Genomic DNA, 57,671 nt, shown 5'->3' with positions numbered 1-57,671 from the left:
ACGACCACGAGCGCATCGCCGCCGCGACCGGACGCCGGGTGATCGAGCGGTACGGCATGACGGAGACCCTCATGAACACCAGCGTCCGGGCGGACGGCGAGCCGCGTGCCGGGACCGTGGGCGTGCCGCTGCCCGGGGTGGAGCTGCGGCTCGTGGAGGAGGACGGCACGCCGATCGCGGCGCTGGACGGGGAGAGCGTCGGCGAGATCCAGGTGCGCGGCCCGAACCTGTTCACCGCGTACCTGAACCGCCCGGACGCCACCGCCGCCGCCTTCACCGAGGACGGTTTCTTCCGCACCGGCGACATGGCGGTGCGCGACCCCGACGGCTACGTCCGCATCGTCGGCCGCAAGGCCACCGACCTGATCAAGAGCGGCGGGTACAAGATCGGGGCCGGCGAGATCGAGAACGCGCTCCTCGAACACCCGGGGGTGCGGGAGGCCGCCGTCACCGGGGAGCCCGACCCGGATCTGGGCGAGCGGATCGTGGCGTGGATCGTGCCGGCCGACCCCCAGTCGCCGCCCGCCCCGGAGGTCTTGGCCGACCACGTCGCCGGGCGGCTCGCCCCGCACAAGCGGCCCCGTGCCGTCCGGTACCTCGACGTCCTCCCCCGCAACGACATGGGGAAGATCATGAAGCGGGCGCTGACCCATGACTGAGCGCCTGTCCGCACGCGAGTTCCTCGCCCTGCTCACCGACGACTTCACCGAACTGCCCCGTCCCGAGGGGCCCTGGGAGCCCGACGGCCCGCTCGGCTGGCACGGCTACGACGCCTCGCGCGCCCGCGCCGCCGACCGCACCGGCGAGGAGGAGTCCGTCGTCTGCGGCACCGCGCACGTCGAGGGCGCCCGGGCCGTGCTGCTCGCCTTCGAGTTCGGCTTCCTCGGCGGCTCCCTGGGCCGGCGGACCGGCGACCGGCTGGAGGCCGCGTACACGTACGCCCGGGAACACCGGCTGCCGGTCGTGCCGTTGGTCGCCACCGGCGGCAGCCGGATGCAGGAGGGGATGCTCGCGCTGACCCAGCTCCAGCGGGTGGCCCGGCAGTCGGCGCTCACCCGCGAGGCCGGGCTGCCGCAGATAGCCGTGCTGCGGGACCCGGCCACCGGGGGCGGCTGGGCGACCCTGGGCGCGGGCGCCGACGTGGTCCTCGCGCTGCCCGGCGCCCAGGTCGGCTTCGCCGGCTCGCGGGTCCGGCCCCCGGACGCCGACCCGGCGGCGTACACGGCCGAGGCGCAGGTGGCGGCGGGCAGCGCGGACGCCGTCGTACCGCCCGGTGAGCTGCGCGGCGCGCTGGGGCGGTGGCTGCGGCTGCTGACGGCGCCGTCCGGCGATCCCGCGCCGGTGCCCGCGCCGCTGGGCGCGAGGGACCTGCCGGCCGGCGGGTGGGACGCGGTCGTCCGGGCCCGCGCGCCCGAACGCCCCCGCGCCCGGACCTACCTGGACGCCTACTTCACGCACCGCGTCGCGCTCTCCGGCGACCGCTGCGGGGGCACGGACCCGGACGGCATGCTCTGCGGCTTCGGCGAGCACGCGGGGCGGACGGTCGCGTACGCCGCCCAGACGGGGACGGCCACCCGGCCCGCCGGGTACCGCACCGCGACCCGCCTGATCCGCCTCGCGGACCGGCTCGGCATCCCGGTGCTGACCCTGGTGGACACGCCGGGCGCGGCCAACGACGCGGAGGCGGAGCGGCAGGGGGTGGGCGCGGCGATCGCCGACCTGTTCGGCGCGGTGGCCTCGGTCCGCACCCCGGTCACCACGCTGGTGATAGGCGAGGGCGGCTCGGGCGGCGCGCTGGCGCTGGCCGCGCCCGGCAACACCTGGGCCACGCCGGACAGCTACTTCTCCGTCATCGCGCCGGAGCTCGCCGCCGCGATCCTGAAGCGCCCGCCCGAGGAGGTGCGGGCGACGGCCGGTCAGCTGCGGCTGCGGCCCCAGGACCTGGCCGAGCTGGGGGTGATCCGAACAGGCGATCAGATGTTCCCTGGAACAGGTGATCGTCGCTCAGAAGAGCGGATGTGACTGCCGGGACCAACGAGACTGACGGCGTGCGGGCAACGGGCTGCAGACCGTGGCCGACGCACATGTCCCACAACCGGTCCCACCATGCACAGCGCAAGGAGCTGCACGATCATGAACCTTCTCACCGACATCCTCGCCGGCCTCGCCCACTTCGTCGGCTGGCTGGTCTGACGGTCCGGGAGACACGACGGCGCCGCCTCCCCGTCCCAGGGAGGCGGCGCCGTCCGCGTGTCACCGCACGGCCACGGCCCGCACGATCTCCTGGGTGACCGAGCCGCCCCGGTCGTCACGTGCCGAGGCCCGCAGCGAGACGTGGCCGGCGCCGCGGGGCACGCTCAGCGTCCCGTACCAGGACGCCGCCCCGCCGCCGTCGCCGCTCAGCCGGACCCGCTGCCAGGTCGTCCCGTCGTCGTACGACACCTCCAGCGAGCCGCCGCCGACCGTCCCGGTGTCCGCGGCGCCCGCCACGTACCGCGCGCCGAGTCCGACCCGCAGCTTCCTCCCGCCGGGCACCTCGCCCGCGAGGTCGGTGCCGACGTCGAAGGAGAGGTTGATCAGGGGCAGGAAGGTCGGCCGGTCCTCCGGCGTGGCGGCCGAGCGGAAGGTCCACTCGGCGTGGCCCTTCGTCCCGTGCCTCCAGCGCCCCGGGTCGAGCGCGGTGTCGGTGACGAGCCGGTACGTGCGCTCGTCGGCCGGCGCGTCCCAGACGTAGGCGGCGGAACTCGGCCCCTGGTCGACCAGTTCGCCGTCCAGGTACACCGACGTCGTCTGCGACATCCCGCTGTCCTCGCTCCACACGTCGCCGAAGCCGGTGTGGTCGGGGCCGGAGTCGCCCCAGCCGGGGGCGTTGAACCGGAGCTGGTTGCCGGTGCGCTGCTGCCCCCAGCCGAGCCCGGTGCCGAGGTAGGGGTGCCAGACGGGCTTGAACCAGTCGAGCTCCGGGCGCGAGCCGCCCTCGTACCGGACCAGTCCGCCGCGCTGCTCCAGCGCGGCGCCGGCCCAGTCCACGGACTCGTGCCACAGCTGGCCGGGGCCGGTCGACACGTACTCGGTCCGCTCGACGGGGTAGTCGATCCGCTCCTTGAAGCCGAGGCCGACGGGGAAGCCGTCGGTGATCGAGTACCGGAACTCGCCGCCGCTCGCCGGCTCGGCGCCGTGGTACCGGGTGTGCACGGCGGCGAGGCCGCGTCTGCCGGGCTCGTAGGTCAGGTCCCGGTCGGGGATCGCGCCGGGGTGTCCCTCCGACAGGTCGTACACGTACGGCGTGTCGCGGGTGCCGGTCATGTCGACCCGGCCGGCCGCGCGCAGCCGGGCCGCGTCGGCTGCGGATACCGTGGCGATCTGGAGCGGCCGGTCGGCGTTGTCGTCCGTGCCCCACCACCGCATCAGCCGGCCGGGCGCGTCGTCGGTCACGAACAGCGCCTCGGCCCCCGCGTCCTGCGCGGCCCCGGCGAGGGCGGCCGGGTCGGTGCCGGCGGTGAGCCGGGCCAGGACCGCCTTGCCCCGGACGCCGGCGAACGGGCCGTCGCCGACGTCGGCCAGCGGCAGCCGCGTGCGGCCCTCGATCAGGGTGCCGCCCGGCTGGACCACGGCCTCGCCGATCCCCTTCACCTCCAACTGCGGCTTGCCCAGCCGCCACACGGTGCGGTACTCGAACTCGCCCTCGGTGACCTTCCCGGTGGGGGCGGCGAAGACGCTGTCGTACCTCAGGGGCACCTGGACCGCGCCGAACAGGTCGGCGCCGTTGGCGCTGCGGTCGTACTCCATGAGCAACTGCCGGGTCTCGGTGCGCCGGTCGACGTCCGCGCTGATCTCGCGCAGCTCACGGCCGTCGAGGGTGATCTCGCTGTCCCGGTCGAGGACGACCTCGGGCGCCGCGAGGAAACCGAGCCCCAGCGAGTCGGCGCCGTGGCTGCCGCGCACCTCGAGGAAGGTGGCCAGGCTGTACGAGCCGGGCGGCAGCCGCAGCCGCAGGGCGCCGGAGTCGCCGACGTACGCCGGAACGGGGTCCACGCCCCCGGCGAGCCGCTGGACCACCAGGTCTGCGGGGGCGGGGGCGCCCGCCCGGTCCTTGACGTGCACGGTGAGCGTGTACCGCTCCTCCTCCTTGACCAGCCCGAACACCGTGTGCGCGACGGGCGTGCCCCCGGCCGAGGCCACGATCCGCCCACTGCTGGTGCCGACCGGCGCCCCGGCCCCGTCGCCGGTGACGGTCGTCGAGGCCGTGCCGTGCGCGGGCACGGTGAGGGCGGTGTCGGCAAGGGTGGCGACACCCTCGGTCGCGCCCTGCACGGACAGGGTCAACTCGATGTCCGCGTCGGAGGAGTTGGTGTAGGTGACGGTCCGGGTGACCGGGTCGTCGCCGTCGTGGGGCCAGGAGTGGAAGCCGAGGTCGGCACGGCCCGTGGCGGTGACCTCGGCACCGATGGCCCCGGGCACGCTCACCCGGCCCGCGCCCAGCTCGTAGGCGGAGGCGTCGAGCCGCTTCGACGTGGACATCAGCGCGTCCTTGAGCTGCGCGCCGGTCCAGTCGGGGTGCTTCTGGGCGAGCAGCGCGGCCACCCCGGCGACGTGCGGCGTCGCCATCGACGTACCGCTCATGGAGGTGTAGTCACCGCTGCCCCCGCTGAGCCGGGAGCGGGCGGCGAGGACGTCGACGCCCGGGGCGGACAGGTCCGGCTTGAGCGCGTTGTCCCCGTGGCGGGGTCCGGCGCTGGTGAAGGAGGCCGCCTCGTCCGCGGAGTCGACGGCCCCGACGGTCAGGGCGGCGTCGGCGGCGCCGGGCGAGCCGATGGAGGAGGGGGCTCCGGTGTTGCCGGCGGCGATGACGAACAGGGCGCCGGTCTCACGGGACAGGGCGTTGACGGCCCGCGCCATCGGGTCGGTGCCGTCGCTGGGCTCGGTGGAGCCGAGGCTCATGGAGACGATGTCGGCGTCCACGTCCCGCGCGGCCCACTCCATGCCGGCGATGATCCCGGACTCGCTGCCCGTGCCCTGGTCGTCCAGGACCTTGCCCACGGCGAGCGTGGCGCCGGGCGCGACGCCCTTCTCCCTGCCGCCGGAGGCGGCGCCGCTGCCGCCCACGGTGGAGGCGACGTGGGTGCCGTGCCCGTGCCGGTCGGCCACCTCCTCCCCCGCCACGAAGCTCCGGCTCTGCTCGACCCGTCCGGCGAGGTCGGGGTGGCCGGCGTCCACGCCGCTGTCCAGCACGGCCACGGTGACGCCCTCGCCGGTCAGCCCGGCCTGCCAGGCCTCGGACGCGCCGATCTGCGCGGTGGACTCGGCCAGGGCGGCGGTGACCCGCCCGTCGAGCCACACGCCGTCGACGCCGGTGCCGCGCCGGGTGAACTCGCGCCAGAACGCCCGCCCCTTGCCGGCCTCGACGGCGGCCCCGCGCACACTGGGCAGCGCCCGCGTCCGCTCGGTCCCCTCCGGGGTGACGGCCCGCACGCCCTTGCCGTAGGTCACGATCAGCGGCAGCGCGCCGGTCTCGGTGTCCGCGAGCCCCTGCCCCAGCAACGCGTCGACGTCGAAGAGCCGTTCGTCGAGGGTGCCGGCGCGCAGGTACGGCAGTGCCTCGTCCGGTACGACGGTGGTCCGGCCGCCGGAGCTCTGGGTGCGCACGGCGCCGGTCACCCCCTCGGGCCGCTCGACCGTGACGGTTCTCTTCCCTCCGCCCAGGTCGGTGACGGTCACCCGGTCACCGGTGACGAGGGTGACGGTACGGGCGGAGGCTGCCGGTGGGCGGGCCGTGCCCCCGGGCGGTTCCTGCGCCGCCGCCGGGCCGGCCGGCAGCAGCGCGATCACGAGCCCCGCCGACAGGAGGGTCGCCCCGCGTCTGACAAGTGCGCCGCTCATGCACACCTCTCTTCAGGTCGTCGTGGAGTGCCGAGACGAGTGCCAGGAGGAGTCTCACGGGACCTGTGGCGCAAGGGGGTTGACCGAACCTGGCGGATTGGCGCCCCGGCGGGTTCCCGCCGACGGCGCCACGTGCCCCTGACGGAACGCGGGACACGGCCAAGTACCGTCCGTCACAATGGCTTTCCGCAAAGACACGGAGCACGGGGAGCGAGCGGCGCATGGACGGGTTGGTCGAGTTCAGAACGGAAGACGGCGCCCAGGTGGTCGTGGAGGGCCTGGACGACGAGGACGGCGCCCGGCTGGTCTCGCGCACGGACGGCCCGGCCCAGGCGGCCCGCACCTTCGAGGGCGCTCTGGAAGGCGTGCGGACCGCGGCCGTGTCCGCCTTGCGGGTCTTCCGGGACGGCGCGCTCCGACCCGACGCGGTGGAGCTGGAGTTCGGGGTCAAGCTCAGCGCGGAGGCGGGCGCCGTCATCGCGAAGGGCTCGGCGGAAGGCCACCTGGTGGTGAAACTGAGCTGGTCGCCCCAGTCGTCTACGACGCGTCCCCAGGACCCGGAAGCCGCCGCCCGGTCATGAACGGCGCGTGGCACGCCCGCATCGAGTGCGGCAACGAGGTCGGCGCCGGATTCCTCGTCTCCGCGCGCCGGTTGCTCACCTGCGCCCACGTGGTCAGGTGGTGCGACAGCGCGACGATCACGGCGAGCTTCCCCGGCCGCCGGGACCTGGGCGAGCTGAGGGCCACGGTCGCCGTCCACGGCGGCTGGCGGGCCGGCTCCGACGACCGCGGCGACCTGGCCGTGCTGGAACTGGAGTGCGAGGTGCCGCTCGCCCCGGCCGTCTTCGCCCCGCCCGGCGCCGCGCAGAGCGCGCCCGAGCTGGTCATCTACGGCTTCCCGAAGAAGTACGACGAGGGCACGCTCGCCTCCTACCGCGCCCTGCCCGGCCCGCTCATCGCCGACGAGTGGGCCCAGCTGGAGGCGCTCACGGCACACGGGCAGCCGCTGGCGGCCGGGTTCAGCGGCGCGGCGGTGACCCTGGCCGACGGCACGGTGGCCGGCATGGTCTCCTCGGTCGCGGGCGCCCGGGACGTACGCGTCGGCAGGATGCTGCCCGTGGAGGTCATGGCCCGCTACTGGCCGGAGCTCGGCGCCCTGGTGCCGACCCAGGGCCACCGGGCGGACGCCCGCAGGCGCCTGTACGCGCTGGTGCGCCGGGCCGAGGAGTCCGGCCTGACGTGCGATCCGAACCGGCTGTACGTCTCCGCCACGGACGCCTTCGACCCGCCGCCGCCGGAAGGGGGGTTCACCTCCCTGTGGGAGGCCGCCGCGTACGTGCAGTGGGAGGTGCCGGACCCGGGCGCCGTCGCCCGGTTCGCCGACCGCCTGGAGCGACTGCTGCACGCCCCGCCGCCGCGCCCCGCGACGTGGTCGCCGATCGTCGTCGAGATCGAGCACAGCGGCGCCGGCGCCGACCAGGTCACCGTCGAGGTGTCCGCCTACCGCGACGGGCAGCGCCGCCCGGTGGCCGCCCGCCGGCTGGCGCGCGGCGCGGTGCGCTCCTTCGTGCAGGAGCGCCTCGACGAGGCGTTCACGCAGCTCGACCCGGGCGCCGACGAGCTGCTCACCTTCGTGCTGCCGCGGGAGTGGCTGAACGAACCGGTGGCGCACTGGGAGTGCGGCGAGGACGACCCCACCCCGCTCGGCTGCGCCTACCCGCTCGTCGTCACCGACCGCTACCGCCACCGCAGCGGGCGGCTCCGCCACCAACTGCGCAAGAAGTGGCGGAAACTGGGGGTCAGCCCGGGCGCGACGCTGCACCGTGTCGACTGCGGTACCCGCGAGCGGCCGGCCGGCCTGCGCAAGCGGCTGCGGGACGACGCGGAGCTCGCCGGTTACGCCGCCCCGCCCGCAGCCGTGGAGGAGTACTTCGAGGTGGGGCTCAACGTCCCCGTGCCCGTACTGCTGTGGCCGCGCCGGGGATGCCCGGGCGGCGAGCACGACGGCCCCTGCTCCGGCACGGCGTTCCTCGACGAGCTCGCCGTGTCCGTGGCCGGTGTCCCGCCCTCCGAACTCCCCCGCCTGGTCATGGAACTGCGCGAGACCGCGGACGCTGACGACGACCCCGAGGAGCACTGGGCGAGGGACGTCCAGCTGCTGTGGGACGACCCCCACTGCTTCGCCGAACCCGCCGCCTGTCTGCAGTCGCCCGTCGGCTGAACCGCCCGCCGCACCGATCGCTCGGAGAGAAGAACCCATGCCCCTGTGGCCCGTCTACACCGGCGCACCGGCACCGCACGACGGCATCACCAAGCTGCCCCCTCCCCCGCCCTGGCGGGCCTTCGACGGCGGCCCCGTGCTCGACCCGCCGGACGAGGACGCCGACGCCTCCGCCACCTCCCCCGACCGCACCCACCGCGCCGCGACCTACCAGGCCACGGAGCACACGGTGCAGCTGGTCAACGCGGCCCTGTACCTGCGGCGCCCGCTGCTGGTCACCGGCCCGCCAGGCACCGGGAAGTCGTCCCTCGCCTACGCGGTCGCCCGCGAACTGCGGCTCGGCCCGGTCCTCAGGTGGAACATCACCAGCCGCAGCACGCTCCACGACGGCCTCTACACCTACGACCCGCTCTCCCGGCTGTACGCGGCGCGGCACGCCACCGAACGGCCCGACGGCCCCCCGGCCGACACGGGCATCGAGAACCACCTGCGCCTCGGCCCGCTCGGCACCGCCCTCCTCCCCTACGCCCGCCCCCGCGCCCTGCTCATCGACGAGATCGACAAGAGCGACCTGGACCTGCCCAACGACCTGCTGAACGTCCTGGAGGAGGGCCAGTACGAGATTCCCGAACTGGTCCGCGCCTCCCGGGACACCCCGGACCGGCGGGCGGAGGTGATGGTCGACGGCACCGACCAGCGGGTCCCGGTGGAACGCGGCCGGGTCCGCTGCAAGGCCTTCCCCTTCGTCGTCCTCACCAGCAACGGCGAGCGCGAGTTCCCGCCCGCCTTCCTGCGCCGCTGCGTCGCGCTGCGCCTGCGGCAGCCGGACGACGTCCACCTCGCCGAGATCGTCCGCGCCCACCTGGGCGAGCCCGACGCGTACGCGCGGCGGCTGATCAACCGGTTCCTGTCCCGGGTGGGCAGCGGTGACCTGGCCACCGACCAGCTCCTGAACGCCATCTACCTGGCCCGTGCCTCCGGTCTCGGCACCGACTCCCTCGACGAGCTCGCGGAGCAGTTGATGCCGTACCTGGGCCAGGCCCCGCAGCCGGATGCCTTCTGACCGCCCCGGCCCGCCGGCGCCGCTGCCCCGCCTGGCCGACATCCTGGCCCGGGCGGCTTCGGACGCGCGCCCGACCCCGCTGGAGCTGGCCGAACTCCTGTGGCTCGCCGGGCGGATGGAGCCCGACGGGGACACGGAGGCGCCGGCCGGGCCCCGCGGTCCGGCGCAGGCGGACGCCGACGGGCCGCCGCCGGCCGCGCCCCCGCGGCGGCCGGCGGAGCAGCAGGAGCGACGGGACCGGGGTGAGCGGCGGGACCCCCGCCGGCCGCGGGGCGACCGGGACGGGCGGGACCGGCGCGAGAAGCCGCCCCCCGCGCCCGAGGCGGCCCGCACCCCGCTGCGCCTGCCCTCCCCGGCCCCCGCCCGGGGGTCGGCGGCGACCGAACCCCACAGCTCCCTGCTGGCCCCCGCCCCGCCGATGCTGCGCCACCCCCTGGCGCTGCAGCGCGCCCTGCGGCCCCTGCAGCGCCGTACCGACGCGCCGCTCGGCCGGGTGGTGGACGAGCGGGCGACCGCCGACCGCATCGCCCGCCTGGGCGCCGACCCGCGCTGGTGGCTCCCGGTGATGCGCCCGGCGCGGGAACGCTGGCTGCGCCTGAACCTGGTGTACGACGCCGGACCCACGATGCCCGTCTGGCGGCCCTTCGTCCGCGAACTGCACACGGTGCTGGCCCAGTCGGGCGTCTTCCGCACGGTCGCCCTGCACCGGGCGGAGCCGGACGGCACGGTGGGGGGCGGCGGCGCCCACGCGCCCGCCGACGGCCGCACGGTCACCCTCCTGGTCAGCGACTGCATGGGTCCGCAGTGGCGCGAGGGCCCGGCCGGCACGCTCTGGTACACCACCCTGCGCCGCTGGGCGCGCCAGATGCCGCTGGCCGTCGTCCAGCCCCTGCCCGAGCACCTGTGGCGGGACACCGCCCTGCCCCCCGTCCCCGGGCGGCTGTCGGCACCGCACCGCGCCGCCGCCGACGCGACGCTCACCTTCCTCCCCTACGACACCACCGTCCCGTTCGGGCCGGAGGGGGCCGTGCCCGTCCCGGTGCTGGAGCCGGACCCGCGCTGGCTGGCCAACTGGGCGGCGCTGGTCGCGAGCCCGGGCGGCACCGAGCACCCCGGCGCGGCGGCCCCGCTGCACCGCCCGCTGCCCGCGGACGCCGACGACCGCACCGACCTCGCCGCGCTGTCCGCCGAGGAACTGGTGCTGCGCTTTCGGGCGACCGCGTCCCCGGAGGCGTTCCGGCTGGCCGGACACCTCGCGCTCGGGCGCCCGGACCTGCCGGTCATGCGTCTCGTGCAGGCCGCCGTCGAGCCGCACCCGCGCCCCCAGCACCTGGCCGAGGTGATCCTCAGCGGCATGCTCACGTCCGTCGCCGGACCGGCCGGTTCCTACGCCTTCCGTCCCGGCGTCCGCGACCTCCTGCTGCGCGGCCTGCCCCGCACCGCCCGCAGCCGCACCCGTGAACTGCTGCTGCGGACCGGCGGGCTGATCGACGAGCGCGCGGGTCGCTCGCCCGGCGAGTTCACCGCGCTGGTCCCGTCCCCCCAGGGCACCGTGCGGGCCGCGCGGACCGAGGGGGTCGCGGAGATCAGCCGGGAGAGCGCGCACCGGCTGGCCCACCTGGAGCGGACGCCGGCCGCCTCGCCCCTCCCGCCGGGGCTGGCCGGCCGCTACCGGCCGCTGCGACGGCTCACGCCCACCGGCCGTGTGTGGCTGGCCGAGGACCGGACCGGGAACCGGACGGTGACGATCCGGCTGCACGAGGCGCTCACCGACCGCGCGCGCCGCGAGGCGTTCCTGCGCGCCGCGAGGCTCCTGAAGGGGATCAGCCACCGCAACGTGGTGGCCGTCCACGACGTCGGCATCGAAGACGGCATCCCGTACGTCGTCATGGAGCACCTCGACGGCATCGCCCTGAACACCCTCACGCGGTCCTACGGTCACCGGCTTCCGGCGCCGTTGACCGTGTCGGTCGGGACCCAGCTGGCCCGCGCGCTCGCCGCCGTGCACGAGGCGGGCGTCACGCACGGCGCGCTGGAGACGTCCCGGGTGGTGCTCCTGCCGGACGGGAGGGTCCGGCTCAGTCTCTTCGAACCGGGCCTGACACACGGGCCCGCCGGGCGTTCCGGGGACCTGCGGGCCCTGTGCGAGGTGCTGCTGCGGCTGACGTCGGGCACGTCGCACGTGACGGTCCCGGTCGACTCCCGCCACCTCGACCGTCTGCCGGAGAGCCTGCGGATGCAATACGCGCACGCCTTCGACCAGCTGATGTCCCCCTCCGCGACGACACAGGCCCGGGGCCGGGAGAGGCTCACGCACCCGGTGCTGTCGACACGGGCGCGGGAGGCCTACCGGCGGCGCCGGTACCGCGTCCTGGGCCCGCTGCGGGTCGACCTCCCCGACGGCACCCCCGGCCTCGATCCGGACGTCCGCGCGCTGCTCGCCGTGCTCCTCCTCAAGCACGGCCGCACGGTGACGCACGACGAGCTGCGGTGGGGGCTGTGGGACCCGGGCGACGAGCCGAGGAACCCGCGCGCCGAGCTGACCCGCCTCGCGGACCGACTGGCGGCCGTGCTGGGCCCGGGCGTGCTGGCGAGGCCGGCCCACGGCTACGCGGTGCACACCAGCGCGGACTACGTGGACGTCGTGCACTGCGACTACCTGGTGCGGCGTGCCGACATGGCCCGGCTGGAGGGCTCGCTCACCGACGCCCGCGACCGGGTCGCCGAGGCACTGGCCCTGTGGAGCGGGGAGGAACCGCTGGCGGACGTGCCCGGCCCGGCCGCCCGCACCGCCCGCACCCGCCTGCAGCGGCTCCGCCTCGCCCTGTACACCAAGCGCGCCGAGATCGACCTGGCCCTCGGCTGGTACGACCGCGCGTCCACCGACCTGGCCGGCCTGCTGCGTGCCCACCCGCACCGCGAGGACTTCCGCCGCCTGTACCTGATCGCGCTGCGCGGCCAGGGACGGGCCGAGGAGGCCCTGGAGGTGTACGAGGAGTACGAGCTGTCCGGAGGCCGGAGCCCGGCTCTGGTGGCGCTGGGCCGGGAACTGCGCGAGGAGCACGAGCCGGCGGACCAGCGCCCGTGGCCGGAGTACGCGGAGCCGGACACGGACGGGGCCGGCGGCGTCGTGTCCGCGCCGGACGAACTTCCGGAGGGCCCCTTTCCCACCGAGGACGCCCTGTGGACACCCCTGCTGGAGGAGCCGGAGGACCAGGAGGACCCGTACGGATCGGCCGAGCCGTACGGACCAGGCGAGGCGGCCGGGCGAGGCGAGGCGGCCGGGGAGCCGCCGGCAGGCCCGCTCGCCGGGAGCGGCGCATGGGGAGGCGGCCCGGACGACGACGTCGCCCACGGGACGGCCCCGGAGACCGCGGAGGCCACGGACGACGACGCGGAGGACGACGCCGGCCTCGACACCGAGTTCCGCGACTGCGCCCGCTACGCGTTCGCCGACGGCCCCCGGGGCGACGAGGCCCACGCGGCCCTGCGCGGCGTGGTCGCGGAGCTGCTGGCGGACAGCGGGCTCGACGCTGACGCCTACCGGCTCCGGGACGACCAGGACGGCGTCCTCGTGCTGCTGGAACCGCGGGTGGAGGCCTCCCGCCTGCTGCGGGCCACCGTGGAGGGACTGTCCGGGCGGCTGGCTCACGTGGGCGGCCTGCGGCTGCGGGCGGACTTCTGGCAGGCGGAGTTCCGGCCGGACGGCACCGAGGCGCAGGCCTTCCGCGCCGACGCCGCATCGGTCGACGCGGCCCTGGACACCTCCGGCGCACAGGCGGTCGTCGCCCTCTCGGACTCCCTCTACCACGACGTGGTGTACGAGGAGGGCCCGGACGGCCCCGCCCTCGCGCCGGACGGGTTCCGGCCGCTGGGCGACCGCACCGGCTGGTACCGGCCGGTCGACGGTGCCGGGGGTCCCGGGGCGACGGAGCAGGCCGACGGCGCGGTGCGCGGGCCGTTCCCGATGCCGTCGGGCGGCTGGGTGCCCGTCCCCCGCGACGCGTCGCGGACCGTGGTCCTGCGGCTGCCCGGCGGTGATCTCGTCCTGCCGGACTCCCCCCGGGTGCGGTCGGCGCCCGGGCCGTCCCGTGCGGCCTGGCAGTACTTCGAGGTCGACCTGTCCGAGCAGGTCCTCCCCACGGAGCTGCCCGGGGTCGACGCGGTGTGGCGCGTGGTGGACCCGGTGCGGGCCGTGGCCGGGCGGCACACCGACCCGCGCGCCGTGATCGCGGAACGGACCGCGGGCCCCCTCGCCGCGGTCCGGGAGGGCCGTACCTTCGACCTCGGGCGGGTGGACGTGCCCGGATACGACGTCCGGTGGTCCTCCGGCCCGCGGTCCGAGCGTGCCCCGGCCCCGGCCGGCGTCCGTGCCCGGGCCCGCCGCACGGCGGCCTCCCCCGCGGAGCTGATCGCCGGCGCCCGCTGTGTGCTCCTCGGCTTCGACGACGTGCTGGCCCGGCTGTACCGGCCCGCCGCGGAGCGGGAGGCGCTGCTGGACATCGCACGCCTCGTCGTGGAGGAGCGTGACCCCGAGGACGCGCTGGCCGGGGTCCCGCTGCCCCGGGCCGCGTCGGAGGGGTACGCCGGCACCCTCGACTTCGTCCGGGCGCTCGCCGGACACCGGCTCGCCCCGGACGTGAGCCGCCGGCTCGAACGGCACGAAAAGCGCGCGGCGCGCACCGCCCGGGCGACCCCCCTGGCCGGCCGGCTGATCCAGGCGCTGGACACCCGCGGGGTGCCCACCGCCGTGGTGACCGACCGGGCACCGGCCCCGGTCGCCGCGCATCTGCGGCGGCGAGACCTGATGGACCGTCTCCCGGGCGGGGTCCACGGCCGGGACGCCGGTCTCACCCGCCTCATGCCCGACCCGGACGTCCTCCACCGGGCCCTGGAGCGGCTCGGCGCCCCGGCCGACGCGTGCGTGCTGATCGGTTCCTGCGTCGCCGAACAGTCCGCCGCGCGCGCGATCGGTCTGCCGTTCGTCGGCTACTGGCGCAGCGAACGCGTCCGGCGGGAACTGCGGGCCGCGGACGGCGACGCACTCCTCGTACCGGATCTGCGTCCCCTGCTCACCGCCGCCGAGGGCCGCTGACCACACCCCCCGTTCGGCGGCCCCCCGCCCGGCCCCCTCCAGAAGGCGCCCGCTGCGGCTTCGGCGCACGATGCCGGGGAGGCCGCCCACCGGGCGGTCCGCACGGTCCGCGCTCTCGGGAGGATCTGCATGACCGCCAGTACCGCCAGTCTGGAGCAGCTGCGCCGCTGCCACTTCGCCGTCGACCTGGGCGCGGCGCGGACCCGCGTGTACGTCAAAGGTGTCGGGCTCGTCGTGGACCAGCCGTCCGCCGCCGCGGTCAACACCCGCACCGGCGCGCTCATCGCGGTCGGTGAGTTCGCGGAGCGGATGACGGGCCGCACCCCCGCCTACATCCGCGTCGTGCGGCCCGTCTCCGGCGGCACGGTCGTCGACATCGAGATGGCCCAGCGCATGCTGCGGCACCTGCTCGGTGACAAGATGCGCCGCACCCTGCGCCGCAAGCCCCGGCTGCGCGCCGCCGCCTGCACCCCGCACGACGCCGATCCGCTGGCCCGCCGGGCGGCGATCGAGACGCTGGTCGGGCTCGGCGCGCGCCGCGTGGAACTCGTCGACACGCTGATCGCCGCGGCGGTCGGCTGCGGACTGCCCGTGGAGCGGCCCGAGGCGACCATGGTCATGGTCTGCGGGGCGCACGCCACGCAGGTCGCGGTGCTCTCCCTCGGCTCGATCGTGTGCGCCGAGCGGATCCCGGTCGGCGGTGAGGCCGTGGACCACGCGATCGTGCAGCACCTGCGCCACCAGCACGAGCTGCTGCTGCCCAGCCAGTCCGTGCGACCGCTCCAGGTCGCCCTGTCCGGCAACGGGCTGACCCCGCAGGGCCCGGTGTCCACCGAGATCCACGGACGGGACGTGGCGACCGGGCTCCCCCGCAGCGTCCAGGTGGACACCGCCGCCGTGCGCGACGCCATCCAGACACCGCTGACGGCCGTGCTCGACGGCATCGGCAAGGTGCTGCGGGTCTGTCCCCCCGATCTGGTCGCGGACCTCGCCGACCGCGGGATCATGATGGTCGGCGGGAGCGCGCTGCTGCCCGGCTTCGACCAGATGCTGCGTCAGGCCACCGGCATGCCGGTGCACATCGCGGAGCGGCCCGACGTGTGCGCGGTCCAGGGCCTCGGCACCATGCTGGAGGGCGGGATCGAGCCGCTGGCCCTGCACCCGACGTCGTCCGACTGACCCCCGCCCTGTCCCCTGCCACCTGTCCTCTGCCACCTGTCCTCTGTCCCCTGCCACCTGTCCCATCACCCTCACCGGGAACCGGCCGCATGACCGCGCAGCCCGCCGGGCCCGCGCCCCGGCTGACCCGCCTCCTCGACGCGGTCCTGGGGGTCGGCGCCGACCTCGACCTGCGCAGCACCCTGCGGCACGTCGTGGACGGCGCCGTCGAGCTGACCGGCGCCGCCTCGGCGACCCTGCCCCCCGCCGCCCCCGGCCGGGACGGCCTCACCGAGATCCGCGCGGCGACGGCGACAGCTACGGGACGACGGTCGTGTGGCGGTCACCCCTGTGAGCGCGTCCGGGCGCGGCGGCACCACTCGGTGCCGGGCGGGCGGCGCGCGAGCGGACGGGCGGCCCGCAGCGGGGGCCCGGAGCGGGCGGGTGGCGCGCGAGCGGGCGCGCGGCACCCGCCCGGGCGGCGCCTTTACCCACCCATGGGCCGGTCATTCCCCGCCCCGGGTGTAGTCCGCCGTCCGACGGGCAGGCGCACCGTCAGCGCAGCCGGCCACCGACACCCGGCCCCGGTCCCCCGGCCGGACCGGCAGCCGGGCGGCTGTGGGACGTCGCGGACGTCTGTCAGGGACCGACGAAGGACGAAAGACGGACAAGGCGGGTGACATGACCTCAGCGGCACCACCACGTCCGGCGGGGAGGCCGGCCATCCTGGTCATCGACGGCCATGTGGACGCGGGCCGGGCGCTGCTCGTCCCGCGGGGAGAACTCGTCCACGGATGCGCGGACATCCTGGCCGAGGCCCTGGCCACGCTGCCGGCCGAGGGCGTCGGCCGGGTCGACCTGGACATGCGCGGCGTGGTGTTCATGGACAGGGCCGGGCTGCGGTTCCTGGACCTGCTGGACGGCTACAGCCACCGGCGGGCGGTGCGGGCCACCGCGACGAACTGGCACGGCCAGCCGCTGCGGCTCCTGGAGCTGGCCGGCCTGGACACCACCGACCCCCTGCGCGCCACGGCCCACCGCCCGGAGCCGCCGCCCGCACCGGAGCCCTGCGCGGCCCCCGCCGAGCGGCTGCACGTCCTGGAGGAGGAGGTGGAGCAGCTGCGCCGGGCCCTCGCCTCCCGCCCGGTCATCGACCAGGCGCGGGGCGTGCTCATGGCCCTGCACGCCTGCACCCCGGACGAGGCGTGGCACATCCTGCGGGAGGCCTCCCAGCTGTCCAACACCAAGCTGCGCGTGGTCGCCGCGGCGGTCACCGCCGGCGCCGAGAACGACGGCCCGGCTCCGCCGCCCGAGGTGCGGGCGGCTCTGCGCACGGCGCTGGACCGGCTCGGGCGCTGAGAGCCCGCCCCGAGGACGCCGGAGGACCCGCTGATCCCTCCGGCGGTGGTGTGGTGCGTCCGCCGGCCGGGGTACTCGGCGCGGAACACGTCCGGCAGCAGGAGGCGCCACGATGAGTGAACCGAACGAGCAGAGCGAGCGGACCCCGTCCCAGGCGGAGGGCGAACGCGACGACGAGCAGGGCGCCCCGGAGCGCCAGGACCCGCCGCACACCACTCCCTCCCAGGCGGAGGGCGAGCGGGACGACGAGGACGCCGTGGAGGACGCGGGCGGTCCGTAGCCCGCGCCGCCACCGGGCCAGAAGGTTTCTGCAGAGGTGGCGCGAAGTGGGGCGGGTGGGACTCGAACCCACGGCCGACGGATTATGAGTCCGCTGCTCTAACCGGCTGAGCTACCGCCCCATAGCGGCGTGTCGCGTACACGTGTGCGCGCCGTCTGCCGCAGCATAGCCGCTCATACGATCTCCTGCCTCGGATGGTCGGCTTCCACGGCTGCCTTCATGACCTTGAGGACTCCGCAGCGTGCCGCGCGGTTCCCGGGAGTCGCCAGGAGCCCGCCGGAAGACCACCGGACGCGCCCAGGGCAGGGAACCGGACATGAAAAAGGACCCCGACGGGGTCCTCGTTCACGATGCTCCCCCGACTGGACTCGAACCAGTAACCTGCCGGTTAACAGCCGGCTGCTCTGCCAATTGAGCTACGGAGGACCGAGCTCCCCCGACTGGACTCGAACCAGTAACCTGCCGGTTAACAGCCGGCTGCTCTGCCAATTGAGCTACGGAGGAATGTCTCGTTGCATCGAACGCACCTACCTGGGTATTCGCCAGGGGGCGCGCGCTCGCTGCGACACATACATTAGCGCAAGCAGGGGGGTGCTTCGCCAATCGGTACTCCCCGACACCGGAAAGCCAGGGCAAGGGAAGGGTGGCCGCCATGCGGTACCGGCTCACGTTCGTCGTCGGACTCGCGGTTGGTTACGTGCTGGGCGCGAAGGCCGGGCGCGAACGTTACGAGCAGTTGCGGAAGTCCGCGCGGCAGGTCGCGCAGAACCCGGCGGTCCGCAACACCGCGGAGTCGGCGGCTCAGCAGGGACGGCACTTCGCCGACAAGGCCTACCACGTGGTGAGCGACAAGGTCGGCGACCGGATGCCCGACTCCGTGGCCCAGCGGGTCCGCTCGCTGCGCGAACGGAGCACGAACGGCAGCGGTCCGGACGACTGGGGCACCAGCAACACCTGACGCGGGTGCCCCCACCCGGTACGGACACCCCTCCCGGTGCGGCAGAATTTCGGGCATGGGGATAGTCGCCGGGTTGGACAGTTCGCCCGATTTCACTCGTATCGTCGTCTGCGATTCGGACACGGGTGCCGTGCTGCGGCAGGGCTACGCACCGCATCCCGTGGAGAGCCCCGAAGGCGGGGGCCGTCCCTCGGACGTCGACCCGCAGGCCTGGCTCCTGTCCCTCGGGGAGGCCGCCGGCGGCGGCCTCCTGGAGGGTGTCCAGGCCATCGGTGTCTCGGCGCAGTCGAACTCGGTCGTGCCGCTGGACGCGCAGGGCAACACCGTGCGCCCGGCCATGGTGGGCGGCGACAAGCGCGCCCAGGTGGCGGCGGCCGACCTGATCGACGCGCTCGGCGGGCGTGAGGCGTGGGCGCAGGCCGTGGGCTCGGTGCCGCAGGCCGCGCAGCCGGTGACCAAGCTGCGGTGGCTGGCGAGGACCGAGCCCGAGGCCGCCGCGCGGACCGCCGTACTGCTCCAGGCGCACGACTGGCTGGTGTGGCAGCTGCTCGGACGGCCGGTCAGGAGGACCACCGACCGGGGCGGGGCGTCCGGGACCGGCTACTGGTCGGCGGCGACCGGCGGTTACCGGCCCGACCTGGTCGAGCTGGCGCTCGGGCACCAGGTGATGCTGCCGGAGGTGATCGGCCCGGCCGACGCGGCCGGTACGACGCCGGAGGGGCTGCTGATCTCCGCCGGGACCGGCGAGACCCAGGCCGCCGCCTTCGGGCTCGGGATCGGGCTGGGCGACGCGGTGGTGTCGCTGGGCGCCTCCGGGTCCGTCATGGCCGTGCACACCGAGCCGCTCGTCGACCAGTCCGGGATGATCACCGCCCTGGCGGACGCCACCGGCATGCACCTGCCGGTCGTCACCACGCTGAACGCCGTACGCACCCTGCGCGGCGCGGCGGAACTGCTCGGCGTACCGGACCTGGAGAGCCTGTCCGAACTGGCGATGAAGTCGACGCCGGGCGCGCACGGACTGGTGCTGCTGCCCTACCTGGAGGGCGAGCGCACGCCGCACCTCCCCCACACGGCCGGGACGCTCGCCGGGCTCAGGCGCGAGTCGATGCGGCCGGAGCACCTGGCGCGGGCCGCGTTCGAGGGCATGCTGTGCGGTCTCGCCGACGCCCTCGACGTGCTGCGCGGCCGGGGTGTGGACGTACGGCGGGTGTTCCTGCTGGGCGCGGCGGCCGAGTTGCCGGCCGTGCGGGCGGCGGCGCCCGCCCTGTTCGGCACCCAGGTCGTCGTGCCGCAGCCGGCGGACTACGCGGCGATCGGCTCGGCCCGGCAGGCGGCGTGGGCGCTGGGCGTGTCCCAGGGCACGCTGGACCCGCGCACTCCCCCGGTCTGGCAGGGCGCGGTCGCGCAGGTGCTGGAGCCGGGCGAGGAACTGGCGGTGGGGCAGGCGGTGCGGCAGCAGTTCGTGACGGTGCGGGAGCAGACGCATCCGGGGGCGCTGCGCGTGTGAGGGGCGCTCGCGTGCCGCTCCCAGGGCCGGAATTCGGCGTGCCGTCGGGTTAATCGGTTGAGGTAAAGCGGGTGGCGTGTCCGACGATGGGGGCAGGGGCAACCGCCCGCCCCTGTCGCCGACTCCGAGAGACCCAGCGTGCTCATACGACTCCTGCGGGCCCATCTCCGGCCCTACCAGAAACCCATCGCCCTGCTGGTGGCACTGCAGTTCGTGCAGACCTGCGCCACCCTCTACCTGCCGACCCTGAACGCGGACATCATCGACGAGGGTGTCGTGCGGGGTGACTCCGGCTACATCCTCGGCCACGGCACCCTGATGACCGGCATCTCGCTGGTCCAGGTGGTGTGCAACATCGGTGCCGTCTACTACGGGGCCCGGACGGCGTCCGCGCTCGGCCGGGACGTGCGGGGTGCCGTCTTCGACCGCGTGCAGTCCTTCTCGGCGCGGGAGGTCGGCAGGTTCGGCGCGCCCTCGCTGATCACCCGGACGACGAACGACGTCCAGCAGGTCCAGATGCTGGCCCTGATGACGTTCACGCTGATGGTGTCGGCGCCCATCATGTGTGCCGGCGGCATCGTGCTGGCCCTCGGCCTGGACGTGCCGCTGTCCGGGGTGCTGGTCGCGGTCGTGCCGCTGCTGGCCGTCTGCGTCACGCTGATCGTCCGGCGGCTGCGCCCGCTGTTCCGGGCCATGCAGGACCGGCTGGACACGGTGAACCGGGTGCTGCGCGAGCAGATCACCGGCAACCGCGTCATCCGTGCCTTCGTCCGGGACGAGTACGAGCAGCAGCGGTTCCGGAAGGCCAACGCGGATCTCACGGAGGTGGCGCTGGGCGCCGGCAACCTGCTCGCGCTGATGTTCCCGGTGGTCATGACGGTGGTGAACCTGTCGTCGATCGCCGTGGTGTGGTTCGGCGCGCACCGGATCGACAGCGGCGGGATGCAGATCGGCGACCTCACCGCGTTCCTCGCCTATCTGCTGCAGATCGTCATGTCCGTGATGATGGCCACGTTCATGTTCATGATGGTGCCGCGCGCGGAGGTGTGCGCCGAGCGGATCCAGGAGGTCCTGGAGACCGAGAGCAGTGTGGTGCCGCCCCTGGCGCCGGTCACCGAGCTGCGCCGGCACGGGCACCTGGAGGTCCGGGGTGCCGGGTTCCGTTATCCGGGGGCCGAGGAGCCGGTGCTGAGGAACGTCGAGCTGGTGGCCCGGCCGGGCGAGACGACCGCCGTCATCGGCTCGACCGGCAGCGGCAAGTCCACGCTGCTCGGTCTGGTCGCCCGCCTGTTCGACGCCACCGACGGCGCGGTGCTGGTCGACGGGGTGGACGTACGGACCGTCGACCCGAAGGTGCTGGCCCGGGTCGTCGGGCTGGTGCCGCAGAAGCCGTATCTCTTCGCGGGCACCGTCGCGACCAACCTGCGGTACGGCAATCCGGACGCCACGGACGAGGAGCTGTGGCACGCGCTGGAGGTGGCCCAGGCCAAGGAGTTCGTGTCCCTGCTGGAGGGCGGGCTCGACGCGCCGATCGCGCAGGGCGGCACCAATGTGTCGGGGGGCCAGCGCCAACGCCTCGCCATCGCCCGGACCCTGGTCCAGCGTCCGGAGATCTACCTCTTCGACGACTCCTTCTCCGCCCTCGACTACGCCACCGACGCCGCGCTCCGCGCCGAGCTGGGCCGGGAGACGGCCGAGGCCACCGTGGTGATCGTGGCCCAGCGGGTGGCGACCATCCGGGAGGCGGACCGGATCATCGTGCTGGACGAGGGGCGGGTGGTCGGCGCGGGCCGGCACCACGAGCTGATGGCGGACAACGAGACCTACCGGGAGATCGTGCTCTCCCAGCTGACGGAAGCGGAGGCCGCCTGATGGCCGGACCTGCGGGTCGCATGATGGCCGGGGGCGGCCCCGACCAGCGCTCGATGGACTTCAAGGGGTCGGGCACACGGCTCGTCGCCCGGTTCCGGCCGGAGCGGGTGACCATCTGCGTGCTGTTGGCGTGCGTGGTCGTCAGCGTCGCCCTCAGCGTGGTCGGACCGAAGATCCTCGGCCGGGCCACCGACCTGGTCTTCGCGGGGATCGTCGGGCGGGACATGCCGTCCGGGGCCACCAGGGAAGAGGTCCTGGACTCCCTGCGGGAACGCGGGGACACCAAGGTCGCCGACATGCTCGGCGGTACGGACTTCACCCCGGGCGAGGGCATCGACTTCACCGCCGTGGGGCACGTACTGCTGCTGGCGCTCGCGACGTTCGTGGGCGCCGGTCTGCTGATGGCGGTGGCCACGCGGCTGGTGAACCGCGCCGTCAACCGGACGATGTTCCGGCTGCGGGAGGACGTGCAGACGAAGCTGTCGCGGCTGCCGTTGTCGTACTTCGACAAGCGGCAGCGCGGTGAGGTGCTGAGCCGGGCGACGAACGACATCGACAACGTCGGGCAGACGCTCCAGCAGTCGATGGGCCAGCTGATCAACTCGCTGCTCACCGTCATCGGCGTGCTGGCGATGATGTTCTACGTCTCCTGGCTCCTGGCCCTGGTCGCCCTGGTGACCGTCCCGCTGTCGTTCGTGGTCGCCACGCGCGTGGGCAAGCGGTCGCAGCCGCAGTTCGTGCGGCAGTGGCGCTCGACGGGGCAACTGAACGCGCACATCGAGGAGATGTACACCGGGCACACGCTGGTGAAGGTCTTCGGGCGTCAGGAGGAGTCGGCGAAGCAGTTCGCCGAGCAGAACGAGGCGCTGTACGAGGCCGGGTTCAGGGCGCAGTTCAACAGCGGCATCATGCAGCCGCTGATGATGTTCGTGTCGAACCTGAACTACGTGCTCGTCGCGGTGGTGGGCGGCCTGCGGGTGGCGTCGGGCGCGCTGTCCATCGGTGACGTGCAGGCGTTCATCCAGTACTCCCGTCAGTTCTCGATGCCGCTGACGCAGGTCGCGTCGATGGCGAACCTGGTGCAGTCGGGCGTGGCGTCGGCGGAGCGGATCTTCGAGCTGCTGGACGCGGAGGAGCAGTCGGCGGACCCGGTCCCCGGTGTCCGGCCCGAGAAGCTGCGCGGGCGGGTGGAGCTGGAGCACGTGTCGTTCCGCTACGACCCTCGCAAGCCGCTGATCGAGGACCTGTCGCTGACGGTCGAGCCGGGCCACACGGTCGCCATCGTCGGTCCGACGGGAGCCGGGAAGACGACGCTCGTCAACCTGCTGATGCGGTTCTACGAGGTGTCCGGCGGGCGGATCACCCTGGACGGCGTCGACATGGCGACGATGTCCCGCGACGAGCTGCGGGCCGGCATCGGCATGGTGCTCCAGGACACGTGGCTGTTCGGCGGCACCATCGCGGAGAACATCGCCTACGGGGCGTCCCGCGAGGTCACCCGCGGGGAGATCGAGGAGGCGGCGCGGGCCGCGCACGTCGACCGGTTCGTGCGGACGCTGCCCGACGGCTACGACACCGTGATCGACGACGAGGGTACGGGGGTGAGCGCCGGTGAGAAGCAGCTCATCACCATCGCGCGGGCCTTCCTGTCCGACCCGGTGATCCTGGTCCTCGACGAGGCGACGTCGTCCGTGGACACGCGGACCGAGGTGCTGATCCAGAAGGCGATGGCCAAGCTGGCGCACGGGCGGACGTCGTTCGTGATCGCGCACCGGCTGTCGACGATCCGGGACGCGGACGTGATCCTGGTGATGGAGAACGGGTCCATCGTCGAGCAGGGCACGCACAGCGAGCTGCTGGCGGCGCAGGGCGGGTACGCGCGCCTGTACGCGGCGCAGTTCGCGCAGGCGGTCGCCGAGGTCGACTGACCTGTCGGCCACGCAGGAAGGCGCGGGGGACCGGACGCGATGGCGGACCACAGCGGGGGGAACCGGGCCGGGAACCGGGCGGCCGGAGGCGGACGCGCCGTCGGCCGGCGCCGCCGGCACCGGGGGCCGGTCGGGCTCCGGCGGCCGGTCGGGCTCCGGGGGCGCTGTGGCTGCCGACCGGGGTCGCCCCGCGCATCGGCCTCGGGCGGCCGAGCGGCGACCCGGACCTGGGCCCCGCGCTCGGGTGCGGGCTCGGCCTCGGGCTCGGATGCGGGTGCGGGCTCGGGCTCGGCCTCGGGCTCGGACGCGGGTGCAGGCTCGGGTGCGGGCTCGGCCTCGGGCTCGGACGCGGGTGCGGGCTCAGGTGCGGGTGCGGGCTCGGGCTCGGGTGCGGCGTGGCGATCGGCGCCGGCGCCGGCGCCCGGAAGCGGGCGGCGGGCCGGGCTCAGTCCAGGTAGCCCCGCAGCTGGTCCGCGAAGGCGTGGTCGCGGAGTTTGTTGAGGGTCTTGGACTCGATCTGCCGGATGCGCTCCCGGGTGACGCCGAAGAGGTGGCCGATCTCCTCCAGGGTGCGCGGGCGGCCGTCGGCCAGGCCGTAGCGGAGCTGGACGACCTTGCGCTCGCGTTCGCCGAGGGTGGACAGGACCGCCTCCAGGTGCTCGCGCAGCAGCAGGAACGCGGCCGACTCGACGGGGCTGGCGGCGTCGCCGTCCTCGATCAGGTCGCCGAGGGCGACATCGTCCTCCTCGCCGACCGGGGCGTGCAGGGAGACCGGCTCCTGGGCGAGGCGCAGTACCTCCCGGACGCGTTCGGGGGCCAGGTCCAGATGGGCGGCGACCTCCTGCGGGGTCGGCTCGTAGCCGCGTTCCTGGAGCATGCGGCGCTGGACGCGGACGACCCGGTTGATCAGCTCCACGACGTGGACGGGGACGCGGATGGTGCGGGCCTGGTCGGCCAGGGCCCGGGACATGGCCTGGCGGATCCACCAGGTGGCGTAGGTGGAGAACTTGTAGCCGCGGGCGTAGTCGAACTTCTCCACGGCCCGGATCAGGCCCAGGTTCCCCTCCTGGACCAGGTCGAGCATGGTCAGTCCGCGTCCGACGTAACGTTTGGCCACGGAGACGACGAGCCGCAGGTTCGCCTCGATCAGGCGGCGTTTGGCGACGCGGCCCATGACGACGAGCCGGTCGAGGTCCTGGGCGAGCCGGCTGTCCAGGTCGGTGGCGAGCCGCAGCTTCTCCTCGGCGAACAGCCCGGCCTCCACGCGGCGGGCGAGGTCCACCTCCTCGGCCGCGGTGAGCAGCGGGATCCTGCCGATCTCCCGCAGGTACTGGCGGAACAGGTCGGAGGAGGGCCCGCCGGTCTCCGTGCGGGTGGGTGACGGGTCGGCGGGCCGGGGAGCCTCGGCGGGGTCGTCGGCGGGGTCGTCGGCGAAGTCGCCGGGATGCCCGGCCGCTTCGGGGGCGTCCGCCGCGGGCGGCTCGTCCGGCCGGTTCTCGGGGTGGTGCACGGCGCGGTGCTGCGGGGGCACCGCGCCGAGGACCACGCTGTCGGCGTCCGGCTCCGCGCCGTCGGCACGCGCGGCGGACTGGGTGAGGGTCTGGGTCTGCACGGGGGCGACCTCCAGGATGGACGCTGCCGGCGGGGGTGGCAGCGGTACTTCGGGAGCGGAGTCGGCTCGCTCACCGCTGTCCGTCCCGTACGTGCGGAACGGAACCGCGGGGATCGGGACCCGTCGGGTACGGGTCGGCCGCGCTCCGAGGACTCAGGCACCGCATCCCAGTGTGGGGTACGACACATCGCTGCCACGAGGGGCGTGCGGGGACTTTTTGCGTCCGGTCCGTGACCGGCGGTGACCCCGGTGGTGATCCGGGGGTGGTCCTCAGAGGGCGGCGGCGCCGTGGACGCGCAGGGTCTGGTCGTACTGCTGGAGGACCCACAGCTCGTTCTGCACGGCCGCCAGCTCGGCCGGGTCGCCGTGACCGGCCAGGCGCGCCAGCCGGCTGTTGACGTCACGGACGCGGCGCTCGACGGCCCGGCGCCGCACCCGGACCAGGACCTCGCCCGCGTACATCTCGTCGACGGCGCGGCGCATGATCTCCTCGACCGCGAGCTCGGTGACCATGGCGCGGACGGCGTCGTCCGGGGCCGCCTCGCGCACGCGGACCAGGTAGTCCTGCGGGTCCTGGACGCCGAACTCGGCGCCGCCGGCCTCCAGGATCGCCTGGCGTACGGCGGCGTAGGGCGGGGCGGTGAACTCGTCGACGCCGTACGCGTCGAAGGCCGGGGAGACCAACTCCGGGCGCTGGAGGGCGAGCTTGAGCAGCTCGCGTTCGGTGGCGAAGACGGGGTTGCGCAGGTTCAGCGCCGGGCCCCGGGGGACCGCCCGGTCGGGGGCGGCGTACTGCTGCGGGCCGGCGCCGCCGCGCTGCTGCCGGTCGGGGGCGGGGCCCTTGCCGCCGCGGTCGCGGGACCAGCGGGCCAGCTGGGCGATGCGCTTGACCACGAACTGCGTGTCGAGGATGCCGAGCATGCCGGCGAGCTGCACGGCTACCTCGTGCTGGGCGCCGCTGTTCTTGATGCGGGCGACGACCGGGGCGGCCTCGTCCAGTGCCGCCGCACGGCCGGCCGGGGTGTCCAGGTCGTAGCGGCTCACGATCTGGCGGAGCGCGAACTCGAAGAGCGGGGTGCGCGGCTCCACCAGGTCCGCCACCGCGTCGTCCCCCTTGGCCAGGCGCAGGTCGCAGGGGTCCATGCCGTCCGGGGCGATGGCGATGTAGGTCTCGGCGGCGAACTTCTGGTCGTCCTCGAAGGCGCGCAGGGCCGCCTTCTGGCCGGCCGCGTCGCCGTCGAAGGTGAAGATCACGCGGGCCGAGCCGTTGTCCATCAGCAGCCGGCGCAGGATCTTGATGTGGTCGCCGCCGAAGGCCGTGCCGCAGGTCGCGATCGCGGTGGTCACACCGGCGAGGTGGCAGGCCATGACGTCGGTGTAGCCCTCGACGACCACGGCGCGGGAGGCCTTCGCGATGTCCTTCTTCGCGAGGTCGATGCCGTACAGGACCTGGGACTTCTTGTAGATCGCCGTGTCGGGGGTGTTCAGGTACTTCGGGCCGTTGTCCGCCTCGTAGAGCTTGCGGGCGCCGAAGCCGACGACGTCGCCGCCGATGTCGCGGATGGGCCACATCAGCCGGCCGCGGAAGCGGTCGATGGGGCCGCGGCGGCCCTCCTGGGAGAGGCCGGAGAGGATCAGCTCCTTGTCGCTGAAGCCCTTGCCGCGCAGGTAGCGGGTGAGGTGGTCCCAGCCCTGGGGGCTGTAGCCGACGCCGAAGTGCTCCGCCGCGGCCTGGTCGAAGCCGCGCTCGGCGAGGAAGGCGCGGCCGGTGTCGGCCTCGGGACCGGTCGCGAGCTGCTCGGCGTACCACTGGGCGGCGATCTTGTGGGCCTCGACCAGGCGGATGCGTTCGCCGCGCTGGTGGGTCGGGTTGTACCCGCCCTCCTCGTAGCGCAGGGTGATGCCGGCCTGGCCGGCCAGGCGCTCGACCGCCTCGGAGAAGGTGAGGTGGTCGATCTTCATCACGAACGTGATGGTGTCGCCGCCCTCCTGGCACCCGAAGCAGTGGAAGAGACCCTTGCTGGGGCTGACCTGGAAGGACGGGGACTTCTCGTCGTGGAACGGGCACAGCCCCTTCAGGTTGCCGCCGCCCGCGCCGCGCAGCTGGAGGTACTCCGAGACGACGGCGTCGATCGGGACCGCGTCCCGTACCGCCTTCACGTCCTCGTCGTTGATCCGTCCTGCCACGTGGCGATTCTACGGGGCCACGCCGGCGTTCCCCCCGTGGCAGGTGATCGGCTCCCGGCCCCGGGGGGCGGAGCGGCGGCTAGGCGATGAGGCCGTCGAGGGAGACGTGCGGGTCCGCCAGCGCCTCCGGGTCCACCCGGGTCTTCGAGCGGATCAGCTGCTGGATGGGCTCTGTGACGTCCCACACGTTCACGTTCATCCCCGCCAGCACCCGGCCCTCCTTCAGCCAGAAGGCGATGAACTCGCGCTTGGCGGCGTCCCCGCGGATCACCACCTGGTCGTACGAGCCCTGCGGCGCCCAGCCGGAGTACTCCATGCCCAGGTCGTACTGGTCGGTGAAGAAGTAGGGCACGCGGTCGTGGACGAGCTCCTGGCCGAGCATCGCGCGGGCCGCGGCCGGGCCGCCGTTCAGGGCGTTGGCCCAGTGCTCGACGCGCAGCCGGGTGTCGAAGAGGGCGTGGTGGAAGGAGGCGACGTCGCCGGCCGCGTGGATGTCGGGGTCGGAGGTGCGCAGGTTCGCGTCGACGACGATGCCGCCGCCGTGGGCGCGGTCGGCGATCTCCAGGCCCGCGGCCTGGGCGAGGGCGGTGCGCGGGGCGGCGCCGATCGCGGCGAGCACGTCGTGGGCGGGGTGCTCCTCGCCGTCGTCGGTGCGGGCGGCCAGCACCACGCCGTCCTGGCCGACGATCTCGGTCAGTCTCACGCCGAAGCGGAAGCGGACGCCGTGCGCCTCGTGCAGCTCGGCGAAGACGGCGCCCAGCTCCGGGCCGAGGACGCCGTGCAGCGGGGTCGGGCCCGGCTCGACGACGGTGACCTCCGCGCCGTACTCGCGGGCCGCCGCCGCGACCTCCAGGCCGATCCAGCCGGCGCCGGCGATCACCAGGTGGCCGTTGTCCCGGCCGAGGGAGGCGAGGACGCCCTTGAGGCGCTCGGCGTGGGCGAGGCGGCGCAGGTGGTGGACGCCCGCGAGGTCGGTGCCGGGGACGTCGAGGCGGCGGGGCTCGGCGCCGGTCGCGATGAGCAGCTTGTCGTACTTGGCGCGGGTGCCGTCGTCGCCGTAGTGGACGGTCTTGGCGACGCGGTCGACGGCGACGACGGTCTGGCCGAGGTGCAGCTCGACGTCGTGCTGCGCGTACCAGGCGGGCTCGTGCACGAAGACGCTGTCGCGTTCCTCCTTGCCGAGAAGGAAGCCCTTGGACAGCGGCGGGCGCTCGTAGGGGTGGTCGCGCTCGTCGCAGATGAGGATCACCCGGCCGGTGAAGCCCTCCGTGCGGAGCGTCTCGGCCGCCTTCGCTCCGGCCAGGCCGCCTCCGACGATGACGAATGTCTGATCCGCGTCGACCACTTCTTTGCCTCCTCGTCAGGGTGCCGCCACGTGCGAGCCTCCCGCACGTGGCGTGGTGCGGGAAGAGGGAGTGGCCCGATCAGGCCACGGTGGGCCGTGTTTCGGGCACCGCCGGGCCTTCCTGGTCACACCTGTCCCACCAGTCTCATGGATGCCCCGTCAGACGGGCGTGAAGCGAACGGGCCGAGACGTCGGTGAGGGAGGCGATCTGGTCGACGATCACCCGTTTGCGGGCCCGGTCGTCGGCGGCCCGGTCGAACAGGGCGCGGAACTGGGGGTCGAGACCGTCGGGGGCGCGGGCGGTGAGCGCCTCGGCCAGTTCGGCGACGACGACGCGCTGGTCGGCGCGGAGCCGCTCCTGCTCGGTGCGCTGCATGACGTACCGGACGGCGACCGCCTTGAGGACGGCGCATTCCATGCGGGTCTCGCGGGGGACGACCAGTTCGGCGGTGTACCGGGTGAGCCGGCCGTCACCGTACGCGGCCCGGGTGGCGGTCTCGGCGGCGAGGCAGAAGCGGCCGATGAGCTGGCTGGTGGCGTCCTTCAGCCGGGCCTGGGCGACGGCCGAGCCGTCGTAGCCGTGCGGCCACCAGTCCTGGGCGAGGAGGCGGTCGAGGGCGGCGGCGAGTTCGGCGTGGTCGGTGCCGGCGGGGACGTAGCGGCCGGCGGCGACCTCGAAGACCGCCTCCCGCTCGGGGTCGGCGAGCAGGCAGTTCGGGTCGATGTGGCCGGCGTGCAGGCCGTCCTCGACGTCGTGCACGGAGTACGCCACGTCGTCGGCCCAGTCCATGACCTGGGCCTCGAAGCAGGTACGGGTGCCGGGGGCGTCCTTGCGCAGCCACTCGAAGACGGGCCGGTCGTCGTCGTAGACACCGAACTTGGGCGAGGCCGGGTCGGTGGGGTGGGCGCCGCGGGGCCACGGGTACTTGGTGGCGGCGTCGAGGGTGGCGCGGGTGAGGTTGAGGCCGACGGAGCCCTCCTCGGTGAACCGCTTGGGCTCGATGCGGGTGAGGAGCCTCAGGGACTGGGCGTTGCCCTCGAAGCCGCCGCAGTCCTCGGCGAACGCGTTGAGCGCCTGCTCGCCGTTGTGGCCGAAGGGCGGGTGGCCCAGGTCGTGGGAGAGGCAGGCGGCCTCGACGAGGTCGGGGTCGCAGCCGAGGGCGGCGCCGAGTTCGCGGCCGACCTGGGCGCACTCCAGGGAGTGGGTGAGGCGGGTGCGGGGGCTGGCGTCCCAGACGGGGTTGCGCTCCCCCGGCGCGACGACCTGGGTCTTGCCGGCGAGGCGGCGCAGCGCGGCGGAGTGCAGGATGCGGGCCCGGTCGCGCTGGAAGGCGGTGCGGCCCGGGCGTTTGTCGGGCTCGGGGGCCCAGCGGGCGACCGAGGTCGGGTCGTAGGGGGTGGGGGATGCGGTGCCTTCCATGTCATGACAGTACGGGGCGGATGTGACATGTGGGGGTCCCGCCGGGGAGACGGTGCCGCGGACGCCCCGCCGCCGGGGGGGTTTCCGGTCCGGGAGCGTCCGCGGACCCTGCTGGGTGAGCCCAGTCTCAGGGGGCTGTTAAGGGATCCATAAAGGTCGCCCGCCAGGGCTCTCACCGGCTGATCAAGGAGGTTCCCGCGGCTAGGTTACTGATCGCCGGGCCGCGAGGAGGGCGCACCGCGAAGGCCGTCCTCCCGGTCCGTCCCCTCGCGTCTCCGTCCGCTCGCGTCCGTGTGAACGGGGAGCACCGGAACGTTCCGCGAGAGAAGCCCGTTTCAGGAGGTGCCGTCGTGAACAACATGCCGCTCCATGGTCCCGACCGTCTCGCCGTCGTCCTCGACGCCCTCCCCGACGGCCTCGTACTCGTCAACGACAACGGCACGGTCGTCAGCGCCAACGCGACGGCTGTCGCCCTGTTCGAGGCGCCGGGCACGGCGCTCGTCGGGCGGGGGCTGCTGGATCTGCTGCCCGACTACGACTGGCGTCTCACGGACGGCCGGGGGCATGTGTTCCAGGAGTCCGGCCGGAGGGAGCAGGCCAGGCCGAGACGGATGACCGCCCGGCGCACGGACGGCGACGAGTTCACCGCCGAGGTCCACAGCACCGCTCTGGAGGGTGGGGGCGCGCCGGACCCGTACGGGTACGACCGTCACGGCGACGGGCGGCTGCTCATGCTGGTCGTCCGGGACGTCACCGGGGTCCTCGACGCCGAGGCGGGGCTGGCCAGTTCGCGGCGGCAGACGGCGACCGTCCTGCGGGCGGTGACCGAGGGCGTCATCGGCACGGACGCCGAAGGGCGGATCGTGCTGGTCAACCCCGCCGCGGCACGGATGCTCGGCTACCGCGCCGGGCGGCTCGGCGGCCAGGAGCTCCACTCGCTGATCCTGCACACCCGCGCCGACGGCGAGCCCTACCCGTTCGAGGAGTCGCCCCTCGCCGACACGCTCCGGTCCGGCCGCAAGCACCGGGTGCGCGGACAGGTCGTGTGGGCACAGGACGGCACCCGGATCCCGGTGGACATGACCACCGCTCCGGTGCACGAGGAGGGCAGGATCGCCGGCGTCGTCATGACCTTCACGGACCGCCGCCCGGACGAGCGGCTCGCGCGCGAGCACGCGGCCGAACTCGCCGAGCACGCGGAACGGCACGCCGCCGCGCTGCGCCGCCACGAGGACGGGTACCAGGCCCTGGCCGACCGGCACGCGCAGCTGACCGCCGCCGTCAGCGGTGCCCGGCACGGTCAGCTGGAGGAGATACGCGCCTCGCTCGCCGGCCTGGCGGCCGACGACGCCGGCCATCTGTGGCCGGAGGCCGGCCGGCAGCTGGGCCGGCTGGCCGCCGGGTGCACACGGCTGACCGCCTGCCTGGACGGCCTGCTCGACTACCAGCGGTTCGCCGACGGCGAGGAGGAACCGCGCCGGGGGAGGGTGGAGATCGGCCGGGTCGTGGACGCCGCCGTCCATCGGTCCGGGCAGCTCATGAGGCACGGGCGGGCGCGTTTCGCCGTGCACACGCCCCCGATCGAGGCCGAGGTGGACCCGGAGGGCCTGACCACCGCGCTCGCGCACCTCCTCGCGGACGTCGCCGACGACGGCCACGACGGCTACGACGGCTACGGCCACGACGACGCCGGCGCCGACGTGACCGGGGTGGCGGTGCCGGTGGGCGCGGACGCCGGGGAGCCGTCGACCGTCGTCGTGGCCGCGCAGCGCGGCGACACCGTACGGATCGAGGTGCGGGGGCCGTACGCCGGCGGCGACCCCGTCCACCAGGCGGTCGTCCGCGGGATCGTGGGCGCGCACGGAGGGGTGGTCCAGCGGTACGAGGTGCCCGGGACGAACGGCAGCACGTACGTCGTCGAGGTGCCGCTCGCCGCCCCGTCCGCGACGGCCGGGCGACCGCCCGCCGCGGACGCCCCGTCCGGGGCACGGGCACTGCCCGCTCAGCGCCCCGGCACGCCGGGGCACCGACGCCGGCGCGCTCGTCACGCCGACACCGGTGCCGACACCGACGGCCGCGCGGTGGCCGTGGGCGGCGCTCTGCGGCCGACCGGGCGCCGGCGCGGGCGCCCGGTGGAGAGTGCCGCGGTGTCCTACGCGACGGGAGCCCCGGAACACTCCGACGTGGGAGTGGTGACGTTCCTGGACGAGGCGAGTGCCGACGCCCCCGGCCTCACACCCGTCAGGGCGCTGCCCGCGCAGACCTTCCCGACGGGGTCCCTGTTCGGTGGTGACACGCGGTCCACCGGCGTGCCGCTGCCCGCCGAGGCCCCGGCCGTCCCCTCCCCCGCCGGGCCGCACGGGGACCGCCGGCTGGCCCTGCCCGGCCCGGCGCTGTGGCCGGCACCGGCCGGCGCCGACCTCGTCTCCTGAACACCCGGCGCCCCTCGGCAGGCACGAGGGGCGCACGGGACCACCGGACCGGCCGGTCCCCTCCGTCCGGCGGTCCGGTACGGGGAGCGCGCCCCCCGCGGCCACGGACCGGACCGTCCCCCGAGTCCGGTCCGTGGCCCGCACGGTCTGCCCGGCGCTTCACCCGACTGGTCGACTCCACGACCGGCGGGACCGCGCCCCGGGGGGAGCGCCCGGAGGGGCGCAGGGGCCGTCACCCCGACGTGACACTCGGGCGCCTGCGGCGCCTGGCGGCCCGGCGGTCGCGCCGGCCCGCCTGCTCGTCCTGCTGGGTGCCGAGCTGGATCCACACCCGGATCTCCGCACCGCCGAACACCGAGCGGCCGATGCGCACATCGCCGCCCGTGGCCTCCGCCATCCGCCGCACGATGTCCAGCCCCAGGCCCGTCGAACCGTCCCGTTCCCCGCTGTTGCCCCGGGCGAGCGCCGCCTCCGGGTCGGGGATGCCCGGTCCCGCGTCGGAGAGCAGGATGATCACCGCGTCCCGGCTCCGGTGCACGTCCAGCGAGAAGGCGGTGCCCTCCGGGGTGTGCTGGAAGACGTTGCCCAGCAGGGCGTCGAGCGCGGCCACGAGCTCACCGTGCGGGACGGGCACGGGCACCGGCTCGTCGGCACCGGCGAGCCCGACCGCACGGCCTTCGTCCTCGGCGAGCGCCGCCCAGAACTCCATGCGTTCCCGGATCACCTCGGCCGCGTCACAGCCCGCGTCGAGGGTCGGTCCGGCCGTCTGCGGCTTGGCCTCCCGTGCCGTGCGGATGATGATGTCGACCTCGCGTTCCAGTTGCTCGACGGCGCTCCGTGTCTGGTCCGCGGCGGGGCCGTGGCCGAGCGAGGCGGCGTTGAGCCGCAGCACGGTCAGCGGTGTCCGCAGGCGGTGCGACAGGTCCGCGGCCAGCTCCCGCTCGCTGGCCAGGAGTTGGACGACCTGGCCCGCCATCGCGTTGAAGGCCGCCGCGGCCTGCCGGAGTTCCGCCGGTCCGTCCTCCACGACCCGCACGCCGAGTCTGCCCTTACCGAGCTGCTGCGCCGCGCCGGCGAGCCGCTGGGCGGGCTGGGTGAGCCGTACGCCGAGGCGGTCCGCGACCACGACCGAGCCGACGATCAGGGCGAGCCCGACACCGGCCAGGACGAGCCAGGCCGTGGCCACTCCGCGGCTGCCCTCGGCTTCGGGCACGTAGACCTCGACGATGCAGATCTCTCCGGACTTCAGCGCGAAGGGCTGCAGGAACGCCGAACCGCCCGGCACGTCCGTGATGGCGGCGTGCCCGAGCGCGCGCACGGTGTCCACCCTGTCGTGTGCCACCCGGACACGGCCGATCTCCAGCTCGGGAGCACCGTCGGAGACCGGGACGTGGACGGCCATCCGGCCGGCGGCACCCGCCTCGGTGGACAGGACGGCCTGCGTCAGGTGCTTCCGGTCGGTGGTGATCGACAGCGTCGGCCCGAGCGAGGCCGCCTGCCGTTCGGCGTTGGCGAAGGCCCGGTCCGACGCCATCTCCCTGACGACCAGACCCAGCGGCACCGCGAAGGCCACCACCACCATGCCCGTGACCGCGAGGCAGACCCGGATGAGGGCCCATCTCACCGCGGGGGCTCCAGTTTCACGCCCACGCCCCGGCAGGTGTGCAGGTAGCGCGGCCGGGCCGCGGACTCGCCCAGCTTGCGCCGCAGCCATGACAGATGGACGTCGATGGTCTTGTCGGCGCCGTACGGCTGCTTCCACACCTGCGTCAGCAGGTCCTTGCGCGAGACGACCACGCCGGGGCGTTCCGCGAGGAAGGCGAGAAGGTCGAACTCCCGGCGGGTCAGGTCGAGTTCGACACCGTCCAGGGTGGCCCGGCGGCGTACCGGGTCGACGGATATCCCCCCGACCTGGATCGCCTGGGGCAGCGCGGCGAGGGTGTCCGCGCCCGCGCCGGAGCGCCGCAGGACCGCCGCGATGCGGGCGGACAGGTGCTCCGCGGAGAACGGCTTGGTCAGGTAGTCGTCGGCACCGTCGTTGAGCAGGCGCACGATCCCGGCCTCGTCGTCCCGGGCGGTGGCGATGATCACCGGGACGTCGGTGATGCCGCGCAGCATCTTCAGGGCCTTGGCGCCGTCCAGATCGGGCAGTCCGAGGTCGAGTATCACGACGTCGAACTGGAGTTGGGAAACCTCGCGCAGCGCATCGAGCGCCGTGCCGACACTCCGCACGGTGTGGGAGGCATCGGTCAGGTGCCTAATGAGGGCAGCGCGTACGAAGCGGTCGTCCTCGACCAAGAGCACACTAGCCATGAGCGGAACCGTACGCTAATCAATGAAACGATTCGCAGGAACCTCGACGAGAACACTTAGTGCACCCTGGATCACGATGCGACGACTTCTGAAACACGGCATTGCCTGGACGCTGTCCACCGCGGTGGCGGGCGCGGTTTCCTGGTGGGGTGTACACACGGTGGTGACGGCCACCGCCTATACCCCGCCCCCCGTCCTTCCCGTTACGCAGACCCCGGGAAAGGGAGAACCGGAATCCTCACCCGGGACGCCCTCCGGCGACCCGACCACAACGCCCCCCGCACCCACGCGATCGGAGTCCGCCGGCGACGACGCGGCCGAAGTGGAAAGGAAACCCCCGGCCGGCACCTCCACCGGCCCCGCACCGGGCACCGGGCCCACCGCCGAGGACACGGCCCCGGCGGGCGAGCCGGGCGACCGCGCGAGGACGAACCCCGAGGACTACACCGTCGACGGCGGCCGGGTCACCTTCGACATGAAGGAGGACCACGCGGAACTGGTCTCGGCCACCCCGCACCCGGGCTGGCAGATGCAGGTGTGGAAGCACCCCCAGTGGATCCGTGTGAGCTTCACCGACGGCGCGCGGGAGATCTCGGTCTTCTGCACGTGGTACCAGCACGCGCCCCTCGTCGAGATCGAGGAACGGTGACCGCCCCCGCGCCTTCCGTAACGATCCGGACTCGACAGCCTTAACCCGGACGAGTGACGGCGCAACGAAATCCGTTGTTTTAAGGTTCTCTTAAACAAGCCATGACGGTTCCTTAATGAATTCCCCTGAAGGCCGCGTCGAGACGCCTTCTCCTCGCCGCTCTCGCCACCCCGGAGTACTGCTAAAGTCCGTCGGCGTGCGCAAGCGAGAGAAAACAACCACCAGAAAAAGCGCTACGGCCGCATTGGCCCTGTCGCTCGGCTTCATAGGCTGCGGAGGTATATACGCGGCCTCCCCCGCAATTGCCGCCGGCCAGTCGGCATCGTGCCCCACCCCGGGAAAGACGCCGGGCATCGGCCACAATCCGACTTTCACCGACAATAATGTCTCCCTTTTCGCCGGAGGTGACTACACGGCCGACGGAGGCACCGCGGAGGCCGAGGGGCTTCTCGTCGTCAAGGGCGACGCCACGTTCGCCAAGCACGGCGGTGGCGTGTTCAACGTCGGCCGGGTCGGAGCCGGTTCCGGCATCCTCCCCGTCTCCGGCGACGTGATGCTCGCCGTGGGAGGCGGCCTGTCGATCGACAAGGGGACCACGGTCGACGTCGGCCACGGCCTCACGGCCGGCCCCCGCTACGGCGGTTCCGTCCGGGTCGGCGGGGCGCTGGACGACCAGGGGGAACTGAGGACGAACGGCGGCTCCCTCGCCGAAGGCATGGGCCAGAAGGACGCGCTCGGCACCTACGCCGCGTTCGACGCGACCCTCAGGAAGGAGTCGTCCTCCCTCGGTTCGCTGAAGACCACGGGGACGGCCGCGAAGTCCGGTGGCTCGGTCACCTTCACCAGCACGGGAGCGGGCAAGGGCGGCCTCCAGGTCTTCGAGATCTCCGCCGCCGACCTCGACGGCGCCTCGACGTTCCTGTTCAAGTCCATCCCGGCCGGGGACTCGGTCGTCGTCAACGTGACCGGCTCCCAGGGGGTCAAGATCTCCCCGATGGCCGTCGGATTCAACGACGACCGGGTCGACCTGTACAGCTCGGCGAAGTTCGGCGAGGCCGCTTCGCGCATCCTGTACAACTTCGAGAAGTCCCCGTCCGTCACCCTGGGCGGCGGCGGGAACTTCATGGGCTCGATCCTCGCCCCCGACGCGTCCGCGGACATCACCGCGAGCACCAACGGGCGCCTGTACTTCGGCAAGGACGTGCGGACCCACGGCTCCGGCAACGAGAGCCACAACTACCCCTGGAACGGTTCACCGGCCTTCGAGTGCAAGTCCGAGACGACCGTCCCGCCGGCCCCGCCCACGAAGCCGAGCGAGCCCGCCCGGCCGGACGAGCCGACGAAGCCGGAACCGGAGCCGTCCACGACGCCGGACAGCCCGTCACCGTCGGCGCCGGCGACGCAGCCGTCGCAGCCGGACCGGCCGTCCGAGTCCGCCGAGCAGCCGGCCGCCGAGCCGTCCGCGTCGACCCCCGCGCCGCGTGACGACGACAAGGGTCTCCTCGCGACCACCGGCGCGGGACCCACCACGCTGATCGCCGTGGCGGCGGCCGCCGTCATCGCCGCCGGTGTGGCGATGTTCGCCGCCGCGCGACGTCGCCGCCGCACGTGATGAATCGGAATATATGAAGAAACTGTGAACGAAACATGAGGCGGGGCGGCGCACTACTGCCGCCCCGCCTCACCAGTTCGGCGCAGGCGCACCGCCGGCCGTTCCGGTCATTCCCGCAAGAGGATGAATTCATATGCTTCACGCGCGCAAAGGCCCAGGTCGATGACGCTTCAGCAGGCCGCAAATCCCGTCTTCGGGCACGTCGTACCGCCGGACAGCACCGAGGAGACCATCGAGCAGGAAGTCCTGAACCTCTTTACCGAGCCCACCCCTAAACAGAGCCCCCCACCGCCTCCGCCGCCGCCGCCGGCGACCGACCGTCCCGTCCCGGGTCACCGTCGCCGGAAGGGGAAATCACGTGCGCTGGTCCTCGGGTGCGGCGCGGCCGCCGGCATCGGCTCGGTAATCTTCTTCTACGCGCTCTCCGGTCATCCGGATTCCCGGCAGCCCACGGCGGCCGAACGGCCGGTGACGGCTCCCGTGCCCGCGGCGCCGGCCGAGACGTCGCAGGCACCGGCGCCCGACCCGGCCCCCAGCGAGTCCCCGTCGGCGACGCCGTCCCGCCAGGCGCCCAGTCCGAGCGAACGTGCCACGCGTCCCACCCGGTCGCCCAGCGCCACCCCCTCGACCACACCGCGCAGCACCCCGTCCACGACACCGCCTCCCAAGCCGTCACAGCGGCCACGGCAGAAACAACCGTCACAGCCGCCCCAACCGCCGAAGGACATCGTGCTGTCACTCGGCAGCCAGGGCCCCCAGGTGACCGAGCTCCAGCAACGGCTGACGCAGTTCCACCTCTACTACGGGCCCATCGACGGCGAGTTCTCCACCGACGTCACCATCGCCGTACACCGCTTCCAGTGGATGCGGAACGTCGACGAGTCCCCGGGGGTCTACGGGCCGGCCACGCGCGCGGCCCTCGAGGCCGAGACCACCGTGTCCGCCCGCGCGGGGTCCTGAGTCCGGCGGACGCAGACGCCGGACGAAAGGAACCAACCCGCCGAGCGAGGCGCGGCCCGGACGGCCGCACTCCCCTCAGGCCGAAGCCGTCGCCGGTGCGGTGGTGGCCCGTGCCGCCGCCTCCTCGTAGCGGTGCAGCAGCAGGTGGGCCATCGCCGGGTGCGTGCCCAGCGGGGCGGACGCGATCCACGGGGCCCCTGCCGCGCACTCCGCCGCGAAGCGGCCCGGGGCCGTGAAGTACGAGGCCACGGCGATGTGACGGTGGCCCCGGGCCGCCAGCGCGCGCACCGCCTCCGGGACGGTGGGGGCCGCCGCCGAGGCGAACGCGGGAAGCACCGGGACGCCGAGGCGTCCGGACAGGACGGTGGCGGTGCGGCCCGTGTCGGCGCGGGAGTCCGGGTCGCGGGAGCCCGCGGAGGCGAGGACGACGGCGCCGCCCCGGGAGCCGCGGGCGGGCCAGCCGGCCTCGGCGAGGCGGTCGTGCAGGGCGTCGACGAGCAGCGGGTGCGGGCCGAGCGGGGCGGCCAGGCGGGCGCGCACCGGGGCCGCCGCGGCCATCTCGGGGAGGTCCCGCTTGACGTGGTGGCCGCGGCTGAGCAGCAGCGGCACGAGGATCACCTCCCGGCCACCGAGGCGGGCGAGGGTGTCGGGCAGCAGGGGCGCGTTGAGCTCGATGTGTCCGAGGTGCACCGGCAGGCCGGGGCGCAGGGCGCGGACCCGGTCGAGGAGGGCGCGTACGGTACGCAGCGCGCGCGGGTCCCGGCTGCCGTGCGCGACGACGACCAGGGCGGGCGGGCCCCCGGGGTTCGCCCGGCTCGTGCCCCTCGCCATGCCCGCCATGCCCGCCGTGCCCGCCGTGCCCGCCACCGTCATGCCCGTCACCGTCATACGGCGATGGTGGCGGGGCGACGTTGCCTTCCCGTTGCGTGGGCGTCACGGGAATTTTCCGTCGGTTCACAGTGCGGTGCGCGGTCCGTGTGAGCGGGCCCGGCCCCCGGTTCCGTCCGGTGCCGTGAGTGCGGTCACCCGGCGGCCGGCGAACCGGAGGCAGGCCCCGGACGTCCCTGGGGGCAGGAGACGACCGGGGAGGGGCCGACCGATGCGCCACTGGACACCTGGCAGACCGCGCCTTCCGCGCACCCGCAGGGGGCGGCGGCGGCTGGTCCGGGCGGTCATGGCCGGATGCGTGCTGGCCCTGCTGCCCGCGACGTGGATGCACCTGGTCACCGGCGACCGGCTGCGCGCCACGGCCGACGTGCCCCGTACCGAGGTCGCGGTCGTCTTCGGCGCGGGGCTGTGGGACGGCGAGCCGTCTCCGTACCTGGCCCACCGGCTGGACGCGGCGGCCGAGCTGTACCACGCGGGGCGGATCGAGGTGGTGCTCGTGACCGGCGACAACAGCCGTGAGGAGTACGACGAGCCGGACGCCATGCGCGCCTACCTGGTCCGGCACGGCGTGCCCGACGCCCGGATCGTCAGCGACTACGCGGGCTTCGACACCTGGGACTCCTGCGTCCGCGCGAAGAAGGTCTTCGGCGTGGACCGGGCGGTGCTGATCAGCCAGGGCTTCCACATCCGGCGGGCGGTGGCGCTGTGCCAGGAGGCGGGCGTGGCGTCGTACGGCGTCGGGGTCGACGCCGTACACGACGCGACCTGGTACTACGGGGGCGCGCGGGAGATCCTCGCGGCGGGCAAGGCGGCGCTGGACGCGGTGTTCGAGCCGGATCCCACCTTCCTCGGGCCGAAGGAACCGGGGGTGGCGCGGGCCCTGGCCGGCGGGCGGTGACGCGGCCCTCACCGTGACCGGAGGGCGGCGGGGAGGTCACCGTCCCGGCGGCGTAACAGAGCGCCGCCCGGTCGCGTAACACGGGCGGCGCACGCTGGGCGGCATGCAGAACACCGCGACGCCCACGCACTGCCCGTACTGCGCCCTGCAGTGCGGGATGAACCTGACGCCCGCCGCCGACGGGAGTGTCGAGGTGAGCGAGCGGGCGGACTTCCCGGTGAACCGGGGGGCCCTGTGCGGCAAGGGGCGTACGGCGCCGGCGGTGCTCGCGGCGGGCGTCCGCCTGACGTCCCCGTTGGTGCGTTCCGGTGCCGGCGCGCTGGTGCCGGCCACGTGGGACGAGGCGCTGGACCGGATCGCCCGGAACCTCGCCCGCATCCGGGACGAGCACGGTGCGGACGCCCTCGGCGTGTTCGGCGGGGGCGGACTGACCAACGAGAAGGCGTACGCGCTGGGCAAGTTCGCCCGGGTGGTGCTGGGTACCTCGCAGATCGACTACAACGGGCGGTTCTGCATGTCGTCGGCCGCGGCGGCCGGCACGAAGGCGTTCGGTCTGGACCGGGGTCTGCCGTTCCCGCTGGAGGACATCCCGAGGACGGGATGCGTGATCCTCGTCGGGTCGAACCCGGCGGAGACGATGCCGCCGTCCCTGCGGTACTTCACCGAGCTGCGCGAGAACGGCGGCACGCTGATCGTCGTCGACCCGCGCCGCACCAGGACCGCCGAGCAGGCCGACCTGCACCTGGCGCCCCGGCCGGGCACCGACCTGGCGCTGGCGCTGGGGATGCTGCACCTGGTCGTCGCCGAGGGGCGGGTCGACGAGCGGTACGTCGAGGAGCGCACGGCCGGCTGGGAGGACGCGCGGGCGGCGGCGATGGCGCACTGGCCGGAGTACGTGGAGCGGATCACGGGGGTGTCCGTTCCCGAACTGCGGGAGGCCGTACGGCTGTTCTGTGAGCCTCCGGCCGCGATGGTGCTCACCGCGCGCGGCCCCGAGCAGCAGGCCAAGGGCACCGACACGGTGGGCGCCTGGATCAACCTGTGCCTGGCGACGGGGCGGGCCGGACGGCCCCTGTCGGGGTACGGCTGCCTGACCGGGCAGGGCAACGGGCAGGGCGGGCGCGAACACGGGCAGAAGGCAGACCAGTTGCCCGGCTACCGCAAGCTGACCGACCCGGCGGCGCGGCGGCACGTCGCCGAGGTGTGGGGCGTGGACCCCGACTCGCTGCCGGGGCCGGGGCGCAGCGCCTACGAGCTGCTGGACGCGCTGGGCACGGACATCAGGTCGCTGCTGCTGATGGGGTCCAACCCGGTGGTGTCGGCGCCCCGCGCCGCCCACATCGAGGAGCGGCTGCGCTCGCTGGACTTCCTGGCCGTGTGCGACGTGGTGCTCTCCGAGACGGCGGCGCTGGCGGACGTCGTGCTGCCGGTGACGCAGTGGGCGGAGGAGACGGGCACCACGACCAGCCTGGAGGGGCGGGTACTGCTGCGGCGGCGCGCGATCACCCCGCCGGACGGGGTCCGCAGCGACCTGGAGGTGCTGCACGGGCTGGCCGGCCGGCTCGGGGTGGAGAAGGGCTTCCCCACCGAACCGGAGGAGGTCTTCGAGGAGCTGCGCCGGGCGAGCGCGGGCGGGCCCGCGGACTACTCGGGGATCAGCTACCGGCGGCTGGCACAGGAGCAGGGCGTGTTCTGGCCGTGCCCGGCGCCGGGCACGGCACCGGCGGACACGGCCGGGACCGAGCCGCACCCGGGTACCCCGCGCCTCTTCCTCGACCGCTTCGCCACCGACGACGGCCGGGCCCGCTTCGCCCCCGTCACCCACCGCCCGAGCGCCGAGGAGCCCGACGACGAGTACCCGGTGCTGCTGACCACCGGCCGGGTCGTGGCGCAGTACCAGTCCGGCGCGCAGACCCGGCGCGTGGACGAGCTGAACGCCGCCGCGCCCGGTCCCTTCGTGGAGCTGCACCCGCGGCTGGCGGCGCGGCTGGGGGCGGCCGAGGGTGATCCGGTGGCTGTCGTCTCCCGGCGTGGCCGGGCCGTGGCGCCGGCCCGCATCACCGCCGGCATCCGCCCCGACACCGTGTTCATGCCCTTCCACTGGCCGGGCGAGGGCCGCGCCAACACCCTGACCAACCCGGCGCTGGACCCGACCTCGCGGATGCCGGAGTTCAAGGTGTGCGCGGTGCGGGTGGAAGCGGTGACGGTGACGCCGTAGCGGTCACGGCACGGGCCGGACGCCGGCCCCGGCCGGCGGACGCCGCCCTCGACCGGCGTGCCCCGGGCCCGCGGCCGGGCGGTGACAGCCGGGCAGTGACGGCCAGGCGATGACGGCCGGGCAGTGACGGCCAGGCGATGACGGCCGGGCAGTGACAGCCGGGCGGCGACGGCCGGGCGGCGACGTGGCCCCGGGCGCGGGCCGCCGCCCCGTCGGCGTCCCGCACGACCGTCCTGGCGGGAACGGGAGACGCACCGCTCCCCGCAGGGGCGTTCTCCCTCCCCGCGTGCTCCGCGGCTACGCGGTGTCGTAGGGCCGCCTCTCCTTCGCCTCCCGCAGCGCCCGGCCCCACCACACCAGTTGGTCCAGCATGGTCTTGGCCGCCGCGTCCGGCCCCGAGGGGTCCAGGAGCCTACCGGTGTCGTCGAAGGACGCGCCCGCGTTGTGGAAGGAGACCGTGTCGCGGACCGTGACGGCGTGCAGCTCGGCGAAGACCTGACGCAGGTGCTCCACGGCGCGCAGGCCACCGGCCAGCCCGCCGTAGGAGACGAGGCCGACGGGCTTGGCCCGCCACTCGGTGAAGTGCCAGTCGATGACGTTCTTCAGGCCCGCCGGGAACGAGTGGTTGTACTCGGGGGTGAGGACGACGAACGCGTCGGCGCCGGCCAGCCTGGGGGATATCTCCGCCAGCGCGGACCGCGCCTCGGGGGTCGGGGCGAGGGTCGTCGGCAGATCGGTCGCGGCGACGTCCACGACCTCGGGGACCAGGCCGTCGTGGGCCCGGAGGTGGTCCAGGAGCCAGTCGGCGACGACGGGGCCGAATCGGCGGTGGCGGTTGCTGCCGACGAGCAGGGTCACACGGAGCGGGTCGGTCGTTGTGTTCATGCCGCAGAGCCTGGTACCTCGACTTTACTTGAGGTCAAGTCGCGGCCCGCGGACCCGTCCGGGGGTGCCGGTCACCCGTTCACACCCGCGCCGCGCACCCTTCGGGATCTCGTCCGGCATCCGCCCGCCGCCCGCCGGTGACCTGCCGAAACGGCCGCCCCCGCGAGCACGCCGGGCGCGCGGCGGACACCCGTTCACCGCATTCCTGACGCCCTTTCAGAGAGCGGGCCGCGCCGGGTGCCCCTTTCCTCGGTAGGGAGGGCCACCGAAGAGCTCAGGGAGCACCGATGCGACGTACCGCCCGCCTGCTGACCGGCACCGCGCTCGCCGTCGCGGCCGCGGGCCTCACCACCGCGGCACCCGCGCACGCCGGGGAGGCCGCGTACACGGGGGAGACCGCGGTGACCGGCACGCTGAAGGTGTCCCCCTCCTCCGTCGTGCCGGGTGAGCGGGCCACGGTGAACACGACGGCGTGCGGCGGGCACGGGGCGGCGGGCGATGCCAGCGCGGTGGGCGCCGGTACGTTCACGCTGGCGCCGGGCGCGCACGAGGGCGAGGTGGCCGGGGAGTTCGAGGTGCCGCCGAGCGCGCAGCCGGGGACGTACGAGATCGTCGCGACCTGTGGTGACAGCGGCCGGCGGGTGGCGGGCGACCTGGTGGTCACGCTGACGCCGGCGCAGGGGCAGGTGTACCCCAGAGGAAGCGTGAAGACGGGGGTCGGTGGCGCTCTGGGCCCCGATCCCGTGCGGACCGCGGCCGGTGTGGCGGCTCTCGCCGTCGCCGCCGCGGGCGGTACCTGGCTCCTGCATCGCCGGGCGAGAGGCGACGGGATCTGACGGGCACCCTCCGCTGCCCGTCAGCCGGTACCGCACTTCCCCACCCCCTCCGGGTCCGACGCCCCTCGCGGCCCGGAGGGGGCCGGGGGTCCCACGAGGGAGAGGGGTCGTGTCATGCGCAGGGTCGAGAACGCCGCGATAGCCGCCGTCACGGGGGTCGCCCTCTGCTCCGGGGCCTGGCTGCTCACCGGTGGCGCCGGGACCGGGACCCCGCCGCAGCCGTCGGCCGCGCAGGCCCGCACCGGCGCCGGGCAGGCGGGGCAGACGCCCGCCGCCCCCTCGCTGCCGCCCTCCCCGCCCGACCGCATACGTGTCCCGGCGATCGGGGTGGACGCCCCCCTGACGGGCCTCGGCCTGACGCCGTCCGGCAGCCTCGACGTCCCGCCGGCCGAGCAGAAGAACCTCGCCGGCTGGTACGAGGCCGGCACCACGCCCGGCGAGACCGGGACCGCGATCGTCGCCGGGCACGTCGACAACACCGAGGGCCCCGCCGTCTTCTACCGGCTCGGCGCCCTGGAGAAGGGCGACACGATCGAGGTCGACCGGCGCGACGGCGGCGTCGCGGTGTTCACCGTGCACGCGGTGGAGGTGTACGCCGCCGAGGACTTCCCCGACGGGAAGGTCTACGGCGCGGCGGGACGGCCCGAGCTGCGGGTCATCACCTGCGGCGGGGACTACTCACGCGGTACCGGATACCAGGGCAACGTGGTGGTCTTCGCGCACCTCACCGGCAGCCGGTGAGGCGTCCAGCACGTTGGCCCTCCCCCAGGCGGCGAGCGGCGCCAGCGCCTCGTTGAGGGCCACGCCCCGGGCGGTCAGCGAGTACTCGACGCGCGGCGGCACCTCGCGGTACTCCTCGCGGTGCACGATGCCGTCGGCCTCCAGTTCCCGCAGCTGGGCGGTGAGGACCTTCTCGGTCACCCCGGGCAGTTCCCGGCGCAGGGCGCCGAAGCGGCACGTCCCTTCGCCGAGCGCCCACAGGATGAGCACCTTCCACTTGCCCCCGATGACGTCCATCGCCGCGTCGACCCCGCAGACGTACGCCCCCGGCCGCCGTGCCGTCCCCATACCCCTCACCCCGTCCCCGCTCGCTGCCTGCATTCTTCCCCCAAGGTAACCACCCACTCCGAAGTGCGTACTTGAGCGGCCGTCACCCGGGGCGGAACCTGATCACCATGACTGACACGGCAACCTCTTCCCGCATTCCGCTCACCGTCCTCGGCACCGGCGCCATGGGCACCGCCCTGGTTCGCGCCTGGCTCGCCGCCGGGCACCCCGTCACCGTCTGGAACCGCACCCCCGCCCGTGCCCGGGCCCTCGCCGCCGACGGCGCGACGGTCGCCGCGAGCGCCGCCGAGGCGGTGGCCGCGAACCGTCTGGTGATCGTCTGCCTGCTCGACGACGCCTCGGTCGGCGAGGCCCTCGACGGGGCCGACCTGACCGGACGGGACCTGGTCGACCTCACCACCGGCACACCCGCCGAGGGCCGCGCCCGCGCCGCCTGGGCGACGGCACGCGGGGCCCGTTTCCTGGACGGCGGGATCATGGCCGTACCGCCGATGATCGGTGACGCCGGCTCCGGCGGGTACGTCTTCTACAGTGGCTCCCCCGACCTCTTCGAGGAGCACCGGGACACCCTCGCCGTCCCGGCCGGCACCCGCTTCGTCGGTGCGGACGCGGGCTTCGCGGCGCTGCACGACGTGGCGCTGCTGAGCGCGATGACCGGCATGTTCGCGGGCGTGATGCACGCCTTCGCGCTGATCCGCCCCGAGGACATCGCCCCGAAGGACTTCGCCCCGCTGCTCGTGGGGTGGCTCGGCGCGATGACCGGCGTGATCCACAAGGCCGCCGACCAGTTGCAGAGCGGCGACTACGGCAAGGACGTGGTCTCCAACCTCGCGATGCAGGTGGCGGGCAACGCGACGCTGCTGCGCACGGCCGAGGAGCAGGGGGTGAGCGCGGAGCTGCTGACGCCGTACATGGCGCTGATGGAGCGCCGGCTCGCCGAGGGCAACGGGGAGGAGGACACGACGGGGGTGGTGGAACTGCTGGACGTGCGGCGGGGGACGGACGCCTGAACGCGCTTCCGGGGCCTCCGCCGGTTCCCGTCGTCCGCCGGCGGGGCGGGCGGGACCCCTCAGGCAGGCCCTAGGCCAGCCACTGCTCGTACGCCAGGTTCGCCACCAGGGCGAAGACGACCGTCAGCAGGACGACGCGGACGAACCCGCTGCCCTTCTTCAGCGCCGTGCGCGCGCCCAGGGTGCCGCCCACCAGGTTGAAGACGGCCATCAGCGCGGCCAGCTGCCACAGGACGGCGCCCTGCCAGGCGAAGGTCGCGAGGGCACCCGCGTTGGTGCAGCAGTTGACGATCTTGGCGGTGGCGGAGGCGGTGACCAGGTCCAGGTGGAGGACGGCGGTGAGCGCCAGGACGAGGAAGGTGCCGGTGCCGGGGCCGACGAGACCGTCGTAGAAGCCGATGCCGAGGCCCGCGAGGCCGATCGCGGCGAGGATCTGGCGGCGGGTGGCCGGGCCGGTGACGGGGGCGGTGCCGAAGGCGGGGCGCAGGATCACGAAGGCCGCCACCGCGAGCAGCACCACCATGATCACCGGCTTGAGCACCTCGGTGCTCATCCCGGCGGCGAAGAAGGCCCCGCCCGACGACCCGGCCAGCGCCGCCAGCCCGATGCGTACGGCCGTGCGGACGTCCACCGGCGCCCTGCGGGCGTAGGTCACCGCCGCGCCCGTGGTGCCGACGATGGCGACCGCCTTGTTGGTGCCCAGCGCGTGCGCGGCCGGGGTGCCGGCGGGCAGCCCGAGCAGCAGCGCCGGCAGGAGCAGCAGCCCCCCGCCGCCGACCACGGCGTCGATCCAGCCGGCCGCGAGGGCCGCGAGGCACAGGAGGACGACCGTGGTCAGCGATATGTCGGGCATGATCACGACCCTACGGAGGCGAGGGACGGGGCGTCCATCGGGATGAGGGACTTCTGAGGTTCCCCCGGGTCCGCCGGCGCCCCTCACACCCGGCCCCCGTCCCCGCTGAGGGCAGCGTTCCCGGTGGGAAACAGCGGTGATGCGACCGGGTAACACCCGCACCGCACGCTCAGTGCCATGACCTCGAATGCGCGTGTGGTGGTGATCGGCGCCGGACTCGCGGGCGTGACCCTCGTCCGGCGGCTCGGTGAACTCGGCACGCCCGCGCTGCTGGTCGGCGACGAGGAGCACCGCCCGTACAACCGGGTGCTGCTCGCCGAGGTGCTGGCCGGTCGCTACAGCCCCGAGGTGATCGCCCTGCCGGCGCCCGCGGAGCTGACCCGCGCCCGGGTCACCGGCATCGACCGGGCCGGGCGCACCGTCCGGTGCGCCGACGGCTCCCTGATCGCATACGACACGCTGGTCCTGGCCACCGGCTCCAACGCCGTGCTGCCGCCCCTGCGCGGCCTGTTCACCCCGGAGCGCGAACTGCCGGAGGGCGTGCACGCGTTCAGGACCATGGACGACTGCCTGGGACTGTCCAAGGCGGTGCGGCCCGGGGTACGGGCGGTGGTCATCGGCGGCGGGCTGCTCGGGGTCTCCGCGGCCCGTGCGCTGGCCGTGCGCGGCGCCCAGGTCGTCCTCGCCCAGCAGTCCGAGCGGCTGCTGGAACGCCAGCTCGACCCGGCCGCCTCGCAGCTCGTGCGGCGGCACCTGGAGGCCCTCGGCGTCGAGGTGCACACCGAGTGCCGGGTCCGGGACGTGCGCTCGGCCGGCGGGGCGGTGCGGTCGGTGGAGATGGCCGACGGGTACGCCCTCGGTGCCGACCTGGTCGTCCTCGCGTGCGGGGTCCGTCCGCGCGTCGGCCTCGCGCAGGCCGCCGGCCTGGAGGTCCGCGGGGGCGTGGTCGTCGACGACGAGCTGCGCACCTCGGACCCGCACATCCACGCGGTCGGCGACTGCGCCCGGCACGCGGACCGGGTCTACGGGCTGGCCGCGCCCGCCCTGGAACAGGCCGGCGCGCTGGCCGGGCTGCTGGCCGGCGACACCACCGCCCGCTACACCGGCACCCGTTCCCTGACCCGGCTCACCCTCACCGGGCCGGGCAGTCCTTTCGACCTCGCCGCGTTCGGCGAGACCGACCCCCGCCCCGGCGACGACGTCGTGCAACTCGCCGACGCCACCCGGGGCACCTACCGCAAGGTCGTCGTCCGTGACGACCGGCTGGTCGGCGGGGTCCTGGTCGGCGAACTCGGCACCGTCGGCGCGCTCGCGCGCGCCTGGGAGGGAGCAGAGCCGCTCCCGTCCGACGGCGGCCCCCTGCTCCACCTGCTCACCCATGACGGAGGCTCCTGATGACCGCCACCCCGGGGCCCACCCCCACCATCGTGCTCGTCGGCCACGGCATGGTCGGCCAGCGTTTCCTCGAGGCGCTCGCCGAGCGCGGCCTGACCGCCACGCACCGCGTGGTCGTGCTGTGCGAGGAGCCGCGCCCCGCCTACGACCGCGTCCACCTCACCTCGTACTTCTCGGGGAAGACCCCCGACGACCTGTCGATGACCGACCCGGCCTTCCTCGACGAGCACGGCGTCGAGCTGCACGTCGGTGACCCGGCCCTGACCGTCGACCGCGAGGCGCGCAGGGTGACCACCCGCTCCGGGCTGGTCGTCGACTACGACGTGCTGGTGCTGGCCACCGGCTCCTACCCGTTCGTCCCGCCGGTCCCCGGCAAGGACGCCGAGGGCTGCTTCGTCTACCGCACCATCGAGGACCTGCTCGCGATCGAGGAGTACGCGAAGAACGCGACGACCGGCGCGGTGGTCGGCGGCGGACTGCTCGGCCTGGAGGCGGCGGGGGCGCTCAAGGGCCTCGGGCTCACCTCGCACATCGTGGAGTTCGCGCCCCGCCTGATGCCCATGCAGGTCGACGAGGGCGGCGGCGCGGCGCTGCTGCGCACCATCGAGAACATGGGCCTGTCCGTCCACACGGGCGTGGGCACGCAGGAGATCCTGACCGGCCCGGACGGCTCGGTCACCGGGATGAAGCTGTCCGACGGTTCCGAACTCGCCACCGACCTGGTGGTGTTCAGCGCCGGTGTCCGCCCCCGCGACCAGCTGGCCCGCGACTGCGGCCTGGCGGTCGGCGAGCGCGGCGGCATCAGCGTGGACGAGCAGTGCCGGACGGTCACCGACGAGCACGTGTTCGCGATCGGCGAGTGCGCGCTGGCGGCCGACGGCCGGGTCTACGGGCTGGTGGCGCCGGGTTACGAGCAGGCCGAGACGGTCGCCGCGACGATCGCCCGGGACGAGGCGGCGTTCACCGGCGCCGACATGTCCACCAAGCTGAAGCTGCTCGGCGTCGACGTGGCGTCCTTCGGCGACGCGCACGGCACCGCCGAGGACTGCCTGGACGTCGTCTACTCGGACTCCCGCGCGGGCCTGTACAAGAAGCTGGTCGTCGCCCGGGACGGCACGCTGCTCGGCGGCATCCTGATCGGCGACGCGGAGACCTACGGCACGCTGCGCGCCTTCACCGGCTCGGTCCCGCCGGTCTCGCCCGAGTCCCTCGTGCTTCCGGCGGGCGTCGGGGCGCCGGCCCAGCTCGGCCCCTCCGCGCTCCCCGACGACGCGGTGGTCTGCTCCTGCCACAACGTCACCAAGGGCGCGGTGCGCGGCGCGGTCACCGACCACGCGTGCGCGACCGTGCCCGAGGTGAAGAAGTGCACCAGGGCCGGCACCGGCTGCGGCTCCTGCGTCAAGGTGCTCGGCCAGCTGATCGACGCCGAGCTGGAGGCGAACGGCGTCGAGGTCGACAAGGGCCTGTGCGGCTGCTTCGCGCAGACCCGCGAGGAGCTGTACGAGATCGTCCTCGCCCTGCGGATCACCTCCTACCGGGAACTGCTCGACCGGCACGGCCGCGAGGGCGCCCGGGGCGCTGACGGCTGCGAGGTCTGCAAGCCGACGGTCGGCTCGATCATCGCCTCCCTCGCCCCGGTGATCGGCGCGAGCGGGTACGTCCTGGAGGGCGAGCAGGCGGCGCTCCAGGACACCAACGACCACTTCCTGGCCAACCTCCAGAGGAACGGCTCGTATTCGGTCGTCCCCCGCATTCCCGGGGGTGAGATCGCCCCGGAGAAGCTGATCGTCATCGGTGAGATCGCCCGTGACTTCGGCCTCTACACGAAGATCACCGGCGGTCAGCGCATCGACATGTTCGGCGCCCGCGTCGAACAGCTCCCCGTGATCTGGGCCCGGCTGGTGGACGCCGGCTTCGAGTCCGGGCACGCGTACGGGAAGTCGCTGCGCACGGTGAAGTCCTGTGTGGGGCAGACCTGGTGCCGCTACGGCGTCCAGGACTCGGTGCGCATGGCGATCGACCTGGAGCTGCGCTACCGGGGCCTGCGCTCCCCGCACAAGCTGAAGTCGGCGGTCTCCGGGTGCGCCCGCGAGTGCGCCGAGGCCCAGTCGAAGGACTTCGGCGTGATCGCCACCGCGAACGGCTGGAACCTGTACGTCGGCGGCAACGGCGGCGCCACCCCGCGCCACGCGGACCTGCTCGCGCAGGACCTGTCCGACGCCGAACTGGTCCGGCTGATCGACCGGTTCCTGATGTTCTACATCCGCACCGCCGACCGGCTGGAGCGCACCTCCACCTGGCTGGAGCGGATCCCCGGCGGCCTCGGCCACGTGCGGGACGTGGTCGTGCACGACTCGCTCGGCATCTGCGACGAGCTGGAGTCCCAGATGCGGGCCCATGTGTCCCACTACCGCGACGAGTGGGCCGAGACCATCAACGACCCCGAGAAGCTGGCCCGGTTCGTGTCCTTCGTCAACGCGCCCGACACCCCCGACCCGGTCGTGGGCTTCGTGCCCGAACGCGACCAGATGAAGCCCGACCTGCCGCTGCTGGACATCGGCCTGCGGCGCACCGAGGAAGACGTCCTGGAAGGAAGCACCCGGCGATGACCCTGGCACCCGAGACGACCGACCTGAAGGTCCGCGTGCGGCTGGCGGACGACTGGTTCACGGCCTGCGACCTCGGCGCCCTGCTCCCCGGCCGCGGCGTGGCGGCCCTGCTGCCGGACGGCGGCCAGGTGGCCCTGTTCCGTGACCGGAACGGCGAGCTGTACGCCATCGGCAACCGCGACCCGTTCACCGGAGCGGCGGTGCTCTCCCGCGGCCTGACCGGCACCCACCAGGGCCGGCCGTTCGTCGCCTCTCCGCTGCTCAAGCAGCGGTTCGACCTGGCGACCGGGCAGTGCCTGGACGACGAGGAGGTACGGGTGGAGACGTACGAGGTGAAGGCCGCGTAGGGCCTGCCGGCCGGCTCCCCGCGGCGGCCGTGTCGGTGCTCGCGCGGGGCGCCGCCCTGGACCACGCCGCCCTGGACCGCATCGTGTACGGCGTCCGCGTCGACGCCGCCGGTCCGGGCGCCACGGCGGCCTCCATGTCCTGCGGCCGGTCGGGACGGAGGCGGGGCGTGCGGAGCGGGACGCCGCCCGGCCAGGTCTCGGCGGTGGAGGAGGCCGCGGCAGCCGTGCTGTACCTGGCGTCGGACGGCGCCGCGTCCGTGGCGGGGCCGGCCTGGTCGTCGACGGGGGGACAGACGGCCTCAGCCGTCCGCCCGCTCCGGCGCTCCCACCGGGCGCGCCTCAGCCGTCCGCCCGCTCCGGCGCCCCCACCGGGCGCGCCACAGCCGTCCGCCCGCTCCGGCGCCCCCACCGGGGCGGTCAGGTCTTCAGCGCCTCGTACGTGACGCCCGTCAGCCGCTCGGAGGCGGCCCACAGCCGCTCCCCCATCGCGTCGTCGAGGGTCCAGGGCGCCCGCCAGGACGGTGCGGGCGCCCCGCGCCACATCGCGAAGGACGGGCCGGTGAAGGAGTCGGCGGCCACGCCGGGCGCGGTCGCCGCGTACAGGACGGGCAGCGCCCCCGCCTCGGCGGGCTGGGCGATGACCCGGTTGGCCAGCAGCATCACCCGCTCGGCGAGCCGGCGTCCCTCGGCCCGCGGTCCCGCGGTCTGCAGGTTGGTCTCCGCGTACCCCGGGTGGGCGGCGACGGCGCTCAGGCCCGTCCCGGCGTCCAGCGCCGCGAGCCGGCGTGCCAGCTCGTGGGTGAAGAGCAGGTTGGCGGACTTGGAGCGGGCGTAGGCGCTCCAGCGCCCGTAGCGCCGTACGTTGTTGAGGTCGCGCGGGTCGATGTTGGCCAGCGCGTGCAGGAGGCTGGAGACGGTCACGACGCGGGCGGCCGGCGCGGCGAGCAGGGCGGGCAGCAGCAGGCCGGTGAGGGCGAAGTGGCCCAGGTGGTTGACGCCGAACTGCGTCTCGAAGCCGTCGGCCGTCGTGCCGTGGGGCAGCGCCATCACCCCGGCGTTGTTGACGAGGAGATCGACCCGCTCGTAGGGAAGTCCGTGCGCGAACTCCCGCACGGAGCCCAGGTCCCCGAGGTCCAGCCGCGCCTGCTCCACGGCGGCGTCCGGCACCTCGCCGACGAGGCGCTCCACGGCCGCGCTCCCGCGCGCTTGGCTCCGGCAGGCGAGCACCACCCGCGCCCCCTTGCGTGCCAGTTCCCGGGACACCACGTACCCGAGGCCGCCGTTGGCCCCGGTCACGACGGCGACGCGCCCGTCCAGGTCCGGGATGTCGCCCACGTTCCAGCCGGTCATCCACGGCTCCTTCCCGGATCGGCCCCTGCTCACCGTACGCGTCCGGCGGGCCGGCGCAGGGGGTTGTCGTCCGGTTCCCCCGCGTTCGCACGCGCGACCCCACCGGCGGCGGACCGCTGCCGGCCGTGTGCTCAGCGGTGCGGCGCCGGCGGCTTCAGGCTGAACGCGGCGCTGCTGAGCCACCGCCGCGCGGCCCGGGCCACCGGGCGCTCGACGAACCGCTGCATGACGTACGACAACGCGACCAGGCCGGCGACGGTGGCGCCGACCATGGCCCAGGGGTCGGCTCGGTCGCCGAAGTGGTGCAGGACGGTCACGCCGATGGCGTCGTGCAGCAGGTACAGCGGGAAGGTCAGCGTGCCCGCGACGGTCAGTCCGCGCCAGCGCAGGCGGCTGGTCCAGCCGAGGGCGATGGCGGCGACCAGCAGGAAGAAGACCGTGATCACCAGGATCAGCCAGCCGCGCCCCGGGGACCAGAGGTCCCAGTCGACGCGTCCGCCGCCCGGCGTCAGCAGGTAGTGCAGGGCCACCAGCCACGACATGGCGACGATGCCCCAGAGCAGCGGCGTCGGCCGGTAGCGGTACATGAGGTAGTAGGCCATGCCCGCGATGAAGTACGGGGCGGAGGGCGGGTTCACCAGCAGCGTGAGCAGCGGGATGCCGGCGCCGGGTGCCAGCACCGCCGCGACCGTCCACAGTCCGCAGTAGACGACCACGCGCCGGTAGGTCAGGCCCTTCCACACCACGACCGCGAAGGTGAGGTAGAAGCACAGCTCGGGCCAGAGCGTCCAGTAGACGGAGTCGAGGTTCTCCACGCCCAGCGGTTTCTGGAGCATCGTGAGGTTGGCGAACAGCACCCGCGCGGGCGGGTGCCCGAACGGGTTGTCCGCGAAGTAGACCACGCACGCGGTCACGGCGATCGCCGCCCAGTACATCGGGTAGAGGCGCGTGACGCGCGAGATGAAGAAGTCGCGCGGGGTGCGCCCCCACGCGCTCATGCAGATGACGAAGCCGCTGATCAGGAAGAACAGTTCGACGCCGAGCCGGCCGAAGGCGAAGTAGCCGTGCGCCTCGGGGAAGACGGTTCCGACGGGGCGGCCCCAGATGGTCTCCATCGTGGTGGGAACCTGACCGACGAAGTGGAAGAGGACCACGGACAGGGCCGCCAGGAAGCGCAGGCCGTCGAGCGCCGCGAGCCGGTCCCTGCGGACGGGCGGTCCGGCCTCCGGCACTCTCGCCCCGACGACGGCCCGGGTCCCCGGCACTCCCCGGGCGGCTCTCTCCCCGTCCCCGGACGGTGTGGTCGTTCCGGCCGGTTCCCTGTGATCCGTCTGGGTCATCCCCCACCGTCCCGGTCGGCCGCTGTCCACTACCAGGGCTCTCGTACTTCGCTGACAGCCTGCTGCTGCTCAGCCGGCGGGAATTCATTCCGTGCGCCACGTCACAGGGGAAGGGAAGACGAGAGGAGGCGGCACCCCCGCACGGGTGCCGCCTCCTCTCGTGGTCCGGAGCCGCCGCCGATCGGTGAGGGTGGTCGGGTGACAGACGGCGGCTCCGGGGTCTTCGCCCCGCGGGGGTCTAGCGGTGGTCGCTGCCCTTCGACTGCGACGCCGCGCGGCCGGCCTCCAGCCGGGCCACGGGGATCCGGAACGGGGAGCAGGAGACGTAGTCCAGACCCACCTCGTGGAAGAAGTGGACCGACTCGGGGTCGCCTCCGTGCTCGCCGCAGACGCCGAGCTTCAGGTCGGGGCGGGTGGCGCGGCCGGCCTTCGCGGCGGCGGCGACCAGGGAGCCGACGCCGTCCTTGTCGATCGTCTCGAACGGGGAGACGCCGAAGATGCCCTTCTCCAGGTAGGCCGTGAAGAAGCTGGCCTCGACGTCGTCGCGGCTGAAGCCCCACACGGTCTGGGTGAGGTCGTTGGTGCCGAAGGAGAAGAACTCGGCGGCCTCGGCGATCTGGCCGGCGGTCAGCGCGGCGCGCGGCAGCTCGATCATCGTGCCGATCGACAGCTTCAGCCTGGCGCCGGTGGCCGCCTCGACCTCGGCGATGACCTGGTCGGCCTCCTCGCGGACGATCTCCAGCTCCTGGACGGTGCCGACCAGCGGGATCATGATCTCGGCGCGCGGGTCGCCCTTGGCCGCCCGGCGCTCGGCCGCGGCCTCGGCGATGGCCCGCACCTGCATGGTGAACAGGCCGGGGATGACCAGGCCGAGGCGGACGCCGCGCAGGCCCAGCATCGGGTTCTGCTCGTGCAGGCGGTGCACGGCCTGGAGCAGGCGCAGCTCGTTCTCGTGCGGCTCCTGGCGGGACTCGGCGAGGGCGACGCGCACCGACAGTTCGGTGATGTCGGGCAGGAACTCGTGCAGCGGCGGGTCGAGGAGGCGGACGGTGACCGGGAGGCCGTCCATCGCCTCGAACAGCTCGACGAAGTCCTGCTTCTGGAGCGGCAGCAGCTCCTTCAGGGACTCCTCGCGCTCGGCCTCGGTGTCGGCCAGGATCAGCCGCTCCACCAGCTCGCGCCGGTCGCCGAGGAACATGTGCTCGGTGCGGCACAGGCCGATGCCCTGGGCGCCGAAACGGCGGGCGCGCAGCGCGTCCTCGGCGTTGTCGGCGTTGGCGCGCACCCGCAGGCGGCGCTTGCGGTCGGCGAAGGCCATGATCCGGTGGACCGCCTCGACCAGTTCGTCGGCGTCCTCGGCGCCGGCGTGCATGCGGCCCTCGAAGTACTCGACGACCGGGGAGGGCACGACCGGGACCTCGCCCAGGTAGACCTTGCCGGAGGAACCGTCGATGGAGACGACGTCGCCCTCCTCGACGACGTGCCCGCCGGGCACGGTCATCCGGCGGCGCTTGGTGTCGACCTCCAGCTCCTCCGCGCCGCAGACACAGGTCTTGCCCATGCCGCGCGCGACGACGGCCGCGTGGGAGGTCTTGCCGCCGCGCGAGGTGAGGATGCCCTCGGCGGCGATCATGCCGTCGAGGTCGTCGGGGTTGGTCTCGCGGCGGATCAGGATGACCTTCTCGCCGGAGCGGGACCACTTGACGGCGGTGTACGAGTCGAAGACGGCCTTGCCGACCGCCGCGCCCGGTGAGGCGGCGATGCCCCGGCCGACCTGCTCGACCTTGGCGTCCTCGTCGAAGCGGGGGAACATCAGCTGCGCGAGCTGGGCCCCGTTGACCCGCTGGAGGGCCTCCGCCTCGTCGATCAGGCCCTGGTCGACGAGCTGGGTGGCGATGCGGAAGGCCGCGCCCGCGGTGCGCTTGCCGACGCGGGTCTGGAGCATCCACAGCTGGCCGCGCTCGATGGTGAACTCGATGTCGCACAGGTCCAGGTAGTGGTTCTCCAGCGTCTCCATGATCTGCATCAGCTGGTCGTACGACTTCTTGTCGATCTGCTCCAGCTCCGCCAGCGCGACGGTGTTGCGGATGCCGGCGACGACGTCCTCGCCCTGGGCGTTCTGGAGGTAGTCGCCGTAGACGCCCTGGTGGCCGGAGGCGGGGTCGCGGGTGAAGGCGACGCCGGTGCCGGAGTCGGGGCCCAGGTTGCCGAAGACCATGGAGCAGACGTTGACGGCCGTGCCGAGGTCGTGCGGGATGCGTTCCTGGCGGCGGTAGAGCTTGGCGCGCTCGCCGTTCCAGGAGTCGAAGACGGCCTTGATGGCGAGGTCCATCTGCTCGCGCGGGTCCTGCGGGAAGTCCCGGCCTGCCTCGGTCTTGACGATCTTCTTGAACTTGGCGACCAGCTTCTTGAGGTCGGCGGCCTCCAGCTCGGTGTCGACCGTGACCTTCTTGGCCGCCTTGGCCGCCTCCAGCGCCTCCTCGAAGAGGTCGCCGTCGACACCGAGGACGGTCTTGCCGAACATCTGGATCAGCCGCCGGTAGGAGTCCCAGGCGAAGCGGTCGTCGCCGGCCTGCTGGGCCAGGCCCTGCACCGACTTGTCGGAGAGGCCGATGTTGAGGACCGTGTCCATCATCCCGGGCATGGAGAACTTGGCACCGGAGCGGACCGACACGAGGAGGGGGTTGTCGGCCTGGCCGAGCTTCTTGCCCATCTTCTCTTCGAGGGCGGCGAGGTGCGCACTCACCTCGTCACGCAGTGCCGCCGGCTCCTCGCCACTGTCGAGGTAGACCTTGCAGGCCTCGGTGGTGATGGTGAAGCCGGGCGGGACCGGGAGGCCCAGGTTGGTCATCTCGGCGAGGTTGGCACCCTTGCCGCCGAGCAGGTCCTTGAGGTCCTTGTTGCCCTCGGTGAAGTCGTAAACGAACTTCGCTGCGTTCGCTACCTGGGGATCTTTGTTTTCCGACACGGGTCTCGACTCCTCGAGGACGCGGTGGCTGCCCTGACGGCGAGAATGTACCCAGATCGAAGGCACCTGGGTACGTCCACTTGCGCGTCATGCGCCTGTAACCACTCGTCCGCCAGCGGATCGAAAGTCACGGCTTGGCAAGCGCCCGACCGGGCGTGTTTTCACTTCTTGAACGCATCGCCCCGGACCGGCCGCCGACAAGCGCTCGCATGAGCTTCATTCTCCACGTTTGAGTTCGGTCGGTGAACGCTCAAGACGTGGCACTGAGTGCCACACTTTGAGAAGTGGACTCGCCTGTGATCCGCTCATCTGAGCACTCCCCCTATCAGAGGTGGCGAGAATCACGCTGCCACAGGTCGCCGGATTTCACCATGCGGGACGGGTGAACGGGCTGCGCGTGAGCGGGCCGTGCGTGAGCGGGCCGTGCGCGGCGGACGTACGGACGGGGCGGCGGACCCGGCCCTCTCGCCGGGTCCGCCGCCCATCGGGTACGCGGGGAAGCTGGGCTGGTCAGCCGCCGGAGGTGTCCAGCTCCGCGTCCTCGCCGACGCCCGCGCAGTCGTACGGGTCCTTGAGCCAGCCGTCCGGCAGGACCACGCGGTTGTTGCCGGAGGTGCGGCCGCGGGGGCCGTCGGCGCCGGCCGGCCAGGGCTGGTCGAGGTCGAGTTCGCCGAGGCCGGCGCGCAGCTCCTCCAGGGAGGAGGTGACGGCGAGCCGCTTGCGCATCTCGGAGCCGACGGCGAAGCCCTTGAGGTACCAGGCGACGTGCTTGCGGAAGTCGATGACGCCGCGCGCCTCGTCGCCGATCCACTCGCCGAGCAGGGTGGCGTGCCGGACCATCACGTCGGCGACCTCGCGCAGCGTGGGCCGCACGTAGTCCTCCGTACGCCCCTCGAAGGCGGCCACCAGGTCGGCGAAGAGCCAGGGCCGCCCCAGGCACCCGCGGCCGACCACGACGCCGTCGCAGCCGGTCTCCCGCACCATCCGCAGCGCGTCCTCGGCGGACCAGATGTCGCCGTTGCCGAGCACCGGGATCTCCGGGACGTGCTCCTTCAGCCGGGCGATGGCGTCCCAGTCGGCGGTGCCGCCGTAGTGCTGGGAGGCGGTGCGGCCGTGCAGGGCGATGGAGGTCACGCCCTCCTCGACGGCGAT

41 protein-coding genes and 3 tRNA genes (2 of these 44 running past the window's edge) are annotated in these 57,671 nt (G+C 74.0%); 25 read left to right on the top strand and 19 right to left on the bottom strand.

From position 1 onward, the window contains the following. Both KUM32_RS31240 and KUM32_RS31235 read left to right on the top strand, forming a co-directional pair. Window positions 1-659, top strand: the 3' portion of a protein-coding gene (locus KUM32_RS31240) for an acyl-CoA synthetase (protein ID WP_217145329.1). 799 nt of this gene lie to the left of the window's left edge; 659 of the gene's 1,458 nt are visible here — the last part of the coding sequence; its start codon lies off the left edge, out of view; its stop codon occupies window positions 657-659. Then, window positions 652-2,022 (top strand): carboxyl transferase domain-containing protein, encoded by a 1,371-nt coding sequence (locus tag KUM32_RS31235; protein WP_217145328.1) that lies wholly within the window; start codon window positions 652-654, stop codon window positions 2,020-2,022. The genes KUM32_RS31240 and KUM32_RS31235 overlap by 8 nt, the downstream gene beginning before the upstream one ends. 231 nt (window positions 2,023-2,253) lie before the next feature. Here the strand turns inward: KUM32_RS31235 and KUM32_RS31230 are convergent, their stop codons facing one another. After that, entirely contained in the window at window positions 2,254-5,880 is a 3,627-nt protein-coding gene (locus KUM32_RS31230) for a S8 family serine peptidase (protein ID WP_217145327.1), read from the bottom strand. 221 nt (window positions 5,881-6,101) lie between these two features. On the opposite strand from KUM32_RS31230, the gene KUM32_RS31225 reads away from it, so the two are divergent. The 7 genes from KUM32_RS31225 (at window position 6,102) to KUM32_RS31195 (ending at window position 17,056) form a co-directional block, all read left to right on the top strand. Further along, a complete protein-coding gene (locus KUM32_RS31225) occupies window positions 6,102-6,461 on the top strand; it encodes a CU044_2847 family protein (RefSeq protein ID WP_217145326.1) in 360 nt (119 codons plus the stop codon). Next, complete coding sequence (locus KUM32_RS31220) at window positions 6,458-8,101, top strand: trypsin-like peptidase domain-containing protein (protein ID WP_217145325.1); 1,644 nt, start codon at window positions 6,458-6,460, stop codon at window positions 8,099-8,101. Before KUM32_RS31225 ends, KUM32_RS31220 begins: the two co-directional genes overlap by 4 nt. Before the next feature lie 37 nt (window positions 8,102-8,138). Then, window positions 8,139-9,164, top strand: coding sequence for a MoxR family ATPase (locus tag KUM32_RS31215; RefSeq protein WP_217145324.1), 1,026 nt, complete (start codon window positions 8,139-8,141; stop codon window positions 9,162-9,164). After that, a complete protein-coding gene (locus tag KUM32_RS31210) occupies window positions 9,154-14,259 on the top strand; it encodes an SAV_2336 N-terminal domain-related protein (protein ID WP_217145323.1) in 5,106 nt (1,701 codons plus the stop codon). Before KUM32_RS31215 ends, KUM32_RS31210 begins: the two co-directional genes overlap by 11 nt. A gap of 129 nt (window positions 14,260-14,388) precedes the next feature. Beyond that, on the top strand, window positions 14,389-15,438 hold the full coding sequence (locus KUM32_RS31205; protein ID WP_217145322.1) for a rod shape-determining protein: 1,050 nt from the start codon (window positions 14,389-14,391) through the stop codon (window positions 15,436-15,438). A gap of 660 nt (window positions 15,439-16,098) precedes the next feature. Continuing rightward, complete coding sequence (locus KUM32_RS31200) at window positions 16,099-16,776, top strand: ANTAR domain-containing protein (RefSeq protein ID WP_217145321.1); 678 nt, start codon at window positions 16,099-16,101, stop codon at window positions 16,774-16,776. Between the two features lie 112 nt (window positions 16,777-16,888). Beyond that, window positions 16,889-17,056, top strand: a complete 168-nt coding sequence (locus KUM32_RS31195) for a hypothetical protein (RefSeq protein ID WP_217145320.1) — start codon at window positions 16,889-16,891, stop codon at window positions 17,054-17,056. 47 nt (window positions 17,057-17,103) lie between these two features. Here KUM32_RS31195 and KUM32_RS31190 read toward each other — a convergent pair. From KUM32_RS31190 to KUM32_RS31180, 3 genes are all read right to left on the bottom strand, one after another. Continuing rightward, a tRNA-Ile gene (locus KUM32_RS31190) sits at window positions 17,104-17,177 on the bottom strand. Window positions 17,178-17,409: 232 nt separating this feature from the next. After that, window positions 17,410-17,482 (bottom strand) — tRNA-Asn (locus KUM32_RS31185). 5 nt (window positions 17,483-17,487) lie between these two features. Next, window positions 17,488-17,560, bottom strand: a tRNA-Asn gene (locus KUM32_RS31180). Between the two features lie 148 nt (window positions 17,561-17,708). Here KUM32_RS31180 and KUM32_RS31175 point away from each other — a divergent pair. The 4 genes from KUM32_RS31175 (at window position 17,709) to KUM32_RS31160 (ending at window position 23,324) form a co-directional block, all read left to right on the top strand. Beyond that, a complete protein-coding gene (locus tag KUM32_RS31175; protein WP_217145319.1) occupies window positions 17,709-18,014 on the top strand; it encodes a YtxH domain-containing protein in 306 nt (101 codons plus the stop codon). 55 nt (window positions 18,015-18,069) lie between these two features. Continuing rightward, the gene (locus KUM32_RS31170; RefSeq protein ID WP_217145318.1) at window positions 18,070-19,524 is read left to right on the top strand and encodes an FGGY-family carbohydrate kinase; all 1,455 of its coding nucleotides are present in this window, start codon (window positions 18,070-18,072) and stop codon (window positions 19,522-19,524) included. Window positions 19,525-19,662: 138 nt separating this feature from the next. Further along, window positions 19,663-21,396, top strand: coding sequence for an ABC transporter ATP-binding protein (locus KUM32_RS31165; RefSeq protein ID WP_217145317.1), 1,734 nt, complete (start codon window positions 19,663-19,665; stop codon window positions 21,394-21,396). Continuing rightward, entirely contained in the window at window positions 21,396-23,324 is a 1,929-nt protein-coding gene (locus tag KUM32_RS31160; protein ID WP_217145316.1) for an ABC transporter ATP-binding protein, read from the top strand. The genes KUM32_RS31165 and KUM32_RS31160 overlap by 1 nt, the downstream gene beginning before the upstream one ends. A 445-nt stretch (window positions 23,325-23,769) precedes the next feature. Here KUM32_RS31160 and KUM32_RS31155 read toward each other — a convergent pair whose 3' ends face one another. From KUM32_RS31155 to KUM32_RS31140, 4 genes are all read right to left on the bottom strand, one after another. Then, entirely contained in the window at window positions 23,770-24,936 is a 1,167-nt protein-coding gene (locus KUM32_RS31155; protein ID WP_374227577.1) for an RNA polymerase sigma factor, read from the bottom strand. Between the two features lie 270 nt (window positions 24,937-25,206). After that, window positions 25,207-27,123, bottom strand: a complete 1,917-nt coding sequence (gene dnaG / locus KUM32_RS31150; protein WP_217145315.1) for a DNA primase — start codon at window positions 27,121-27,123, stop codon at window positions 25,207-25,209. A 79-nt stretch (window positions 27,124-27,202) separates the two neighbouring features. Next, the gene (locus KUM32_RS31145; protein ID WP_217145314.1) at window positions 27,203-28,468 is read right to left on the bottom strand and encodes an FAD-dependent oxidoreductase; all 1,266 of its coding nucleotides are present in this window, start codon (window positions 28,466-28,468) and stop codon (window positions 27,203-27,205) included. A 145-nt stretch (window positions 28,469-28,613) separates the two neighbouring features. Then, window positions 28,614-29,888, bottom strand: a complete 1,275-nt coding sequence (locus KUM32_RS31140; protein WP_217145313.1) for a deoxyguanosinetriphosphate triphosphohydrolase — start codon at window positions 29,886-29,888, stop codon at window positions 28,614-28,616. A 359-nt stretch (window positions 29,889-30,247) separates the two neighbouring features. Between KUM32_RS31140 and KUM32_RS31135 the strand changes: the two genes are divergently transcribed. After that, a complete protein-coding gene (locus tag KUM32_RS31135) occupies window positions 30,248-32,320 on the top strand; it encodes a PAS domain-containing protein (RefSeq protein WP_254406403.1) in 2,073 nt (690 codons plus the stop codon). A 232-nt stretch (window positions 32,321-32,552) separates the two neighbouring features. Here KUM32_RS31135 and KUM32_RS31130 read toward each other — a convergent pair whose 3' ends face one another. Together KUM32_RS31130 and KUM32_RS31125 are read right to left on the bottom strand one after the other, a co-directional pair. Next, the gene (locus KUM32_RS31130; RefSeq protein ID WP_217145311.1) at window positions 32,553-33,944 is read right to left on the bottom strand and encodes a HAMP domain-containing sensor histidine kinase; all 1,392 of its coding nucleotides are present in this window, start codon (window positions 33,942-33,944) and stop codon (window positions 32,553-32,555) included. After that, the gene (locus tag KUM32_RS31125; protein WP_217145310.1) at window positions 33,941-34,633 is read right to left on the bottom strand and encodes a response regulator transcription factor; all 693 of its coding nucleotides are present in this window, start codon (window positions 34,631-34,633) and stop codon (window positions 33,941-33,943) included. Before KUM32_RS31125 ends, KUM32_RS31130 begins: the two co-directional genes overlap by 4 nt. Before the next feature lie 322 nt (window positions 34,634-34,955). Here KUM32_RS31125 and KUM32_RS44065 point away from each other — a divergent pair, with 322 nt between their 5' ends. Together KUM32_RS44065 and KUM32_RS31115 are read left to right on the top strand one after the other, a co-directional pair. Continuing rightward, window positions 34,956-35,282, top strand: coding sequence for a hypothetical protein (locus KUM32_RS44065; protein ID WP_254406393.1), 327 nt, complete (start codon window positions 34,956-34,958; stop codon window positions 35,280-35,282). A gap of 196 nt (window positions 35,283-35,478) precedes the next feature. Further along, a complete protein-coding gene (locus KUM32_RS31115; RefSeq protein WP_217145308.1) occupies window positions 35,479-36,894 on the top strand; it encodes a choice-of-anchor A family protein in 1,416 nt (471 codons plus the stop codon). Between the two features lie 428 nt (window positions 36,895-37,322). On the opposite strand, the gene KUM32_RS31110 is transcribed toward KUM32_RS31115, so the two are convergent. Continuing rightward, window positions 37,323-37,547, bottom strand: coding sequence for a hypothetical protein (locus KUM32_RS31110; protein ID WP_217145307.1), 225 nt, complete (start codon window positions 37,545-37,547; stop codon window positions 37,323-37,325). 76 nt (window positions 37,548-37,623) lie between these two features. Between KUM32_RS31110 and KUM32_RS31105 the strand changes: the two genes are divergently transcribed. Further along, window positions 37,624-37,854 carry a peptidoglycan-binding protein gene (locus KUM32_RS31105; protein ID WP_217145306.1) on the top strand — a complete coding sequence of 77 codons (231 nt, stop codon included), beginning with the start codon at window positions 37,624-37,626 and terminating at the stop codon, window positions 37,852-37,854. A gap of 75 nt (window positions 37,855-37,929) precedes the next feature. Here KUM32_RS31105 and KUM32_RS31100 read toward each other — a convergent pair whose 3' ends face one another. Continuing rightward, window positions 37,930-38,685, bottom strand: coding sequence for a sirohydrochlorin chelatase (locus tag KUM32_RS31100; protein ID WP_254406400.1), 756 nt, complete (start codon window positions 38,683-38,685; stop codon window positions 37,930-37,932). 268 nt (window positions 38,686-38,953) lie between these two features. On the opposite strand from KUM32_RS31100, the gene KUM32_RS31095 reads away from it, so the two are divergent. Both KUM32_RS31095 and KUM32_RS31090 read left to right on the top strand, forming a co-directional pair. Then, the gene (locus KUM32_RS31095; protein ID WP_217145304.1) at window positions 38,954-39,640 is read left to right on the top strand and encodes a vancomycin high temperature exclusion protein; all 687 of its coding nucleotides are present in this window, start codon (window positions 38,954-38,956) and stop codon (window positions 39,638-39,640) included. A 103-nt stretch (window positions 39,641-39,743) separates the two neighbouring features. Then, window positions 39,744-41,858 carry a molybdopterin oxidoreductase family protein gene (locus KUM32_RS31090; RefSeq protein WP_217145303.1) on the top strand — a complete coding sequence of 705 codons (2,115 nt, stop codon included), beginning with the start codon at window positions 39,744-39,746 and terminating at the stop codon, window positions 41,856-41,858. A gap of 297 nt (window positions 41,859-42,155) precedes the next feature. Here the strand turns inward: KUM32_RS31090 and KUM32_RS31085 are convergent, their stop codons facing one another. Next, window positions 42,156-42,743 (bottom strand): NADPH-dependent FMN reductase, encoded by a 588-nt coding sequence (locus KUM32_RS31085; protein ID WP_217145302.1) that lies wholly within the window; start codon window positions 42,741-42,743, stop codon window positions 42,156-42,158. A gap of 287 nt (window positions 42,744-43,030) precedes the next feature. Here KUM32_RS31085 and KUM32_RS31080 point away from each other — a divergent pair, with 287 nt between their 5' ends. After that, a complete protein-coding gene (locus KUM32_RS31080; protein ID WP_217145301.1) occupies window positions 43,031-43,579 on the top strand; it encodes a hypothetical protein in 549 nt (182 codons plus the stop codon). Between the two features lie 114 nt (window positions 43,580-43,693). Then, window positions 43,694-44,320 (top strand): class F sortase, encoded by a 627-nt coding sequence (locus KUM32_RS31075; protein WP_217145300.1) that lies wholly within the window; start codon window positions 43,694-43,696, stop codon window positions 44,318-44,320. Here KUM32_RS31075 and KUM32_RS31070 read toward each other — a convergent pair. Then, entirely contained in the window at window positions 44,258-44,647 is a 390-nt protein-coding gene (locus tag KUM32_RS31070; RefSeq protein ID WP_217145299.1) for a helix-turn-helix domain-containing protein, read from the bottom strand. The two genes, KUM32_RS31075 and KUM32_RS31070, sit on opposite strands and share 63 nt — an antisense overlap. Window positions 44,648-44,754: 107 nt before the next feature. Here KUM32_RS31070 and KUM32_RS31065 point away from each other — a divergent pair, with 107 nt between their 5' ends. Beyond that, a complete protein-coding gene (locus KUM32_RS31065; RefSeq protein ID WP_217145298.1) occupies window positions 44,755-45,657 on the top strand; it encodes an NAD(P)-dependent oxidoreductase in 903 nt (300 codons plus the stop codon). Window positions 45,658-45,727: 70 nt separating this feature from the next. Here KUM32_RS31065 and KUM32_RS31060 read toward each other — a convergent pair whose 3' ends face one another. Beyond that, complete coding sequence (locus KUM32_RS31060) at window positions 45,728-46,510, bottom strand: TSUP family transporter (RefSeq protein ID WP_217145297.1); 783 nt, start codon at window positions 46,508-46,510, stop codon at window positions 45,728-45,730. 177 nt (window positions 46,511-46,687) lie between these two features. On the opposite strand from KUM32_RS31060, the gene KUM32_RS31055 reads away from it, so the two are divergent. Genes KUM32_RS31055 through nirD form a run of 3 tightly spaced genes read left to right on the top strand, consistent with a single transcriptional unit; the run spans window position 46,688 to window position 50,861 of the window. Continuing rightward, window positions 46,688-47,905, top strand: a complete 1,218-nt coding sequence (locus tag KUM32_RS31055; RefSeq protein WP_217145296.1) for an NAD(P)/FAD-dependent oxidoreductase — start codon at window positions 46,688-46,690, stop codon at window positions 47,903-47,905. Next, complete coding sequence (gene nirB / locus KUM32_RS31050; RefSeq protein WP_217145295.1) at window positions 47,905-50,514, top strand: nitrite reductase large subunit NirB; 2,610 nt, start codon at window positions 47,905-47,907, stop codon at window positions 50,512-50,514. The genes KUM32_RS31055 and nirB overlap by 1 nt, the downstream gene beginning before the upstream one ends. Continuing rightward, window positions 50,511-50,861, top strand: a complete 351-nt coding sequence (nirD, locus tag KUM32_RS31045; protein WP_217145294.1) for a nitrite reductase small subunit NirD — start codon at window positions 50,511-50,513, stop codon at window positions 50,859-50,861. The genes nirB and nirD overlap by 4 nt, the downstream gene beginning before the upstream one ends. Window positions 50,862-51,278: 417 nt before the next feature. Here nirD and KUM32_RS31040 read toward each other — a convergent pair whose 3' ends face one another. The 4 genes from KUM32_RS31040 to dusB all read right to left on the bottom strand — a co-directional run. Continuing rightward, window positions 51,279-52,211: an oxidoreductase gene (locus KUM32_RS31040; protein WP_217145293.1), complete on the bottom strand. Its 933-nt coding sequence runs from the start codon at window positions 52,209-52,211 to the stop codon at window positions 51,279-51,281. A gap of 131 nt (window positions 52,212-52,342) precedes the next feature. Then, the gene (locus KUM32_RS31035) at window positions 52,343-53,551 is read right to left on the bottom strand and encodes an acyltransferase (RefSeq protein WP_217145292.1); all 1,209 of its coding nucleotides are present in this window, start codon (window positions 53,549-53,551) and stop codon (window positions 52,343-52,345) included. Between the two features lie 238 nt (window positions 53,552-53,789). Then, window positions 53,790-56,519: a pyruvate, phosphate dikinase gene (gene ppdK, locus KUM32_RS31030; RefSeq protein ID WP_217145291.1), complete on the bottom strand. Its 2,730-nt coding sequence runs from the start codon at window positions 56,517-56,519 to the stop codon at window positions 53,790-53,792. Between the two features lie 510 nt (window positions 56,520-57,029). After that, window positions 57,030-57,671, bottom strand: the 3' portion of a protein-coding gene (gene dusB / locus KUM32_RS31025) for a tRNA dihydrouridine synthase DusB (RefSeq protein WP_217145290.1). The gene runs 525 nt beyond the window's last position; 642 of the gene's 1,167 nt are visible here — the last part of the coding sequence; its start codon lies off the right edge, out of view; it ends in the stop codon at window positions 57,030-57,032.

The organism is Streptomyces sp. AC627_RSS907, assembly GCF_019049165.1.
This window is presented reverse-complemented; position numbering and strand designations above follow the sequence as displayed.

Coding starts and splice junctions, on each gene's coding strand:
- KUM32_RS31035 (WP_217145292.1), bottom strand. CDS start 53,551: ATGACCCAGACGGATCACAGGGAACCGGCCGGAACGACCACACCGTCC.
- KUM32_RS31195 (WP_217145320.1), top strand. CDS start 16,889: ATGAGTGAACCGAACGAGCAGAGCGAGCGGACCCCGTCCCAGGCGGAG.
- KUM32_RS31090 (WP_217145303.1), top strand. CDS start 39,744: ATGCAGAACACCGCGACGCCCACGCACTGCCCGTACTGCGCCCTGCAG.
- nirB (WP_217145295.1), top strand. CDS start 47,905: ATGACCGCCACCCCGGGGCCCACCCCCACCATCGTGCTCGTCGGCCAC.
- KUM32_RS31060 (WP_217145297.1), bottom strand. CDS start 46,510: ATGCCCGACATATCGCTGACCACGGTCGTCCTCCTGTGCCTCGCGGCC.
- KUM32_RS31065 (WP_217145298.1), top strand. CDS start 44,755: ATGACTGACACGGCAACCTCTTCCCGCATTCCGCTCACCGTCCTCGGC.
- KUM32_RS31230 (WP_217145327.1), bottom strand. CDS start 5,880: ATGAGCGGCGCACTTGTCAGACGCGGGGCGACCCTCCTGTCGGCGGGG.
- KUM32_RS31100 (WP_254406400.1), bottom strand. CDS start 38,685: ATGGCGAGGGGCACGAGCCGGGCGAACCCCGGGGGCCCGCCCGCCCTG.
- KUM32_RS31135 (WP_254406403.1), top strand. CDS start 30,248: ATGCCGCTCCATGGTCCCGACCGTCTCGCCGTCGTCCTCGACGCCCTC.
- KUM32_RS31095 (WP_217145304.1), top strand. CDS start 38,954: ATGCGCCACTGGACACCTGGCAGACCGCGCCTTCCGCGCACCCGCAGG.
- KUM32_RS31040 (WP_217145293.1), bottom strand. CDS start 52,211: ATGACCGGCTGGAACGTGGGCGACATCCCGGACCTGGACGGGCGCGTC.
- KUM32_RS31170 (WP_217145318.1), top strand. CDS start 18,070: ATGGGGATAGTCGCCGGGTTGGACAGTTCGCCCGATTTCACTCGTATC.
- nirD (WP_217145294.1), top strand. CDS start 50,511: ATGACCCTGGCACCCGAGACGACCGACCTGAAGGTCCGCGTGCGGCTG.
- KUM32_RS31055 (WP_217145296.1), top strand. CDS start 46,688: ATGACCTCGAATGCGCGTGTGGTGGTGATCGGCGCCGGACTCGCGGGC.
- KUM32_RS31225 (WP_217145326.1), top strand. CDS start 6,102: ATGGACGGGTTGGTCGAGTTCAGAACGGAAGACGGCGCCCAGGTGGTC.
- KUM32_RS31125 (WP_217145310.1), bottom strand. CDS start 34,633: ATGGCTAGTGTGCTCTTGGTCGAGGACGACCGCTTCGTACGCGCTGCC.
- KUM32_RS31080 (WP_217145301.1), top strand. CDS start 43,031: ATGCGACGTACCGCCCGCCTGCTGACCGGCACCGCGCTCGCCGTCGCG.
- KUM32_RS31220 (WP_217145325.1), top strand. CDS start 6,458: ATGAACGGCGCGTGGCACGCCCGCATCGAGTGCGGCAACGAGGTCGGC.
- KUM32_RS31075 (WP_217145300.1), top strand. CDS start 43,694: ATGCGCAGGGTCGAGAACGCCGCGATAGCCGCCGTCACGGGGGTCGCC.
- KUM32_RS31200 (WP_217145321.1), top strand. CDS start 16,099: ATGACCTCAGCGGCACCACCACGTCCGGCGGGGAGGCCGGCCATCCTG.
- KUM32_RS31160 (WP_217145316.1), top strand. CDS start 21,396: ATGGCCGGACCTGCGGGTCGCATGATGGCCGGGGGCGGCCCCGACCAG.
- KUM32_RS31085 (WP_217145302.1), bottom strand. CDS start 42,743: ATGAACACAACGACCGACCCGCTCCGTGTGACCCTGCTCGTCGGCAGC.
- KUM32_RS31215 (WP_217145324.1), top strand. CDS start 8,139: ATGCCCCTGTGGCCCGTCTACACCGGCGCACCGGCACCGCACGACGGC.
- KUM32_RS31175 (WP_217145319.1), top strand. CDS start 17,709: ATGCGGTACCGGCTCACGTTCGTCGTCGGACTCGCGGTTGGTTACGTG.
- KUM32_RS31210 (WP_217145323.1), top strand. CDS start 9,154: ATGCCTTCTGACCGCCCCGGCCCGCCGGCGCCGCTGCCCCGCCTGGCC.
- KUM32_RS31140 (WP_217145313.1), bottom strand. CDS start 29,888: ATGGAAGGCACCGCATCCCCCACCCCCTACGACCCGACCTCGGTCGCC.
- KUM32_RS31205 (WP_217145322.1), top strand. CDS start 14,389: ATGACCGCCAGTACCGCCAGTCTGGAGCAGCTGCGCCGCTGCCACTTC.
- KUM32_RS31235 (WP_217145328.1), top strand. CDS start 652: ATGACTGAGCGCCTGTCCGCACGCGAGTTCCTCGCCCTGCTCACCGAC.
- KUM32_RS31070 (WP_217145299.1), bottom strand. CDS start 44,647: ATGGGGACGGCACGGCGGCCGGGGGCGTACGTCTGCGGGGTCGACGCG.